The 57,336-nt window shown below is 71.0% G+C and carries 51 protein-coding genes and 1 riboswitch (1 of these 52 cut by a window edge); of the genes, 37 read left to right on the forward strand and 14 right to left on the reverse strand.

Annotated features, from left to right (window positions below):
* From ACFYSH_RS29230 to nusB, 8 genes are all read left to right on the forward strand, one after another.
* Window positions 1-597, forward strand: partial view of a shikimate dehydrogenase gene (locus ACFYSH_RS29230; RefSeq protein WP_359475517.1) — the 3' portion only. 240 nt of this gene lie to the left of the window's left edge; the window shows 597 of its 837 coding nt (coding positions 241-837); its start codon lies beyond the left edge, outside the window; its stop codon occupies window positions 595-597.
* Between the two features lie 148 nt (window positions 598-745).
* Window positions 746-1,930, forward strand: coding sequence for a chorismate synthase (aroC, locus tag ACFYSH_RS29235; protein WP_359475520.1), 1,185 nt, complete (start codon window positions 746-748; stop codon window positions 1,928-1,930).
* On the forward strand, window positions 1,927-3,573 hold the full coding sequence (gene aroB, locus ACFYSH_RS29240) for a 3-dehydroquinate synthase (RefSeq protein ID WP_359475523.1): 1,647 nt from the start codon (window positions 1,927-1,929) through the stop codon (window positions 3,571-3,573). The genes aroC and aroB overlap by 4 nt, the downstream gene beginning before the upstream one ends.
* Complete coding sequence (gene aroQ, locus ACFYSH_RS29245) at window positions 3,570-4,013, forward strand: type II 3-dehydroquinate dehydratase (protein ID WP_359475526.1); 444 nt, start codon at window positions 3,570-3,572, stop codon at window positions 4,011-4,013. The genes aroB and aroQ overlap by 4 nt, the downstream gene beginning before the upstream one ends.
* 107 nt (window positions 4,014-4,120) lie before the next feature.
* Window positions 4,121-4,915 (forward strand): Pro-rich N-terminal domain-containing protein, encoded by a 795-nt coding sequence (locus ACFYSH_RS29250; protein ID WP_388756372.1) that lies wholly within the window; start codon window positions 4,121-4,123, stop codon window positions 4,913-4,915.
* A gap of 69 nt (window positions 4,916-4,984) precedes the next feature.
* The gene (locus ACFYSH_RS29255; RefSeq protein WP_388756375.1) at window positions 4,985-6,091 is read left to right on the forward strand and encodes a M24 family metallopeptidase; all 1,107 of its coding nucleotides are present in this window, start codon (window positions 4,985-4,987) and stop codon (window positions 6,089-6,091) included.
* Between the two features lie 72 nt (window positions 6,092-6,163).
* Entirely contained in the window at window positions 6,164-6,730 is a 567-nt protein-coding gene (efp, locus tag ACFYSH_RS29260) for an elongation factor P (RefSeq protein WP_031097761.1), read from the forward strand.
* Between the two features lie 2 nt (window positions 6,731-6,732).
* Window positions 6,733-7,164: a transcription antitermination factor NusB gene (gene nusB / locus ACFYSH_RS29265; protein ID WP_031097763.1), complete on the forward strand. Its 432-nt coding sequence runs from the start codon at window positions 6,733-6,735 to the stop codon at window positions 7,162-7,164.
* A gap of 164 nt (window positions 7,165-7,328) precedes the next feature.
* Here the strand turns inward: nusB and bldD are convergent, their stop codons facing one another.
* On the reverse strand, window positions 7,329-7,829 hold the full coding sequence (bldD, locus tag ACFYSH_RS29270) for a transcriptional regulator BldD (protein ID WP_014157378.1): 501 nt from the start codon (window positions 7,827-7,829) through the stop codon (window positions 7,329-7,331).
* Between the two features lie 221 nt (window positions 7,830-8,050).
* Here bldD and pyrR point away from each other — a divergent pair, with 221 nt between their 5' ends.
* The 14 genes from pyrR (at window position 8,051) to ACFYSH_RS29340 (ending at window position 24,765) form a co-directional block, all read left to right on the forward strand.
* Window positions 8,051-8,635 carry a bifunctional pyr operon transcriptional regulator/uracil phosphoribosyltransferase PyrR gene (pyrR, locus tag ACFYSH_RS29275; RefSeq protein ID WP_359475537.1) on the forward strand — a complete coding sequence of 195 codons (585 nt, stop codon included), beginning with the start codon at window positions 8,051-8,053 and terminating at the stop codon, window positions 8,633-8,635.
* Between the two features lie 90 nt (window positions 8,636-8,725).
* Window positions 8,726-9,742 (forward strand): aspartate carbamoyltransferase catalytic subunit, encoded by a 1,017-nt coding sequence (locus ACFYSH_RS29280; protein WP_359475543.1) that lies wholly within the window; start codon window positions 8,726-8,728, stop codon window positions 9,740-9,742.
* A gap of 2 nt (window positions 9,743-9,744) precedes the next feature.
* A complete protein-coding gene (locus tag ACFYSH_RS29285) occupies window positions 9,745-11,031 on the forward strand; it encodes a dihydroorotase (protein WP_359475546.1) in 1,287 nt (428 codons plus the stop codon).
* On the forward strand, window positions 11,028-11,615 hold the full coding sequence (locus ACFYSH_RS29290) for a hypothetical protein (protein ID WP_359475549.1): 588 nt from the start codon (window positions 11,028-11,030) through the stop codon (window positions 11,613-11,615). The genes ACFYSH_RS29285 and ACFYSH_RS29290 overlap by 4 nt, the downstream gene beginning before the upstream one ends.
* Complete coding sequence (gene carA / locus ACFYSH_RS29295) at window positions 11,612-12,754, forward strand: glutamine-hydrolyzing carbamoyl-phosphate synthase small subunit (RefSeq protein ID WP_359475552.1); 1,143 nt, start codon at window positions 11,612-11,614, stop codon at window positions 12,752-12,754. The genes ACFYSH_RS29290 and carA overlap by 4 nt, the downstream gene beginning before the upstream one ends.
* Entirely contained in the window at window positions 12,747-16,055 is a 3,309-nt protein-coding gene (gene carB, locus ACFYSH_RS29300) for a carbamoyl-phosphate synthase large subunit (RefSeq protein ID WP_359475555.1), read from the forward strand. Before carA ends, carB begins: the two co-directional genes overlap by 8 nt.
* Window positions 16,056-16,113: 58 nt before the next feature.
* Window positions 16,114-17,223: a quinone-dependent dihydroorotate dehydrogenase gene (locus tag ACFYSH_RS29305; RefSeq protein WP_359475557.1), complete on the forward strand. Its 1,110-nt coding sequence runs from the start codon at window positions 16,114-16,116 to the stop codon at window positions 17,221-17,223.
* Window positions 17,220-18,059 carry an orotidine-5'-phosphate decarboxylase gene (gene pyrF, locus ACFYSH_RS29310; RefSeq protein ID WP_359475560.1) on the forward strand — a complete coding sequence of 280 codons (840 nt, stop codon included), beginning with the start codon at window positions 17,220-17,222 and terminating at the stop codon, window positions 18,057-18,059. Before ACFYSH_RS29305 ends, pyrF begins: the two co-directional genes overlap by 4 nt.
* Before the next feature lie 244 nt (window positions 18,060-18,303).
* Complete coding sequence (locus tag ACFYSH_RS29315) at window positions 18,304-18,627, forward strand: integration host factor (protein ID WP_014157387.1); 324 nt, start codon at window positions 18,304-18,306, stop codon at window positions 18,625-18,627.
* A 38-nt stretch (window positions 18,628-18,665) separates the two neighbouring features.
* Window positions 18,666-19,283, forward strand: coding sequence for a guanylate kinase (gene gmk / locus ACFYSH_RS29320; RefSeq protein ID WP_359475564.1), 618 nt, complete (start codon window positions 18,666-18,668; stop codon window positions 19,281-19,283).
* A 102-nt stretch (window positions 19,284-19,385) separates the two neighbouring features.
* Window positions 19,386-19,658 (forward strand): DNA-directed RNA polymerase subunit omega, encoded by a 273-nt coding sequence (gene rpoZ, locus ACFYSH_RS29325; RefSeq protein WP_003970369.1) that lies wholly within the window; start codon window positions 19,386-19,388, stop codon window positions 19,656-19,658.
* Window positions 19,659-19,831: 173 nt separating this feature from the next.
* Window positions 19,832-21,034, forward strand: a complete 1,203-nt coding sequence (coaBC, locus tag ACFYSH_RS29330; protein WP_359475567.1) for a bifunctional phosphopantothenoylcysteine decarboxylase/phosphopantothenate--cysteine ligase CoaBC — start codon at window positions 19,832-19,834, stop codon at window positions 21,032-21,034.
* Window positions 21,035-21,274: 240 nt separating this feature from the next.
* Window positions 21,275-22,483, forward strand: a complete 1,209-nt coding sequence (gene metK / locus ACFYSH_RS29335) for a methionine adenosyltransferase (RefSeq protein ID WP_359475570.1) — start codon at window positions 21,275-21,277, stop codon at window positions 22,481-22,483.
* A gap of 137 nt (window positions 22,484-22,620) precedes the next feature.
* Window positions 22,621-24,765, forward strand: a complete 2,145-nt coding sequence (locus ACFYSH_RS29340) for a primosomal protein N' (protein WP_359475573.1) — start codon at window positions 22,621-22,623, stop codon at window positions 24,763-24,765.
* Between the two features lie 68 nt (window positions 24,766-24,833).
* Here the strand turns inward: ACFYSH_RS29340 and ACFYSH_RS29345 are convergent, their stop codons facing one another.
* Entirely contained in the window at window positions 24,834-25,349 is a 516-nt protein-coding gene (locus ACFYSH_RS29345; protein ID WP_359475576.1) for a hypothetical protein, read from the reverse strand.
* Window positions 25,350-25,599: 250 nt separating this feature from the next.
* Between ACFYSH_RS29345 and fmt the strand changes: the two genes are divergently transcribed.
* Both fmt and ACFYSH_RS29355 read left to right on the forward strand, forming a co-directional pair.
* Window positions 25,600-26,532, forward strand: a complete 933-nt coding sequence (gene fmt, locus ACFYSH_RS29350; protein ID WP_359475579.1) for a methionyl-tRNA formyltransferase — start codon at window positions 25,600-25,602, stop codon at window positions 26,530-26,532.
* A gap of 81 nt (window positions 26,533-26,613) precedes the next feature.
* Window positions 26,614-28,047 (forward strand): RsmB/NOP family class I SAM-dependent RNA methyltransferase, encoded by a 1,434-nt coding sequence (locus ACFYSH_RS29355; RefSeq protein WP_388756386.1) that lies wholly within the window; start codon window positions 26,614-26,616, stop codon window positions 28,045-28,047.
* A 32-nt stretch (window positions 28,048-28,079) separates the two neighbouring features.
* Here the strand turns inward: ACFYSH_RS29355 and ACFYSH_RS29360 are convergent, their stop codons facing one another.
* The 5 genes from ACFYSH_RS29360 to ACFYSH_RS29380 all read right to left on the reverse strand — a co-directional run bounded on the left by ACFYSH_RS29360 (window position 28,080) and on the right by ACFYSH_RS29380 (window position 31,994).
* Window positions 28,080-29,015 carry a TauD/TfdA family dioxygenase gene (locus ACFYSH_RS29360; RefSeq protein WP_359475585.1) on the reverse strand — a complete coding sequence of 312 codons (936 nt, stop codon included), beginning with the start codon at window positions 29,013-29,015 and terminating at the stop codon, window positions 28,080-28,082.
* Window positions 29,016-29,077: 62 nt separating this feature from the next.
* Window positions 29,078-29,836 carry an ABC transporter ATP-binding protein gene (locus ACFYSH_RS29365; RefSeq protein ID WP_359475589.1) on the reverse strand — a complete coding sequence of 253 codons (759 nt, stop codon included), beginning with the start codon at window positions 29,834-29,836 and terminating at the stop codon, window positions 29,078-29,080.
* Window positions 29,818-29,982 carry a hypothetical protein gene (locus ACFYSH_RS29370; RefSeq protein WP_388756390.1) on the reverse strand — a complete coding sequence of 55 codons (165 nt, stop codon included), beginning with the start codon at window positions 29,980-29,982 and terminating at the stop codon, window positions 29,818-29,820. Before ACFYSH_RS29370 ends, ACFYSH_RS29365 begins: the two co-directional genes overlap by 19 nt.
* Entirely contained in the window at window positions 29,979-31,034 is a 1,056-nt protein-coding gene (locus ACFYSH_RS29375) for an ABC transporter substrate-binding protein (RefSeq protein ID WP_359475592.1), read from the reverse strand. The genes ACFYSH_RS29370 and ACFYSH_RS29375 overlap by 4 nt, the downstream gene beginning before the upstream one ends.
* Before the next feature lie 75 nt (window positions 31,035-31,109).
* Entirely contained in the window at window positions 31,110-31,994 is an 885-nt protein-coding gene (locus ACFYSH_RS29380) for an ABC transporter permease (protein ID WP_388756393.1), read from the reverse strand.
* Between the two features lie 665 nt (window positions 31,995-32,659).
* Here ACFYSH_RS29380 and rpe point away from each other — a divergent pair.
* Both rpe and ACFYSH_RS29390 read left to right on the forward strand, forming a co-directional pair.
* On the forward strand, window positions 32,660-33,343 hold the full coding sequence (rpe, locus tag ACFYSH_RS29385; protein ID WP_359475598.1) for a ribulose-phosphate 3-epimerase: 684 nt from the start codon (window positions 32,660-32,662) through the stop codon (window positions 33,341-33,343).
* A gap of 139 nt (window positions 33,344-33,482) precedes the next feature.
* Window positions 33,483-34,469 carry a sugar-binding domain-containing protein gene (locus ACFYSH_RS29390; RefSeq protein WP_359475682.1) on the forward strand — a complete coding sequence of 329 codons (987 nt, stop codon included), beginning with the start codon at window positions 33,483-33,485 and terminating at the stop codon, window positions 34,467-34,469.
* Window positions 34,470-34,490: 21 nt separating this feature from the next.
* Here ACFYSH_RS29390 and ACFYSH_RS29395 read toward each other — a convergent pair whose 3' ends face one another.
* Window positions 34,491-35,549: a terpene cyclase gene (locus ACFYSH_RS29395; RefSeq protein ID WP_359475601.1), complete on the reverse strand. Its 1,059-nt coding sequence runs from the start codon at window positions 35,547-35,549 to the stop codon at window positions 34,491-34,493.
* Window positions 35,550-35,842: 293 nt separating this feature from the next.
* Between ACFYSH_RS29395 and ACFYSH_RS29400 the strand changes: the two genes are divergently transcribed.
* From ACFYSH_RS29400 to ACFYSH_RS29420, 5 genes are all read left to right on the forward strand, one after another.
* Entirely contained in the window at window positions 35,843-37,309 is a 1,467-nt protein-coding gene (locus ACFYSH_RS29400; RefSeq protein WP_359475604.1) for a GuaB1 family IMP dehydrogenase-related protein, read from the forward strand.
* Between the two features lie 199 nt (window positions 37,310-37,508).
* The gene (locus tag ACFYSH_RS29405) at window positions 37,509-38,969 is read left to right on the forward strand and encodes an aldehyde dehydrogenase family protein (protein ID WP_359475607.1); all 1,461 of its coding nucleotides are present in this window, start codon (window positions 37,509-37,511) and stop codon (window positions 38,967-38,969) included.
* A 126-nt stretch (window positions 38,970-39,095) separates the two neighbouring features.
* Window positions 39,096-39,551, forward strand: a complete 456-nt coding sequence (locus ACFYSH_RS29410; RefSeq protein ID WP_359475610.1) for an Lrp/AsnC family transcriptional regulator — start codon at window positions 39,096-39,098, stop codon at window positions 39,549-39,551.
* Between the two features lie 210 nt (window positions 39,552-39,761).
* Window positions 39,762-40,559: a carbon-nitrogen hydrolase family protein gene (locus ACFYSH_RS29415; RefSeq protein ID WP_359475613.1), complete on the forward strand. Its 798-nt coding sequence runs from the start codon at window positions 39,762-39,764 to the stop codon at window positions 40,557-40,559.
* 46 nt (window positions 40,560-40,605) lie between these two features.
* Window positions 40,606-42,297 carry an NAD(P)/FAD-dependent oxidoreductase gene (locus ACFYSH_RS29420; RefSeq protein WP_359475616.1) on the forward strand — a complete coding sequence of 564 codons (1,692 nt, stop codon included), beginning with the start codon at window positions 40,606-40,608 and terminating at the stop codon, window positions 42,295-42,297.
* Between the two features lie 15 nt (window positions 42,298-42,312).
* Here ACFYSH_RS29420 and ACFYSH_RS29425 read toward each other — a convergent pair whose 3' ends face one another.
* Window positions 42,313-43,023: a DUF5995 family protein gene (locus tag ACFYSH_RS29425; RefSeq protein WP_359475619.1), complete on the reverse strand. Its 711-nt coding sequence runs from the start codon at window positions 43,021-43,023 to the stop codon at window positions 42,313-42,315.
* Here ACFYSH_RS29425 and ACFYSH_RS29430 point away from each other — a divergent pair.
* On the forward strand, window positions 43,022-43,474 hold the full coding sequence (locus tag ACFYSH_RS29430; RefSeq protein ID WP_388756399.1) for a glycoside hydrolase family 6 protein: 453 nt from the start codon (window positions 43,022-43,024) through the stop codon (window positions 43,472-43,474). The two genes, ACFYSH_RS29425 and ACFYSH_RS29430, sit on opposite strands and share 2 nt — an antisense overlap.
* Here ACFYSH_RS29430 and ACFYSH_RS29435 read toward each other — a convergent pair.
* The 3 genes from ACFYSH_RS29435 to ACFYSH_RS29445 all read right to left on the reverse strand — a co-directional run bounded on the left by ACFYSH_RS29435 (window position 43,418) and on the right by ACFYSH_RS29445 (window position 45,978).
* Window positions 43,418-43,996 carry a DNA starvation/stationary phase protection protein gene (locus ACFYSH_RS29435; RefSeq protein ID WP_359475622.1) on the reverse strand — a complete coding sequence of 193 codons (579 nt, stop codon included), beginning with the start codon at window positions 43,994-43,996 and terminating at the stop codon, window positions 43,418-43,420. The genes ACFYSH_RS29430 and ACFYSH_RS29435 overlap by 57 nt on opposite strands.
* 254 nt (window positions 43,997-44,250) lie before the next feature.
* Window positions 44,251-44,967: an alpha/beta hydrolase gene (locus tag ACFYSH_RS29440; RefSeq protein ID WP_359475625.1), complete on the reverse strand. Its 717-nt coding sequence runs from the start codon at window positions 44,965-44,967 to the stop codon at window positions 44,251-44,253.
* Between the two features lie 39 nt (window positions 44,968-45,006).
* Window positions 45,007-45,978: an alpha/beta hydrolase gene (locus tag ACFYSH_RS29445; protein ID WP_359475628.1), complete on the reverse strand. Its 972-nt coding sequence runs from the start codon at window positions 45,976-45,978 to the stop codon at window positions 45,007-45,009.
* Between the two features lie 709 nt (window positions 45,979-46,687).
* Here ACFYSH_RS29445 and ACFYSH_RS29450 point away from each other — a divergent pair.
* From ACFYSH_RS29450 to ACFYSH_RS29465, 4 genes are all read left to right on the forward strand, one after another.
* Complete coding sequence (locus tag ACFYSH_RS29450) at window positions 46,688-49,432, forward strand: AAA family ATPase (protein WP_388756404.1); 2,745 nt, start codon at window positions 46,688-46,690, stop codon at window positions 49,430-49,432.
* Between the two features lie 126 nt (window positions 49,433-49,558).
* A complete protein-coding gene (locus ACFYSH_RS29455; protein WP_388756407.1) occupies window positions 49,559-50,251 on the forward strand; it encodes an alpha/beta hydrolase in 693 nt (230 codons plus the stop codon).
* Window positions 50,252-50,392: 141 nt separating this feature from the next.
* Window positions 50,393-51,646, forward strand: a complete 1,254-nt coding sequence (locus ACFYSH_RS29460) for an extracellular solute-binding protein (protein WP_388756410.1) — start codon at window positions 50,393-50,395, stop codon at window positions 51,644-51,646.
* 141 nt (window positions 51,647-51,787) lie between these two features.
* Window positions 51,788-52,801, forward strand: coding sequence for a helix-turn-helix domain-containing protein (locus ACFYSH_RS29465; RefSeq protein WP_388756412.1), 1,014 nt, complete (start codon window positions 51,788-51,790; stop codon window positions 52,799-52,801).
* A 38-nt stretch (window positions 52,802-52,839) separates the two neighbouring features.
* Here the strand turns inward: ACFYSH_RS29465 and ACFYSH_RS29470 are convergent, their stop codons facing one another.
* On the reverse strand, window positions 52,840-54,216 hold the full coding sequence (locus ACFYSH_RS29470) for a solute carrier family 23 protein (RefSeq protein ID WP_359475642.1): 1,377 nt from the start codon (window positions 54,214-54,216) through the stop codon (window positions 52,840-52,842).
* Between the two features lie 292 nt (window positions 54,217-54,508).
* Window positions 54,509-55,738: an MFS transporter gene (locus ACFYSH_RS29475; RefSeq protein WP_388756416.1), complete on the reverse strand. Its 1,230-nt coding sequence runs from the start codon at window positions 55,736-55,738 to the stop codon at window positions 54,509-54,511.
* Between the two features lie 165 nt (window positions 55,739-55,903).
* On the opposite strand from ACFYSH_RS29475, the gene ACFYSH_RS29480 reads away from it, so the two are divergent.
* Window positions 55,904-57,106, forward strand: coding sequence for an ROK family transcriptional regulator (locus tag ACFYSH_RS29480; protein ID WP_359475648.1), 1,203 nt, complete (start codon window positions 55,904-55,906; stop codon window positions 57,104-57,106).
* Window positions 57,107-57,205: 99 nt separating this feature from the next.
* Window positions 57,206-57,336: riboswitch (FMN riboswitch) on the forward strand.

Here is a 57,336-nt window from a genome sequence, read left to right on the forward strand (position 1 = left end):
ACGGCGGCGTCGGTGGAGGCCGTCAACACGGTCGTCCTCACCCAGGACGGCCGACGGGTCGGCGACAACACCGACATCCCCGGCATGGTCGCGGCCCTGCGCGAACGCGGCGTCGAGAAGGTCGAGTCCGCCGCGGTCCTGGGGGCGGGAGCCACGGCGTCCTCCGCGCTGGCGGCCCTCGCCGAGATCTGTACCGGGCCGGTCACGGTTCACGTGCGCAGCGCTGCACGGGCCGACGAGATGCGCTGTTGGGGCGAGCGCCTCGGTGTCGACGTCAGGACCGCGGACTGGGAGGCGGCCGGCGAGGCCCTGCACGCCCCCCTGGTGATCGCCACCACACCGGCCGGCACCACCGACGCGCTGGCGGACGCCGTCCCCACGGCGCCCGGCACCCTGTTCGACGTGCTGTACGAGCCCTGGCCGACCGCCCTGGCCTCGCACTGGTCGTCGGCAGGGGGGACCGTTGTCGGGGGCCTCGACCTCCTCGTCCACCAAGCGGTTCTCCAGGTCGAGCAGATGACAGGACGGAGCCCCGCCCCGGCCGGGGTCATGAGGGTGGCCGGCGAGCAGGCCCTGGCGGCGCGGGAGAGCCGGTAGGTCCGTTCGAGGACGGGCGGTGAAGCGTCCGTCTGCTGGACCGGCGGCAGGCCCGCTCTCCTGATCGTGGGAGGATCGGGGGTGGCGGGCCAGGGCCGCGCACCCGGTCGCGCCGTCGCAGTTACAGGCGCGAGCATGAGGAGCACCGTTGAGCAGGTTGCGCTGGCTGACCGCCGGAGAGTCGCACGGCCCCGCACTGGTGGCGACGCTGGAGGGTCTTCCCGCCGGCATCCCCGTCACCACGGAGATGGTGGCGGACGCGCTCGCCAGGCGACGACTCGGTTACGGGCGCGGCGCCCGGATGAAGTTCGAGAGGGACGAGGTCACCTTCCTCGGCGGCGTCCGGCACGGCCTGACCATGGGCTCGCCCGTCGCCGTCATGGTGGGCAACACCGAGTGGCCCAAGTGGGAGCAGGTCATGTCGGCCGACCCGGTCGACCCCGAGGTGCTGGCCGCGCAGGCCCGTAACGCCCCGCTGACCCGTCCCCGTCCTGGCCACGCCGACCTGGCCGGCATGCAGAAGTACGGCTTCGACGAGGCCCGGCCCGTCCTGGAGCGCGCCAGCGCCCGGGAGACCGCGGCCCGTGTCGCCCTCGGGGCCGTCGCCCGCTCCTACCTCAAGGAGACCGCGGGCATCGAGATCGTCTCCCACGTCGTCGAGCTGGCCGCGGCCAAGGCGCCCTACGGCGTCCACCCCAAGCCCTCCGACGTCGAGCGGCTCGACGCCGACCCCGTGCGCTGCCTGGACGCCGACGCGTCGAAGGCGATGGTCGCGGAGATCGACCAGGCCCACAAGGATGGCGACACCCTCGGCGGGGTCGTCGAGGTGCTCGCGTACGGAGTCCCCGTCGGGCTCGGTTCGCACGTGCACTGGGACCGCAGGCTCGACGCCCGGCTCGCCGCCGCGCTCATGGGCATCCAGGCCATCAAGGGCGTCGAGGTCGGCGACGGCTTCGACCTCGCCCGGGTCCCGGGCTCCCAGGCGCACGACGAGATCGTGGCCACCGAGGACGGGATCAGGCGCGCCTCCGGCCGCTCCGGCGGCACCGAGGGTGGCCTGACCACGGGTGAGCTGCTGCGGGTCCGCGCCGCGATGAAGCCGATCGCCACCGTGCCCCGCGCGCTCGCCACCGTCGACGTCGTCACAGGCGAGGCGGCCAAGGCCCACCACCAGCGCTCCGACGTGTGCGCCGTGCCGGCCGCCGGGATCGTCGCCGAGGCGATGGTCGCCCTGGTCCTGGCCGACGCGGTGGCGGAGAAGTTCGGCGGCGACAGTGTCGCCGAGACCCACCGCAACGTGCAGTCCTACCTCTCGCACCTCCAGATCCGGTGAGCGGCCCGCTGATCGTCCTGGTCGGCCCGATGGGGGTCGGCAAGTCCACGGTGGGCGGGCTGCTCGCCGACCGTCTGGGCAGCACCTACCGCGACACCGACGCGGACGTCGTGGCCACGGCCGGCAAGTCGATCCCCGACATCTTCTTCGACGAGGGGGAGGAGCGCTTCCGCGCACTGGAGCGTCAGGCGGTCCTGGACGCGGTCGACGGGCACACAGGAGTGCTCGCCCTCGGCGGCGGCGCGGTGCTCGACGCGGAGACCCGCGCCCTGCTCGCCGGCCGCCCGGTCGTCTATCTCTCCATGGACGTCGACGAGGCCGTCCGGAGGGTCGGGCTGAACACGGCCCGCCCTCTGCTCGCGGTCAACCCGCGACGGCAGTGGCGCGAACTCATGGACGCCCGGCGGCCTCTCTACGAAGAGGTGGCCGCCGTCACCGTCGCCACGGACGCACGCACCCCCGAAGAAGTCGCCCAGGCGATCATCGAGGCACTGGAACTTCCGGAACGTGCAGGCGGGCCCGTACCGTCCGACCAGGAGAACACACGCATGACCGAACAGGGCACCACGCGCATCCAGATCGCCGGCACGGCAGGCACCGACCCGTACGAGGTGCTCGTCGGCCGCCAGCTCCTCGGCGAGCTGCCCAACCTCATCGGTGACCGGGCCAAGCGGGTCGCCGTGCTGCACCCCGAGGCGCTCGCCGAGACGGGCGAGGCGGTCCGCGAGGACCTCGCCGCCCAGGGCTACGAGGCCATCGCGATCCAGTTGCCCAACGCGGAGGAGGCCAAGACCGTCGAGGTCGCCGCCTACTGCTGGAAGGCGCTCGGCCAGACCGGCTTCACCCGCACCGACGTCATCGTCGGCGTCGGCGGCGGGGCCACCACCGACGTCGCGGGCTTCGTCGCCGCGTCGTGGCTGCGCGGGGTGCGCTGGATCGCCGTACCCACGACCGTGCTCGCCATGGTCGACGCGGCGGTCGGCGGCAAGACCGGCATCAACACCGCCGAGGGCAAGAACCTCGTGGGAGCCTTCCACCCGCCGGCCGGAGTGCTCTGCGACCTCGCCGCTCTGGACTCGCTGCCGGTCAACGACTACGTCTCCGGCATGGCCGAGATCATCAAGGCCGGCTTCATCGCCGACCCGGTGATCCTGGACCTCGTCGAGGCCGACCCCCAGGGCGCCCGTACGCCCGCCGGGCCGCACACCGCCGAGCTGATCGAGCGTTCCATCCGGGTCAAGGCCGAGGTCGTCTCCAGCGACCTCAAGGAGTCCGGCCTGCGGGAGATCCTCAACTACGGCCACACGCTGGCCCACGCCATCGAGAAGAACGAGCGCTACAAGTGGCGCCACGGCGCGGCCGTCTCGGTCGGCATGGTGTTCGCCGCCGAGCTGGGGCGGCTCGCCGGACGCCTCGACGACGCCACCGCCGACCGGCACCGCGCCGTCCTGGAGTCCGTGGGGCTGCCGCTCACCTACCGCGGCGACCAGTGGCCCAAGCTGCTGGAGAACATGAAGGTCGACAAGAAGTCCCGCGGCGACCTGCTGCGCTTCATCGTGCTGGACGGCATCGGCAAGCCCACCGTGCTGGAGGGGCCTGACCCGGCCGTCCTGCTCGCCGCCTACGGGGAGGTCTCCGCATGACGACCCGCCGGGTCCTCGTGCTCAACGGCCCGAATCTCGGACGTCTCGGCTCCCGTGAGCCCGACGTCTACGGTGCGACGTCCTACGCCGGGCTCGTCGACACCTGCCGGGCCCTCGGCAAGGAACTCGGGTTCGAGGTCGACGTCCGGGAGACCAACGACGAGGGCGAGCTGATCCGCTGGCTCCACGAGGCGGCGGACGGTTCGATTCCGGTCGTTCTCAACCCCGGTGCCTTCACGCACTATTCGTACGGAATGCGCGATGCGGCAGCCCAGCGCACCGCCCCGCTCATCGAGGTGCACATCTCGAATCCGTACGCACGGGAGGAATTCCGCCACACCTCGGTGGTCGCGCCCGTGGCCACCGGCACCGTGGCAGGGTTCGGTATCGGCTCCTACCGGCTCGCCCTGCGCGCCCTGGCCGACGAACTGACGGACTGACACCGGGCACTTCGTACCTCCCCCGCCCGTTCACAGCGTGGCGGCCGGGGGAGGTACGGTTGCCGTCGACCAGCGCCAGTTGCCTGTACGAGACGGAGTGGCACCGGATGCAGCACGCAGTGGGGGCACCGCTGCCGCCGCCCCAGGGACCCGGGGACGGGCCGTGGACGCACCAGGCCCAGCACCCAGGCCGACCCGGCCAGGCCGGGCCGCCGCCTCCTCCCATGGCGCCTGCGGCCCAGCACGCCCCGGTCCCGCCCTCCCGGGAGACCACCGGGCACATCCAGCTGCCGCCGGGCGGCCCTGTCCCGCTGCCCGCGCCGCCCGCGGAGGCGGGCACCGGGGCCGCGACCCTGGCCGTGCTCCTGATCGGCCCCGCGGGCGCCGGCAAGACCACGGTCGCCAAGCTCTGGGCGGCCCGCCGCCGGGTTCCCACCGCACACGTGTCCCTGGACGACGTCCGCGAATGGGTGTGCTCCGGCTTCGCCGACCCGCAGGCCGGATGGAACGACCACTCCGAGGCGCAGTACCGGCTGGCCCGGCGCACCTGCGGCTTCGCCGCCCGCAATTTCCTGGCCAACGGCATCTCCTGCATCCTCGACGACGCCGTCTTCCCGGACCGGCCGGTCGTCGGCCTCGGCGGATGGAAGCGCCATGTGGGCCCCGGCCTGCTCCCCGTGGTCCTCCTGCCCGGCCTGGAGGTCGTCCTGGAGCGCAATGCGGCCCGCAGTGGGAACCGCAGGCTCTCCGACGAGGAAGTCGCCAGGATCCACGGCCGCATGGCCGGCTGGTACGGCTCCGGTCTGCCGATCATCGACAACTCCACCTACGACGTGGAGACGACGGCACGGGTCCTCGACGACGTCCTGGCCCGCTCCATAGCCAGCCCGCCGGCCTGGTGACGACCGCCCGGCGCCCGGTCGGGTGCGCTGACCGGGCGAGGCCGGACCGGCGCTCGTAGGCTCGGGAACATGTCAGAGGTGTACGCCGTCCGACGCGGGCTGCTGCGTGACCGGTACGCCGCCGCCGGATCCGCGGCCGCCCTGGTCTCCCGCCCCGCCAACGTCCGCTATCTCGCGGGTGGAGTCCCTCCGGGCTCCGTGCTGCTGCTCGGCCCCGGCGAGGACGTCCTGCTCTGCCCCCGCGCCCCGACCGGAGCCCCCGCCCACGGGCGCCCCGACGAGCAGCTGCGGCTGACCGTCCTTCCCGAGGCCGACGGCGACCCGGTGGTCGCGGCGGCCGACCTCGCCGGCGGCCTGCACGCCGATTCCCTCGCGGTCGAAGAACACGATCTGACCGTCTCCCGCCACCGTGCCATGAGTTCCGCGGCTCCCCGCCTGCGCCTGAACGATCTCGGCGGCACGGTGGAGCAGCTGCGCCTGGTGAAGGACGAGGAGGAGATCGCCTGTCTGCGGATCGCCGCGGAGATCACCGACCAGGCGCTCGGCGAACTCCTCGAATCCATCCTGGTGGGGCGCACCGAACGCCATCTGGCCCTGGAGCTAGAGCGCCGGCTGGTGGACCACGGCGCCGACGGCCCGGCCTTCGCCACCTCCGTCGGGACGGGCCCCCACTCGGGTCTCGGCCGTCATCGGCCCACCGACCGCAGGGTCGAGGAAGGCGATTTCCTTTCCGTCTGCCTGGGCGCGAACTACCGCGGGTACCGCTGCGAGATCGGCCGGACGTTCGTCATCGGAACCAGCCCCGCGGACTGGCAGATCGAGCTCTACGACCTTGTCTTCGCCGCTCAGCGGGCCGGGCGGGAGGCTCTGGTGCCCGGCGCCGCCTGCCGTGACGTGGACCACGCGGCCCGTCATCTCCTGGACTCGGCGGGCCACTCGGACGGCCTCCATCCCAGCACCGGGCACGGGGTCGGACTCGAAATCGACGAGGACCCGCAGTTGGCACCGACGGCCATGGGTAAACTGGACGCTTGCGTGCCGGTCACCGTCGAACCGGGGGTCCACCTCCCGGGCCGGGGCGGTGTCCGGATCGATGACACGCTCGTCGTGCGCCCCGAGGCGGACGGCGGACCCGAGCTACTCACCATTACGACCAAGGAGCTGCTCGCGCTCTAGGGAACTCCTCGCGGAGACTCCGGCGCGCATCCTTGGCCGTCCACCAGCTTCAGTCCAGGAGATTCCGCAACCGTGGCTTCCACGAACGACCTCAAGAACGGCCTGGTGCTCAAGCTCGACGGAGGCCAGCTCTGGTCCGTCGTCGAGTTCCAGCACGTCAAGCCCGGCAAGGGCCCCGCCTTCGTGCGCACCAAGCTCAAGAACGTGCTCTCCGGCAAGGTCGTCGACAAGACGTTCAACGCCGGCGTGAAGGTCGAGACGGCCACCATTGACCGCCGCGACATGCAGTTCTCGTACATGGACGGCGAGTACTTCGTCTTCATGGACATGAACACGTACGACCAGCTCATGGTCGACCGCAAGGCCGTCGGCGACGCCGCCAACTTCCTGATCGAGGGCTTCACCGCCTCCGTCGCGCAGCACGAGGGCGAGGTGCTCTACGTCGAGCTGCCCGCCGCGGTCGAGCTGACCATCCAGCACACCGACCCGGGTGTCCAGGGTGACCGCTCCACCGGTGGATCCAAGCCCGCCACCCTGGAGACCGGTTACGAGATCGGTGTCCCGCTCTTCATCACGACCGGTGAGAAGATCAAGGTCGACACCCGTACGGGCGACTACCTCGGCCGGGTGAACAGCTAACCGTGGCTGCCCGGAACAAGGCCCGCAAGCGCGCCTTCCAGATCCTTTTCGAGGCCGACCAGCGCGGTGAGTCCGTGCAGACGGTCCTCGCGGACTGGGTGCGGCTGTCGCGGACCGACGACCGTCAGCCGCCGGTCGGTGAGTTCACGATGGAGCTGGTCGAGGGGTACGCGCAGTACGCGGACCGGATCGACGACCTCATCGTCACCTACGCCGTGGACTGGGAGATCGACCGCATGCCGGTCGTCGACCGGAGCATCCTGCGGCTCGGTGCCTACGAATTGATCTGGATGGACTCCACCCCGGACGCCGTGGTGATCGACGAGGCGGTCCAGCTCGCCAAGGAGTTCTCCACGGATGACTCCCCGGCCTTCGTGAACGGCCTGCTGGCCCGGTTCAAGGACCTCAAGCCGAATCTCCGCCGGGAGCAGTAGTCCCCGGCGGCGTCGAGCCGAACGAAGAGCCCGCGGTCGCGTGCGACCGCGGGCTCTTCGGCGTACCGCCCCGGTGGTCCCGGGGCGTCGGCACATGAGAACGCCGGCCCGGCGGGATCCTCAGGACCCCGCCGACCCGGCGGTACGGTGTGTGGCGGTGCTGGTCAGCCCTCGTCGTGGGCCACCGCGCGACGCGCGTCGGCGTCCAGTACACCCCAGCTGATCAGCTGCTCCGTGAGCACGGACGGCGACTGGTCGTAGATCACGGCCAGGGTACGCAGATCGTCCTGGCGGATGGAGAGGACCTTGCCGTTGTAGTCGCCGCGCTGGCTCTGGATGGTCGCGGCGTAACGCTGGAGCGGCCCGGCCTTCTCCGGCGGCACGTGGGCGAGGCGCTCCAGGTCGAGGACCAGCTTCGGCGGCGGCTCGGCGGCACCGCCGGGGGTCGTGCCGGGCAGGAGCTCCTGCACCGGAACGCCGTAGAAGTCGGCCAGCTCGGCAAGGCGCTGCACGGTCACGGCGCGGTCGCCGCGCTCGTAGGAACCGACCACGACGGCCTTCCAGCGGCCCTGGGACTTCTCCTCCACGCCGTGGAGGGAGAGGCCCTGCTGGGTGCGGATGGCGCGGAGCTTGGCCCCGAGCTGCTTTGCGTATTCGCTGGACATAAGGCTCCCCGGACGCTGGAACATTCTGCGGCTGGGCCGCGTGGCTGGTAACTCACTGTGAGGTTACGCAGCGTTACTTGGCTGCGTCAAGCCGAAAGGTCCGGACTGCCTCCCACCGGGGGTGCGGACAGGACCTCGGGCAAGCCCTGGTAACGTGGATGACGCAATTTCGACGTCCTTTAACGTCCGTCCTGTGAGGCGGAGAAGGAGGTCCGTTTCTTATGGACGCACAGCACGACCACACCGGCAATGCGGCACGCCCCGTTCTCGAGGCTCCCGACATCGCCCGGGTACTGACCCGAATCGCCCACGAGATCGTCGAACGCGCCAAGGGCGCCGACGACGTGGTGCTGCTCGGCATCCCGACGCGAGGAGTCTTCCTCGCCGACAGGCTCGCCGGAAAGCTCGAAGAGATCACCGGTCGCAAGACGCCGGTCGGGTCACTCGACATCACCATGTACCGCGACGACCTGCGGATGCGCCCCGCGCGTGCCCTCGCACGCACCGACATCCCCGGTGAGGGCATCGAGGACCGGCTCGTCGTGCTCGTCGACGACGTGCTCTTCTCCGGCCGCACGATCCGCGCCGCGCTCGACGCGCTCGGCGACATCGGCCGGCCCCGTGCCGTGCAGCTCGCGGTCCTCGTCGACCGCGGCCACCGGGAACTCCCGATCCGTGCCGACTACGTCGGCAAGAACCTCCCCACGTCGCTGCGGGAGACGGTCAAGGTCCAGCTCGCCGAGGAGGACGGCCGCGACGCCGTGCTGCTCGGCGTCAAGCAGACCGTCCCGGCAGGCGAGCAGTAGCCGAGTCCCGTCCCGTGCGCCCCATGGGCCGCACGGCTGCTTCCGCACGCCCGCCTGCCTGATCCCTCCACCCTTCCCGGAGATCCTCAGATGCTGCGCCCTCCCGGGGCCGACCCCCGGACCCACCGCCACCTCATCTCGGCCGCAGACCTCACCCGCGACGACGCCGTCCTGATCCTCGACACCGCCGAGGAGATGGCCAGGGTCGCGGACCGGCCGATCAAGAAGCTTCCCACTCTGCGTGGACGAACGGTCGTGAACCTTTTCTTCGAGGACTCGACCCGGACCCGGATCTCGTTCGAGGCCGCAGCCAAGCGCCTCTCCGCCGACGTCATCAACTTCTCCGCGAAGGGCTCGTCCGTCTCCAAGGGCGAATCGCTCAAGGACACCGCCCTGACCCTGGAGGCCATGGGGGCCGACGCGGTCGTCATCCGGCACGGCGCCTCCGGTGCCCCGTACCGCCTCGCGACCTCGGGCTGGATCGACAGCGCGGTCGTCAACGCGGGTGACGGCACGCACGAGCACCCCACCCAGGCCCTGCTGGACGCGTTCACCATGCGCCGCAGGCTGGTCGGACCCGACGCCGGTGTCGGCCGCGACCTCGAAGGCCGCCGGATCACGATCGTCGGCGACATCCTGCACAGCCGCGTGGCCCGCTCCAACGTCCACCTGCTGCACACACTCGGTGCGCACGTCACCCTGGTGGCCCCGCCCACCCTCGTGCCGGTCGGCGTCGAGCAGTGGCCCTGCGACGTCAGCTACCGTCTCGACGACGTCCTGCCGACGTCGGACGCCGTCATGATGCTGCGGGTGCAGCGCGAGCGCATGAACGCCGCCTACTTCCCGACCGAGCGGGAGTACTCCCGCCGCTACGGCCTGGACGGCGAACGCATGGCGAAGATGCCGGAGCACGCCATCGTGATGCACCCCGGCCCGATGGTCCGCGGCATGGAGATCACGGCCCAGGTCGCCGACTCCGACCGCTGCACCGCCGTCGAACAGGTCGCCAACGGCGTCTCCACCCGCATGGCCGTCCTGTACCTGCTGCTCGGCGGTTACGAGACCGCTCTGCCCTCCGCCTCCGCCCGTACCGAGGAGAACAAGTAACCATGAGCAAGATCCTGATCCGCGGTGCGAAGGTCCTCGGCGGCGAGCCCGGCGACGTCCTCATCGACGGCGAGAGCATCGTCGGGACCGGCACCGGCATCGAGGCCGGCGACGCCATTGTGATCGAGGCGGCCGGCCAGATCCTGCTGCCCGGCCTCGTCGACCTGCACACCCACCTGCGCGAGCCCGGCCGTGAGGACTCCGAGACCGTCCTCACCGGCACCAAGGCGGCGGCGGTCGGCGGCTTCACCGCGGTCCACGCCATGGCCAACACCTTCCCCGTCGCCGACACCGCCGGTGTCGTCGAGCAGGTCTGGCGGCTCGGCAAGGAGTCCGGCTACTGCGACGTACAGCCCGTCGGCGCCGTCACCGTCGGCCTCGAGGGCAAGCAGCTCGCCGAGCTCGGCGCCATGCACGACTCCGCCGCCGGGGTGAAGGTCTTCTCCGACGACGGCAAGTGCGTCGACGACGCCGTGATCATGCGCCGCGCCCTGGAGTACGTGAAGGCCTTCGACGGCGTCGTCGCCCAGCACGCCCAGGAACCCCGCCTCACCGAGGGCGCCCAGATGAACGAGGGCGTCGTCTCGGCCGAGCTCGGACTCGGCGGCTGGCCCGCCGTCGCCGAGGAGTCGATCATCGCCCGTGACGTCCTCCTCGCCGCCCACGTCGGCTCCCGGGTGCACATCTGCCACCTCTCGACCGCCGGCTCCGTGGAGATCGTCCGCTGGGCCAAGTCCAAGGGCTGGAACGTCACCGCCGAGGTCACCCCCCACCACCTGCTGCTCACCGACGAACTCGTACGGACCTACAACCCGGTCTACAAGGTGAACCCGCCGCTGCGCACCGAGACCGACGTCATGGCCCTGCGTGAGGCCCTCGCCGACGGCACCATCGACTGCGTCGCCACCGACCACGCGCCGCACCCGCACGAGGACAAGGACTGCGAGTGGGCCGCCGCCGCCATGGGCATGGTGGGCCTGGAGACCGCGCTCTCCGTGGTGCAGCAGACCATGGTGGACACAGGCCTCCTCGACTGGGCGGGCGTCGCCGACCGCATGTCGTTCCGCCCCGCGGCCATCGGCAGGCTCGACGGACACGGCCGGCCCGTCTCGGCGGGTGAGCCCGCCAACCTCACTCTGGTCGATCCGGCATACCGTGGAGCAGTGGACCCCGCGGGCTTCGCCTCCCGCAGCCGCAACACTCCGTACGAGGGTCGTGAGCTGCCCGGCCGAGTGACCCACACCTTCCTGCGGGGCCGTGCCACGGTCGTCGACGGGAAGCTCGCGTGACAACAATCCACCCCGATTTTCAGCTGTACCGACTGGCCGCCGAGCAGAAGTCGGCCGAAGTGACGGACTGGTCCGCCCGCATCAGCTGGGTCCTCGGACTGATCGTCTTCATCGCCTTCGTCTACTGGCTGATGCGCCAGGGATGGAAATGGCGAGGGAGCCTGCAGTCCGGGCTGCCCGAGCTCGCGACCACCCCCGAGGGGTTCGCGGAGGGCGAGACACTGCTCACACTGACCGGCCGCTACCACGCCTCGACGACCGCCGGGCAATGGCTCGACCGGATCGTCGCGCACGGCCTCGGCACCCGCAGCCGGGTCGAGCTGACACTCACGGAACAGGGCCTGGACGTCGTACGCCCCGGGGCAGCCGACTTCTTCGTACCGGCCGCCGCGCTGCGCGAGGCCAGGCTCGACAAGGCGCTCGCCGGCAAGGTCCTGCCCGAGGGCGGCCTGCTGGTCATCACCTGGGCGCACGGCGACCGGCTGATCGACTCGGGTTTCCGCTCCGACCACGCGGCCGAGCACCAGGCCTGGGTCGACGCCGTCAACCACCTCACCAGCACTACGGAAGGCACCGCACGATGACGATCTCCACCCGGGGAGCCGGAAAAGCTCCCGCCGTACTCGTCCTGGAGGACGGCCGCTCCTTCCGCGGCCGCGCCTACGGGGCCGTGGGGGAGACCTTCGGCGAGGCGGTGTTCTCGACCGGCATGACCGGCTACCAGGAAACGCTGACCGACCCCTCGTACCACCGCCAGGTCGTCGTCATGACCGCCCCGCACATCGGTAACACCGGCGTGAACGACGAGGACGCCGAGTCCAAGCGGATCTGGGTCTCCGGCTACGTCGTGCGCGACCCCGCCCGGACCCCCTCCAGCTGGCGCTCGCGGCGCACGCTGGACGAGGAACTCGCCTCCCAGGGCGTCGTCGGCATCAGCGGCATCGACACCCGTGCGCTGACCCGCCACCTGCGTGAGCGCGGCGCGATGCGCGTCGGCATCTTCTCGGGGAACGCCGTCCAGGACGAGGGCATACTGCTCGCCAAGGTGCGCCAGGCACCCGAGATGAGCGGCGCGGACCTCTCCGCCGAGGTCGCCACCAAGGAGACGTACGTCGTCCCCGCGATCGGCACCAAGAAGTACACCGTCGCCGCGATCGACCTCGGCATCAAGGGCATGACCCCGCACCGCATGGCCGAGCGCGGCATCGAGGTGCACGTCCTGCCCGCCACCGCCGGCCTCGACGAGGTGTACGCGGTGAAGCCCGACGGGGTGTTCTTCTCCAACGGCCCCGGCGACCCGTCCACCGCCGACCACCCGGTCGCCCTCATGCAGGGCGTACTGGAGCGGAAGACCCCGCTCTTCGGCATCTGCTTCGGCAACCAGATCCTGGGCCGCGCCCTCGGCTTCGGCACCTACAAGCTGAAGTACGGCCACCGTGGCATCAACCAGCCCGTGCAGGACCGCACCACCGGCAAGGTCGAGGTCACCGCGCACAACCACGGCTTCGCCGTCGACGCGCCCCTGGACAAGGTCTCCGACACGGAGTTCGGCCGCGCCGAGGTCTCCCACGTCTGCCTGAACGACCAGGTCGTCGAAGGCCTGCAGCTCCTGGACCGGCCGGCCTTCAGCGTCCAGTACCACCCCGAAGCAGCCGCCGGCCCGCACGACGCCGCGTACCTCTTCGACCGCTTCGTATCCCTGATGGAGGACCAGCGTGCCTAAGCGCTCCGATATCCAGTCCGTCCTGGTCATCGGCTCCGGTCCGATCGTCATCGGCCAGGCCGCCGAGTTCGACTACTCCGGCACCCAGGCCTGCCGCGTACTCAAGGCCGAGGGCCTGCGCGTCATCCTGGTGAACTCCAACCCGGCGACGATCATGACCGACCCGGAGATCGCCGACGCCACGTACGTCGAGCCGATCACCCCCGAGTTCGTCGAGAAGATCATCGCCAAGGAGCGCCCCGACGCGCTGCTCCCGACCCTGGGCGGCCAGACCGCGCTCAACACCGCGATCTCCATGCACGACAACGGCGTGCTGGAGAAGTACGGTGTCGAGCTCATCGGCGCCAATGTCGAGGCCATCAACAAGGGCGAGGACCGCGACCTCTTCAAGGGCGTCGTCGAGGCCGTCAAGGCCAAGATCGGCTACGGCGAGTCCGCCCGCTCCGTCATCTGCCACACCATGGACGACGTCATCGCGGGCGTCGACACGCTCGGCGGCTACCCCGTCGTCGTCCGCCCCTCCTTCACCATGGGCGGCGCCGGCTCCGGCTTCGCGCACGACGAGGAGGAGCTGCGCCGCATCGCCGGACAGGGCCTCACGCTCTCGCCGACCACCGAGGTGCTCCTGGAGGAGTCCATCCTCGGCTGGAAGGAGTACGAGCTGGAGCTGATGCGCGACAAGAACGACAACGTCGTGGTCGTGTGCTCCATCGAGAACTTCGACCCGATGGGTGTCCACACCGGTGACTCCATCACGGTCGCCCCGGCGATGACGCTCACCGACCGTGAGTACCAGCGGCTGCGTGACATCGGCATCGCGATCATCCGCGAGGTGGGTGTGGACACCGGCGGCTGCAACATCCAGTTCGCGATCGACCCGGCCGACGGCCGGATCATCGTCATCGAGATGAACCCGCGCGTCTCCCGCTCCTCGGCGCTCGCCTCGAAGGCCACCGGCTTCCCGATCGCCAAGATCGCCGCCAAGCTGGCCGTCGGCTACACGCTCGACGAGATCCCCAACGACATCACGGAGAAGACGCCGGCCTCCTTCGAGCCGACCCTCGACTACGTCGTCGTCAAGGCCCCCCGCTTCGCCTTCGAGAAGTTCCCCTCCGCCGACTCGACCCTCACCACCACCATGAAGTCGGTGGGCGAGGCCATGGCGATCGGCCGCAACTTCACCGAGGCCCTGCAGAAGGCCCTGCGCTCCCTGGAGAAGAAGGGCTCGCAGTTCGCCTTCACCGGCGAGACCGGTGACAAGGCCGAGCTGCTCGCCGAAGCGGTCCGCCCCACGGACGGCCGCATCAACACCGTCATGCAGGCGATCCGCGCCGGCGCCACCCAGGAAGAGGTCTTCGACGCCACGAAGATCGACCCCTGGTTCGTCGACCAGCTCTTCCTGATCAAGGAGATCGCCGACGAGCTGGCCGCCACCGAGCGCCTCGACCTCGACCTGCTCGCCGAGGCCAAGCGGCACGGCTTCTCCGACGCCCAGATCGGCGAGATCCGCGGCCTGCGCGAGGACGTCGTGCGCGAGGTCCGGCACGCGCTGGGCATCCGCCCGGTCTACAAGACGGTCGACACCTGCGCCGCCGAGTTCGCCGCGAAGACGCCGTACTTCTACTCCAGTTACGACGAGGAGAGCGAGGTCGCGCCGCGCACCAAGCCTGCGGTGATCATCCTCGGCTCCGGTCCGAACCGCATCGGCCAGGGCATCGAGTTCGACTACTCCTGCGTCCACGCCTCCTTCGCCCTGAGCGACGCCGGCTACGAGACCGTGATGGTCAACTGCAACCCGGAGACCGTCTCCACGGACTACGACACCTCCGACCGGCTGTACTTCGAGCCGCTCACGCTCGAGGACGTCCTGGAGATCGTCCACGCCGAGTCGCTGGCCGGCCCGATCGCCGGCGTCGTCGTCCAGCTCGGCGGCCAGACCCCGCTCGGCCTCGCGCAGGCCCTGAAGGACAACGGCGTGCCGGTCGTGGGAACCTCCCCCGAGGCCATCCACGCCGCCGAGGACCGCGGCGCCTTCGGCCGCGTGCTCGCCGAGGCCGGTCTGCCGGCCCCCAAGCACGGCACCGCCACCACCTTCGCCGAGGCCAAGGCCATCGCCGACGAGATCGGCTACCCCGTCCTCGTGCGCCCGTCGTACGTGCTCGGCGGCCGCGGCATGGAGATCGTCTACGACGAGACACGGCTCTCCTCGTACATCTCCGAGTCCACCGAGATCAGCCCCACCCGGCCGGTCCTGGTCGACCGCTTCCTCGACGACGCGATCGAGATCGACGTCGACGCGCTCTACGACGGCACCGAGCTCTACCTCGGCGGCGTCATGGAGCACATCGAGGAGGCCGGCATCCACTCCGGCGACTCCGCCTGCGCGCTGCCCCCGATCACCCTGGGCGGCTTCGACATCAAGCGCCTGCGGGCCTCCACCGAGGGCATCGCCAAGGGCGTCGGTGTACGCGGACTGATCAACATCCAGTTCGCGCTCTCCGGCGACATCCTCTACGTCCTCGAAGCCAACCCGCGCGCCTCGCGGACCGTCCCCTTCACCTCGAAGGCGACCGCGGTCCCCCTCGCGAAGGCCGCCGCCCGCATCTCACTGGGCGCGACCGTCGCGGAGCTGCGCGCGGAAGGCCTGCTGCCGAAGCACGGCGACGGCGGCACCCTGCCGCTGGACGCGCCGATCTCCGTCAAGGAAGCCGTCATGCCGTGGTCGCGCTTCCGCGACATCCGCGGCCGTGGCGTCGACACGGTCCTCGGCCCGGAGATGCGCTCCACTGGTGAAGTCATGGGCATCGACTCGGTGTTCGGCACGGCCTACGCCAAGTCGCAGGCCGGCGCCTACGGTCCGCTGCCCACCAAGGGCCGTGCGTTCATCTCCGTCGCCAACCGCGACAAGCGCTCGATGATCTTCCCGGCGCGCGAGCTCGTCGCGCACGGGTTCGAGCTGATGGCCACGTCCGGCACCGCCGAGGTCCTCAAGCGGAACGGCATCAACGCCACCGTCGTGCGCAAGCAGTCGGAGGGCGAGGGCCCGAACGGCGAGAAGACCATCGTGCAGCTGATCCACGACGGCGAGGTCGACCTCATCGTCAACACCCCGTACGGAACGGGCGGCCGGCTCGACGGCTACGAGATCCGCACCGCGGCCGTCGCCCGGTCCGTGCCGTGCCTCACCACCGTCCAGGCGCTCGCCGCCGCCGTCCAGGGCATCGACGCGCTCAACCACGGTGGCGTCGGCGTACGTTCCCTCCAGGAACACGCGGAACATCTGACCGCGGCCCGCGACTAGGAAGCGCCCACAGGGGGACACCGGAAACGGTGTCCCCCTCTTCATGAGGACACCCGAGATGTACAAACTCTTCTTCCAGCTGGTCTTCAAGCGGATGGACCCCGAGCAGGCCCACCACCTGGCCTTCCGCTGGATCCGCCTCGCCGCACGGACTCCCGTGCTGCGCACCTTCGTGGCCGCCGCGCTCGCACCCCGCTTCGAGGAACTGCGCACCGAGGCGCTCGGCCTGAGGATGCACGGCCCCTTCGGGCTCGCCGCGGGCTTCGACAAGAACGCCGTCGCGATCGACGGCATGTCGATGCTCGGCTTCGACCACATCGAGATCGGCACGGTCACCGGGGAGCCGCAGCCCGGCAACCCGAAGAAGCGGCTGTTCCGCCTCGTCGCCGACCGGGCGCTGATCAACCGCATGGGCTTCAACAACGAGGGCTCCGCGGCCGTGGCCGAGCGCCTCGCCGCCCGCACCCCGGTCTTCCGCACGACCGTCGGCGTCAACATCGGCAAGACCAAGGTCGTCCCCGAGGCCGATGCCGTGGGCGACTACGTGAAGTCCACGGAGCGGCTCGCAGCACATGCCGACTACCTCGTCGTGAACGTCTCCTCCCCGAACACCCCGGGCCTGCGCAACCTCCAGGCCACCGAGGCGCTGCGCCCGCTGCTCACCGCGGTCCGCGAGGCCGCCGACCGGACCGTCACCGACCGGCGTGTCCCGCTGCTCGTCAAGATCGCACCGGACCTCGCCGACGAGGACGTCGACGCGGTCGCCGACCTCGCCGTCGAGCTGGGTCTGGACGGCATCATCGCCACCAACACCACCATCGCCCGCGACAGCCTCGGCCTGAAGTCCGCGGCGTCCCTGGTGGAGGAGACCGGCGGACTCTCCGGCGCCCCCCTCAAGGAGCGCTCCCTGGAGGTCCTGAGCCGCCTGTACGCCCGTGTGGGGCCCCGGATCACCCTGGTGGGCGTCGGGGGTATCGAGAACGCCGAGGACGCCTGGCAGCGCATCCTGGCCGGTGCCACGCTCGTCCAGGGCTACAGCGCCTTCATCTACGAAGGCCCGTTCTACGCCCGCGCGGTCCACAAGGGCCTGGCCGCGCGCCTCGCCGCATCTCCGTACGCCACCCTCGCCGAAGCCGTCGGCGCCGAGACACGGAAGGCCATGCAGTGACCCTCGAACCCTTCGGCGCACGCCTGCGCCACGCCATGGACACCCGTGGGCCGCTCTGCGTCGGCATCGATCCGCACGCCTCCCTGCTCACCTCCTGGGGCCTGAACGACGACATCGCGGGCCTCGAGCGCTTCACGCGTACGGTCGTCGAGGCGCTGGCCGACCGGGTCGCGGTGCTCAAACCGCAGTCCGCGTTCTTCGAGCGCTTCGGTTCGCGCGGTGTCGCCGTCCTGGAGAAGGCCGTCGAAGAGGCCCGCGCGGCGGGGGCCCTCGTGCTCATGGACGCCAAGCGCGGAGACATCGGCTCCACGATGGGCGCCTACGCGGCGACCTACCTCGACCAGGACTCGCCGCTGTTCTCCGACGCGGTCACCGTCTCGCCGTACCTCGGTTTCGGCTCGCTGCGTCCGGCGCTCGACGCGGCCGCGGTCTCCGGCGCGGGTGTCTTCGTGCTCGCGCTCACCTCCAACCCGGAGGGCGCGGAGGTCCAGCGCGCGACCGCGGCGGACGGGCGCTCGCTGGCCCAGCTGATGCTGGACCACATGGCGGCCGAGAACGCGGGCGCGACGCCCCTGGGGTCCGTCGGCGCCGTGGTCGGTGCCACGCTCGGGGACGCCGGTGCGGATCTGTCGATCAACGGACCGTTGCTCGCTCCCGGCATCGGGGCCCAGGGCGCCACCCCCGCGGATCTGCCCCGCGTCTTCGGTGCCGCGGTGGGCAACGTGGTGCCGAGCGTGAGCCGGGGTGTGCTGCGTCACGGTCCGGGCGCGTCAGGGCTGCGCGAAGCCGCCGGACGGTTCGCGGACGAGATCCGTACGGCCGTCTCGGAAGGCTGACCATGCCACGTGACAGCCTGTTGACGGAATCTTGAGCAAAATTCTTGGTGGTTATGGCTGAAATGTCCGGGTCGACGGAGGCTGACCAGGACTTTTCGTCTGTTCTCGCTGACTCAGGCGGCCTTGGCCGCTAGTCTCCGTCGAGGGCCAACGAGCACAGGTTGTTCGTTGCTCACCAGGTGTGGAACCACCAGGTTCCGCGCCGGTCCGTATCCGACAGATCGACATCCGAGGTGACGTAGGCGTGGCTCTTCCGCCCCTTACCCCTGAACAGCGCGCAGCCGCGCTCGAAAAGGCCGCCGCGGCTCGCCGGGAGCGGGCCGAGGTCAAGAATCGACTCAAGCACTCCGGCGCCTCGCTCCATGAGGTCATCAAGCAGGGCCAGGAGAACGACGTCATCGGTAAGATGAAGGTCTCCGCTCTCCTGGAGTCCCTGCCGGGCGTGGGCAAGGTCCGCGCCAAGCAGATCATGGAGAGGCTGGGCATCTCCGAGAGCCGCCGGGTCCGGGGTCTCGGCTCCAACCAGATCGCATCTCTGGAGCGTGAGTTCGGCGGCAGCGCCGCCTGACGTTCTCAGGCACCCCTGAGAACCTGGATAATCGCCCCATGGCTGCAACATCCCGGGGGACGTCCCCCGTACCCCCGGACGCACGTCCGCGGCTGACCGTGCTCTCCGGCCCCTCAGGGGTCGGCAAGAGCACGGTCGTCGCTCATATGCGCAAGGTTCACCCCGAGGTATGGCTCTCGGTGTCCGCCACGACCCGTAAGCCCCGCCCCGGCGAGCGCGACGGTGTCCACTACTTCTTCGTGGAGGACGAGGAGTTCGACAAGCTGGTCGCCAACGGCGAGCTGCTGGAGTGGGCCGAATTCGCCGGCAACCGCTACGGCACGCCCCGCCGGGCCGTGCTCGACCGCCTGGAGGCGGGTGAGCCGGTGCTGCTGGAGATCGACCTGCAGGGTGCCCGGCTGGTCCGGCAGTCGATGCCCGAGGCACAGCTCGTCTTCCTCGCGCCGCCCAGCTGGGACGAGCTGGTGCGCCGGCTCACCGGCCGCGGGACGGAGGCGCCCGACGTGATCGAGCGCCGCCTCACGGCCGCGAAGGTCGAGCTGGCCGCCGAAGCCGAGTTCGACACGACGCTCGTCAACACCTCCGTCGAGGACGTGGCACGCGAGCTGCTAACGTTGATGCTGCAGGCTTCCGGCCTCCGCGGTACCGGCGACTGACCTCACCGGTCCTCACCACCACCGCGGACGCAGAGCATCACCACTGCGGAACCAGCATGATCAAAGATCTCTTTGATCTCTATCCCCTTCGGAAGGCAGAGAGTGTCCTCTTCCATCACCACGCCCGAGGGCATCATCAACCCCCCGATTGATGAGCTCCTCGAGGCCACCGACTCGAAGTACAGCCTTGTGATCTACGCCGCCAAGCGGGCGCGCCAGATCAACGCGTACTACTCGCAGCTCGGTGAAGGCCTCCTCGAGTACGTCGGTCCGCTCGTGGACACGCACGTGCACGAGAAGCCGCTCTCGATCGCGCTCCGCGAGATCAACGCGGGCCTGCTGACCTCCGAGGCCATCGAGGGCCCCGCGCAGTAGGCGGACGGCAGGAAAGCACCTTCACCACAGGCCCGGCGGACGGTATCCGCCGGGCCTGTGGTGTGTCCCGTCCCGGGCCCGGCGGAGCGCGTAGCGGGCGGTGAGGCAGCATGGAGCGCGTACGTCATGAGGCCGCACGTGAGTGCGCGCAGACACGAGTGCGGGGAGACGCAGTGGAGAAGCCGAAGGTCGTCCTGGGGGTCAGTGGCGGCATCGCCGCGTACAAGGCGTGCGAACTGCTGCGCCGGCTGACCGAGTCCGGCCACGACGTACGGGTCGTCCCGACCGACGCGTCGCTGAACTTCGTCGGGGCGGCCACCTGGTCGGCCCTCTCCGGGAACCCCGTGTCGACCGAGGTCTGGGAGGGCGTGCACGAGGTGCCGCACGTCCGGATCGGCCAGGGCGCCGATCTCGTCGTGGTCGCCCCCGCCACCGCCGACATGCTCGCCAAGGCCGCTCACGGCCTCGCCGACGACCTCCTCACCAACACCCTTCTCACCGCACGCTGCCCGGTGGTCTTCGCGCCCGCGATGCACACCGAGATGTGGGAGCACCCCGCCACCCAGGAGAACGTCGCCACCCTGCGCCGACGTGGCGCCGTCGTCATCGAGCCCGCCGTCGGCAGGCTCACCGGTGTCGACACGGGCAAGGGCCGACTGCCCGACCCGGGGGAGATCTTCGAGGTCTGCCGGCGCGTCCTGACCCGTGGCCCCGGCGCCCCCGACCTCGCCGGCCGGCACGTGGTGATCAGCGCGGGCGGCACCCGTGAACCGCTCGATCCGGTGCGCTACCTGGGCAACCGGTCCTCGGGCAAGCAGGGCTACGCCCTCGCCCGCACTGCCGTCGCACGCGGCGCCCGGGTGACGTTGATCGAGGCCAACACGGGACTTCCCGACCCGGCGGGTGCCGACGTACTGCGGGCCGGAACCGCCGTCCAGTTGCGCGAGGCCGTGCTGCGGGCGGCGGCCGACGCCGATGTCGTGGTGATGGCCGCGGCGGTCGCCGACTTCCGGCCCACCGCCTACGCCACGGGGAAGATCAAGAAGAAGGACGGCCAGGAACCCGCTCCCATCGCGCTCGTCCGCAATCCCGACATCCTGGCCGAGGTCGCCGCGCACCGGGCCCGGCCGGGGCAGCTCGTCGTCGGATTCGCCGCCGAGACCGACGACGTCCTCGCCAACGGCCGCGAGAAGCTCCGCCGCAAGGGTTGTGATCTTCTCGTCGTGAACGAGGTGGGGGAGCGTAAGACCTTCGGGTCCGAGGAGAACGAGGCGGTCGTGCTCGGGGCCGACGGCGGCGAGACGACTGTGCCGTACGGGCCCAAGGAAGCCCTCGCCGACACGGTATGGGACCTGGTGGCGGCGCGTTTCGGTTAGATTGCGTAGGCGCCGCCACGGCGGGAAGAAATTCACCACGACCGGCCGTGTCTCGCGCCCCGGAGGAGGAATTGTCGTACTGCCGTCAACAGTGCCGCAGGTCACAGACCTCCCAAGGGGCGAGACGCGTGACCCGATCACCGGAAGCGACCGATAAACTGGTCGACGGAATGTGCCGGGCGCAGCTCCCGGATTTCCATCAATGATCAGCCAGCAGCCGCTGCAACCCCAGGGAGCGATGTGTCCCGCCGTCTCTTCACCTCGGAGTCCGTCACCGAGGGTCACCCCGACAAGATCGCTGACCAGATCAGCGACACGATTCTCGACGCGCTCCTGCGCGAGGACCCCTCCTCGCGCGTCGCCGTCGAGACCTTGATCACCACCGGTCTGGTGCATGTCGCGGGTGAGGTCACGACCAAGGCCTACGCCGACATCCCCAACCTTGTGCGCAACAAGGTCCTGGAGATCGGCTACGACTCCTCCAAGAAGGGCTTCGACGGAGCCTCGTGCGGCGTCTCGGTGTCCATCGGGGCGCAGTCCCCGGACATCGCCCAGGGTGTCGACACGGCGTACGAGAAGCGCGTCGAAGGCGACGAGGACGAGCTCGACAAGCAGGGCGCGGGCGACCAGGGGCTGATGTTCGGCTACGCCTGCGACGAGACGCCCGAGCTGATGCCGCTGCCGATCCACCTCGCGCACCGGCTCTCGCGCCGGCTCTCCGAGGTCCGCAAGAACGGGACCATCCCGTACCTGCGCCCCGACGGCAAGACCCAGGTCACCATCGAGTACGACGGTGACAAGGCCGTCCGTCTCGACACGGTCGTCGTCTCCTCGCAGCACGCCTCCGACATCGACCTGGACTCGCTGCTCGCGCCCGACATCCGCGAGTTCGTCGTCGAGCACGTCCTGAACCAGCTCATCGAGGACGGCATCAAGCTGGACACCGAGGGCTACCGCCTGCTGGTGAACCCGACCGGCCGTTTCGAGATCGGCGGCCCGATGGGCGACGCCGGCCTCACCGGTCGCAAGATCATCATCGACACCTACGGCGGCATGGCCCGCCACGGCGGCGGCGCCTTCTCCGGCAAGGACCCGTCCAAGGTCGACCGCTCGGCCGCCTACGCCATGCGCTGGGTCGCCAAGAACGTCGTGGCCGCCGGGCTCGCGGCCCGCTGCGAGGTCCAGGTCGCCTATGCGATCGGCAAGGCCGAGCCGGTCGGCCTGTTCGTCGAGACCTTCGGCACCGCAGCCGTGGACACGGAGAAGATCGAGCACGCCATCGGTGAGGTCTTCGACCTCCGCCCGGCCGCGATCATCCGCGACCTCGACCTGCTGCGCCCGATCTACGCCCAGACCGCGGCGTACGGGCACTTCGGCCGTGAGCTCCCCGACTTCACCTGGGAGCGCACCGACCGCGTCGAAGCGCTGCGCAAGGCGGCGGGCCTCTAGGGCGTATTTCGCCCTAGCGTCGCTGGTTCGTCCTGCAAACCGGGGCCCGGACACTCGCACGGGGTGTCCGGGCCCCGGCGCGTCCGGCGTCCCGGACGGGCCGGGGCGTGTCAGTGGGGTCTGGTAGGAATGTGGCTGTGAGCAGCGACGACGAGCGGTCCGACGAGCCCGGGTCCGGGGCGCCGGAACAGCTTGCGCTCATCCGGGAGACGGTGCGCCAGGCCAAGGTGCCGCGCGCCAAGCCGCGGACCTGGCGGGGCGCCGCGCTCGCCGAGGAGCTCCCCGTCGCCCGCGTCCTGGTGAACAAGGGCGCGCTCCATCTCGATCAGTACTTCGACTACGCCGTCCCCGAGGAGCTCGACGCGGACGCGCAGCCCGGCGTGCGGGTCCGGGTGCGGTTCGGGGCCGGAGGACGCCAGGTCCGAGGCGGGAGGCGCGAGGGTGGTGGGCTGATCGACGGCTTCCTGATCGAGCGTCGGGCCTCGTCGGACTACCAGGGAGCCCTGGCGGCCCTCGCCTACGTCGTCTCGCCCGAGCCGGTGCTCGGGCCGGAGCTGCTCGAGCTCTCACGCGCCGTCGCCGACCGTTATGCCGGCAGCCTCGCGGACGTGCTGCAGCTCGCCGTGCCGCCCAGGAACGGCCGCGCCGAGTCCAAGCCGTCCCCCGCCCCCCTGCCGCCGCCCGCCGTCCCGTCGCCGGGGACCTGGGAGCGGTATGCCCAGGGCCCCGGGTTCCTGCGGGCGCTGGCCGAGGGAGGGGCGCCCCGGGCCGTGTGGACGGCGCTGCCAGGACCGCACTGGCCCGAGGAGACAGCCCGCGCCATGGCCGCGACCCTGGCTTCGGGCCGGGGCGCGCTCGTCGTCGTACCGGACGGGCGGAGCGCCGGGCGTGTCGACGCCGCCCTCACCGCGGTGCTGGGAGAGGGGCGCCACGCGCTGCTGACCGCCGACTCCGGACCGGAGAAGCGCTACCGGCAGTGGCTGGCGGTCCGCCGCGGATCCGTGCGCGCGGTGGTCGGAACCAGGGCCGCGATGTTCGCCCCGGTCGCCGACCTGGGCCTGGTGGCCCTCTGGGACGACGGCGACTCCAGCCACAGCGACGACAACGCCCCCTTCCCGCACGTCAGGGAGGTCCTGGAGCTTCGGGCGGCGCACGGCCGCTGTGCCTTCCTGCTGGGCGGGACGAACTGCACGGTGGAGGCGGCCCAGCTGGTCGAGAGCGGCTGGGCCCTGCCCCTGCGCGCGGACCGGGACCAGCTGCGGATCGCGGCCCCCCTCGTGCGTACGGTCGGCGACGGGGAGCTGGCGCGGGACGGCGCGGCCCGTTCGGCCAGGCTCCCCAGCCTGGCCTGGCAGACCGTACGGGACGGCCTGCGCAGCGGCCCAGTCCTCGTCCAGGTGCCGCGCCGTGGTTACGCGCCCAGGTTGGCCTGCGAGCGCTGCCGGGAACCCGCGCGGTGCCGGCACTGCGCGGGGCCGTTGCAGGCACCCGACCAGCAGGATCTCAACTGTGCGTGGTGCGGGCGGGCCGAGACGGCCTGGCGCTGCACCGCATGCGGTGGCGTCCGGCTGCGGGCGCGGATCGTCGGCGCCCGCAGGACCGCCGAGGAGCTGGGACGCGCGTTCCCCGCCGTCCCGGTGCGGACATCGGGGCGGGACCACGTGCTGGACTCCGTGCCCGACCAGCCCGCCCTCGTGGTCAGTACCCCCGGCGCGGAGCCGGTGGCCGAGGGCGGTTACGCGGCGGCACTCCTGCTGGACGGCTGGGCGATGGTCGGCCGACCCGACCTGCGGGCGGGCGAGGAGGCGCTCCGGCGCTGGACGGCCGCCGCCGCGCTGGTGCGTGGGCAGCCGGAGGGCGGCACGGTGGTCATCGTGGCCGAGCCGACCCTGCGGCCCGTGCAGGCGCTGGTCCGGTGGGACCCGGTCGGCCACGCCCGCCGTGAGCTCGCGGAACGCGCCGAGCTCGGTTTTCCGCCGGTGTCGCGGATGGCCTCGGTGACCGGACCGCCGGAAGCGGTGGCCGCTTACCTCGCCGGTGCGGACCTGCCGCCCGAAGCGGAGGTACTCGGGCCGGTCCCGGTGCCGGGAGCGGCTCCCGGCAGGCCCCGCAGACAGGGGGACGCCCCGGCCGGTGAGACCTGGGAGCGGGCGCTGGTCAGGGTCCCGCCGGGGCGGGGAGCGGCACTGGCGGCCGCCCTGAAGGCGGCGCAGGCGGCCCGGACGGCCAGGGCCACAGCTGATCCCGTACGGATCAGGATCGATCCGCCGGACATCGGCTGACGCGACCGGGCCGGGGCGGCCCGGCCGCGAAAGCCGGTGTCCGGCGGATCCGGCCCCTGCATCACGTGTCAGCCGTTGCGCGGGCCGGGGAAGGCGCCAGGCCGGTCCGACGGCTGCGGAGGCATGGAGCGGGCCGCCGGCACGACCGGCAGCGCGGGGGCGGGGCCCGGCGTCGCGGGCACCGCACGGTGCGCGTTCTCGGTGGCGCCCTCCGCCGTCGCCGCGGGCTGCGGTGCGGCGCGGCGCGCGCCGTAACGGCGGTGCACCGCCTGCTTGGTGACCCCGAGGGCGGAGCCGACCGCGTCCCACGAGAAGCCCAGCGAGCGGTCGAAGTCCACCGCAGCGGTGACCAGCGTCTCGACACTGTCCCGCAGTTCCTGCGCGAGCCGGACCGTCGGCGCGGGCGCCCTGCCGTAGACGACGAAGCCCGCTGACGGGCCGGAGCGGCGCGGACGGTAGACGTTGCCCAGCTGCGCAGTGAGGGTACGCAGCGCGTCCACCTGCCGGCGGACCCGCTCGATGTCCCGCACCAACAGGTGCAGACTGGCACGTGCTTGGGCGTCGTGGGTTGCGTGGTCGGCCATGAACAAGCCTCTCGAACCGGCGTTGAAAGGGATCGGACCGCGCGGGGGCGGTCCACTTCGGTCAATCTCACTTGACCAACGCGTCACCCGCCCATCTGGTCACGCAACAGGGGCGTATGGGAAACCTCGCGGGGCGCACGGGCCTGCGTACGCCCCCCGGCCGCCGGGCCCCGGCGGGACTGTGCGGCAACCGCCTAGACTGGTGTGCTGCTCGCCACGTACGTTCCGCCCGAGAGGCAGTCCGCCACCCATGAAGCTCGTCTTCGCAGGCACCCCCGAGGTAGCCGTTCCCGCCCTGGACGCACTGATCGCCTCCGGCCGCCACGAGGTGGCCGCCGTGGTGACCCGCCCCGACGCCCCCGCCGGGCGGGGACGACGGCTGGTCGCCAGTCCCGTGGCCGAGCGCGCCGAGGAGGCGGGCATCGAGGTGCTCAAGCCCGCCAGGCCGCGCGACGAGGACTTCCTGGCCCGGCTCCGTGAGATCGCCCCGGACTGCTGCCCCGTCGTCGCGTACGGCGCGCTGCTGCCCAAGGCCGCACTCGCGGTCCCCGCCCGCGGCTGGGTCAACCTGCATTTCTCGCTCCTCCCCGCCTGGCGCGGCGCCGCACCCGTGCAGCACGCGGTGATGGCCGGCGACGAGGTGACCGGCGCGTCGACGTTCCTGATCGAGGAGGGGCTGGACTCCGGACCGGTATACGGCGTCCTGACCGAGGAGGTCCGGCCCACCGACACCAGCGGTGATCTGCTCACCCGGCTCGCCTTCGCGGGCGCCGGGCTGCTCGCGGCGACCATGGACGGCATCGAGGACGGCACCCTGCACGCCGTCCCGCAGCCCGCCGAGGGAGTCACCCTCGCACCCAAGATCAGCGTCGAGGACGCCGAGGTGCGCTGGGCCGAGCCCGCGCTCCGGGTCGACCGTGTGGTGCGTGGCTGCACCCCCGCGCCGGGGGCCTGGACCCTCTTCCGCGGCGAGCGCCTCAAGCTGGTCCAGGCCGCACCCGTCGTGGACCGTACGGATCTGGCCCCGGGCGAGCTGTCGGCGGGCAAGAACAACGTGTACGTGGGCACCGGCTCGCACGCCGTGGAGCTCCTCTGGGTCCAGCCGCAGGGCAAGAAGCCCATGAGGGCCGCCGACTGGGCACGAGGCGTGCGCATCACCCACGGGGAGCTGCTGGGGGCCTGAGGCCAGGGAGAGGGGGCGCCCGGTTCCGGCGACGTACGCTGGACGGGTTAGCCCCCTCACCATCAGCGGAGCACCTTTCACGTGAACGACCAGCAGCGTCGCCGTCCCGCCAAGCCGCATCGCCGTCCGCAGAAGGACCCGGTCCGCTTCCTCGCCTTCGAGGCGCTCAGGGCCGTCGACGAGCGCGACGCCTACGCCAACCTCGTCCTTCCCCCGCTGCTCAAGAAGGCACGGGCCAAGGGCGACTTCGAGGGCAGGGACGCGGCGCTGGCGACCGAGCTGGTCTACGGGACCCTGCGGCGGCAGGGCACCTACGACGCCATCGTCGCCGCCTGCATCGACCGGCCGCTGCGCGAGGTCGACCCTCCGGTGCTCGATGTGCTCAACATGGGCGTCCACCAGCTGCTCGGCACCCGCATCCCCACCCACGCCGCCGTCTCCGCCAGTGTGGAGCTGGCGCGGGTGGTACTGGGCGAGGGCCGCGCCAAATTCGTCAACGCGGTGCTGCGCAAGGTCACCGCGCACGACCTCGACGGCTGGCTGGAGCGCGTAGCGCCCCCGTACGACGAGGACGCCGAGGAGCACCTCTCCGTCGTCCATTCGCACCCCCGATGGGTCGTCTCCGCCCTCTGGGACGCCCTGGGTGGCGGCCGGGCCGGCATCGAGGACCTGCTGGAGGCGGACAACGAGCGGCCCGAGGTGACGCTGGTCGCCCGTCCGGGCCGCTCGACCACCGACGAGCTGCTGGACGCCCTCGGCGAGGAGAGCGGCCTTCCCGGCCGCTGGTCGCCGTATGCCGTACGGATGGCCGAGGGAGGCGAGCCCGGCGCCCTGGCCGCCGTGCGGGACGGCAGCGCCGGTGTGCAGGACGAGGGCAGCCAGCTCGTCGCCGCCGCCCTGGCCAACGCTCCGGTCGAGGGCGGTGACACCCGGTGGCTGGACGGCTGCGCGGGTCCGGGCGGCAAGGCCGCGCTGCTGGCCGCGCTCGCCGCCGGACGTGGAGCCACCCTGCTCGCGGCGGAGAAGCAGCCGCACCGGGCCCGGCTCGTGGAGCGGGCGCTGGCCGGCAATCCCGGGCCGTACCAGGTCATCACCGCCGACGGGACCCGGCCGCCGTGGCAGCCCGGCTCCTTCGACCGGGTCCTGATGGACGTACCGTGTTCGGGCCTCGGGGCGCTGCGCCGGCGCCCGGAATCCCGCTGGCGGCGCCGCGCGGAGGACCTGGAGGGCTTCGCACCCCTGCAACGAGGCCTGTTGCGCGAGGCGTTGAACGCTGTACGGATCGGTGGGGTCGTCGGTTACGCGACCTGCTCGCCGCACCTCGCGGAGACCAGGGTCGTCGTCGAGGACGTACTCAAGGGACGTGGCGGAGCGCCCGTCGAGGCGGAGTGGGTCGACGCCCGCCCCCTGCTGCCCGGAGTGCCCGCACTGGGCGACGGGCCCGACGTGCAGCTGTGGCCGCATCTGCACGGCACGGACGCGATGTACCTGGCCCTGCTGCGCCGCACGGGCTGACCGGGCGGCGCAGCCCCGCGCGGGCCGTCCGGTCAGCGCGGACGGTCACCCGCGACAGCGACCCGCTCGGCCACCCTGCGGTGCGGGGCGTAGTCGTTCACCGCGTAGTGCTGGGTCGCCCGGTTGTCCCAGAACGCGACGTCCCCCGCGCGCCAGGTGAAGCGCACCTGGTACTCGGGCACGTGGGCCTGCTGGAACAGCAGGCGCAGCATCCGGTCACTCTCCTCCCGGCCCCACCCGACGATCCGGGTGGTGAACGAGGTGTTGACGAAGAGCATCCGGCGTCCGGTGCCGGGATGCGTCCGCACCACCGGGTGCTCCACCGGCGGGAAGCGGTCCTGGAAGGGGACCAGCCGCTCCTCGGGGGTGAACCGCGCGAAACCCGGCACGAAGTCGTGCACCGCACGCGCCCCCTCCAGACGCCTCTTCACCTCCGGCGGGAGATTGTCGTACGCGGCAGCCATGTCCGCCCACATCGTGTCGCCGCCGTACGGCGGCACCTCACGCAGGTGGAGGACGGCGCCGAGCGCCGGCCGCTCGCGGAACGTCACATCGGTGTGCCAGACGTTCTCGAAGCTCGGCGCGGACGCGCGGTCGAAGCGCGCCACCTCCGGGTCGTCCCCGGTGGCCAGCAGCGGGTTTGTCTCCAGCTCGCCCCAGTTGCGGGCGAAGGCCCGCTGCTCGGCCGAGCTGGGGTGCTGCCCGCGGAAGAAGAGCACCTTCCACTCCAGCAGCGCCCTGTCGAGCTCCTCGCGCACCGCGGGCGCGAGCGGACGGGTCAGGTCGACGCCCCTGACCTCGGCCCCGATCACCGGGCCGAGCGGCACGACGTCGAACAGCGTGTAGGGCCGGTCGGGCTGTCCCGGCGCCAGCCTGCGCAGCTCGCGGGGGCCTTCGTACAGCCCGTCCGGAGGCAGCCGGGAGGCGCGCAGCGCGGGGGCGGAACCGATGGACGCGGTGAGGGACATGGGGACTCCTGTCTGCGTAGGGGTTGCGGGGCCGCCCGCCCGGGACGGGCGGTCCCTTCGGCTCAGCGGGCCGCTTCGCGTACCGCCGCGCCGATCTCGGCGCGCAGCGCGGCGTACTCGGGCAGCCCCCGCAGCCCGTCCGGGTCGTCGCTCCCGGTGCGGGGCAGGGGGATGGGGACGTCGAGTGCGACGGTGCCCGGACCGGCGCTCAGGACGACCGCGCGGGTACCGAGGAAGACGGCCTCGTCCACGCTGTGCGTGACGAAGACCGAGGTGATCCCCGTCCGGGCGCTCACCGTCCGCAGGTCTTCCTGGAGCCGTTCACGGGTGAGCGCGTCCAGGGCGGCGAACGGCTCGTCGAGCAGCAGCAGGTCCCTGCCGCCGGCCAGGGCCCGGGCGATGGCCACCCGCTGCTGCTGGCCGCCCGATATCTGCCAGGTCCTGCGTCGTGCGGTGCCGGCCAGCCCGACCCGGTCCAGCAGCTCCTCGACGCGCGCGGGGCGCTCGGACCGGGGGACTCCGGCGTAGCGGAGCGCCAGGGAGACGTTCTCGCCGACCGTGTGCCAGGGGAACAGCCGCGGCTGCTGGAAGACGACTCCCGCCTGGCGTCCCGGCTCCGGCTTCCGGCCGTGCACCGTGACGTGGCCGGACGAGGCCTCCTCGAAGCCGGCGATCAGCCGCAGCAGCGTGCTCTTCCCGCTCCCGGACGGGCCCACGAGCACCAGGAACTCACCGGCCGGGATGTCGAGCGACAGCGGTCCGAGGGCCGTCACGGCGTCCGCGCCCCGGCCGTAGCGGTGGGTCACCTCACGTACGGCCACGGCGGACGGGACGGTTGCCGTACCGGCCCGGGGCTCTTCCGGAGCGACTTCTCGGGTACTGCCCCGCTCATCGGTTCGACGGTCATCGGCTCGATGGTCATCGGCTCGAGGGCCATCGGCTCGGAGGTCATCGGCTCGGAGGTCATCGGGAGACTGCATCGCTGAGCCCTTCCACGTACACGGCCTTCTCCAGCTCCGAGAGTTCCGGTGCGGCCGGGATCTGCTTCTGCCCGGCCAGAAACTCTGCCGCGCTCCGCAGGTTCTCCGCCAGGCCGCCGACCTGGCCCGGGCGGCCCAGCCACTTGTCGTCGGCCTGGTCGGCCGGCTTGAGGAAGATGCCCTGCTTCAGCTGGGCGGCGGCGTCCTGGGGGCTGACCCCGAGCTGCTTGCCGACGGCCTCGGCGGCGGCCGACGGGTCGTCATGGATCAGGTCCAGCGCCTGTGCCTGGGCCTTGCGCCAGGCGGTGACGACCTCGGGCTGCTTCTTGATGAAAGCGGTGGACGCCACCCCCAGGTCGAGCGTGGGCTTGCCGGCCGCGGCCAGTTCCCGGCTGGACACCAGGGTCTTGCCGGTCTTGCCGAGTTCGTCGAGTGTGGGCAGCCAGACGTACGCCGCGTCGATGTCCCCGCGCGACCAGGCCGCGACGATGTCCTGCGGTTCGAGGTCGAGCAGATCGACCTTCGACGCTTCCACGCCCGACTTGTCGAGCGCGGCGAGCAGGCTGTAGTGCGAGGTGGAGCTGAACGGTGTGGCGACCTTGCGGCCCGCGAGATCCTTGACGTCCTTGATGCCGGAGCCGTCACGGGCCACCAACGCCTCGTTGTCACCCGCGACATCGAGCACCCAGGTGACCTGGTAAGGGATGTTCAGCGGCTCGGAGAGACCGCGCGCCACCGGACTGGAGCCGATCGCGGCCAGATCGACCGATCCGGCCACGAAGGCGGTGTTGATGGTCGCGCCCGAGTCGAATTTGATCCACTTGATCGTGTGGTCCGGCAGGGCCTTCTCCAGCAGGCCCTTCTCCTTCACGATCAGGTCGCCGCTGGGGAAGGCCTGGTAGCCGATCCGGATCGTTCTGCCGTCGCCCTGGTCGTCACCGCCTCCGCCACCGCCGGTACCGCAGGCGGTGACCACGACGAGTGCTCCCAGAGCCGCGACGAGCATGGAGGTGCGGTGCGGACCGCGTGTTCCGGGCATGGCGTAGTCCTTCGTTCGTTGTTCGTGGGGATCGGCACGGGGAGGGAGCCGGAGCGGTGGTACGGGGCAGGGCGGTCACGAAAGCCGGCGCCAGGGCGCGAGCCGGTTCTCGGCGCCCCGCAGCAGGGCATCGATCAACAGGCCGGAGACGCCGATCGCGAAGAGTCCGAGGACGACCACGTCGGACTGGTTGTAGCGCTGGGCGTCGCGGATCATGCCGCCGATGCCGGGCAGTCCGTTGACGGTCTCGGCGGCGACCACCGAGGAGTAGGCGATCCCGAACGCCAGCCGTACGCCGACCAGGATCTCCGGCAGCGCCGACGGCAGGACGACGGAGGTCACCACCTGCGAGCGGCGTGCCCCGATGGCCCGCGCGGCCTCGACCAGCGAGGCGGGCGCGGAGGCGACGGCGGACGCGGTGGCCACGGCCACGGGCGGCATGGCGGCGATCGCCAGCAGCCACAGCTTGGGCGCCTCGTCGATGCCGAACCAGATGATCAGCAGGCTGAAGTAGGCGAGCGGCGGCAGGGTACGGAGGAAGGCCACCGCCGGTTCGAACACCACCCGCACCCACGGCAGCGTGCCCATCAGCACCCCGGCCACCAGTCCGGCCAGGACACCGGCGCCCGCGCCGATGGCGATCCGGCGCAGGCTGATGCCCAGATGCTCGATCAGGGTGTGGCCCTGATAGCCGCGCACCCCGTCGTGGGTGCCGGACGTCTCGACGAGCGCGTCCCAGACGGCCGAGGGCGGCGGTACCAGCAATGGCGACCACAGCCGCAGGGCGGTGACGAGCTGCCAGAGCGCGAGCAGCACGATCAGTGCGAGCAGCCGCAGCCCCACCCTGCGCAGCCGCGCGGCCCGCTCCGGCGAGCGGCGGCGTGGAGTGGGCGGGGGAGCGGGGTCACCGGAGAGCGCCGGTTGGGACGGCTGCTTCTCCGTGGTGGTGGGTGTGGTCATGGCGGACTCCGTCGAGAGGTGCCACGGGCACAGGGCCGCCGGGAGGGCGGACAGGCCGGGCAGGGGGTTGCGGAGCGCGGACGGCAGCGCCCGCGGGCAACGTGGGGAGGAAGGCCCCCGCAGAACGTGAATGACCGATTCGGGGTACGCGGACGGTGACCGTCCGGTCCGGGCTCACGGGCAGGGCTCTGGAGGGGACCGCCGGCTCACCCGAGGGGTGGCCGGAAGGCGGGCGGACGACGCCGCACAGTTCAGGTAGCGCTCAGCGCTGCCGGGCCAGGCTCAACAGGAGCAGCTGGTCACACGGCAGAGATCGATGCTGAGGCGCTCCTTCAGGAACTGGTCGCTGGTCACGGGGAGTTTCTAACACAGCCTCATGGCCGGCACCAGGGGCTGTCCGCGCCCTGGTACGGACCGCAGCGGGTCACCGGCTCCGGATCTCGCCCGCCGGCCCTCGAGCCCGCTCCCCGGGGCGGGGTGGACCAGGGGCGGTGGGACCGGCGGAGGGGACTGCCCCTTCCGGCAGATCCCGTGGGCGGCCCGGGCCCGGACAGCGGATCCGAGGGGGAGAAAGGACCGGGGACCGTGCGAACCGTAATGATCCCGTGAGGCTTTGGAGCGCACCGGGGCGAGGAAGTGGCGCCGAGCATGGCAGGCTTGGGTACATGGCCCAGATCAACCCCAGCATCCTGTCCGCCGACTTCGCACGTCTCGCCGAGGAGGCGAAGGCCGTGGAAGGCGCCGACTGGCTCCATGTCGATGTCATGGACAACCACTTCGTGCCCAACCTGACACTCGGCGTGCCCATCGTGGAGGCGCTGAGCAAGGCCACGGACACCCCGCTGGACTGCCACCTGATGATCGAGGACGCGGACCGCTGGGCCCCGCAGTACGTCGAGGCCGGTGCGGGCTCGGTCACCTTCCACGCGGAGGCCGCGGCCGCGCCCGTACGGCTGGCCCGGGAGATCAGGGCGAAGGGCGCGCGCGCCTCCATGGCGCTCAAGCCCGCTACGCCCATCGAGCCGTACGAGGACCTGCTCCCGGAGCTCGACATGCTGCTGATCATGACCGTGGAGCCGGGGTTCGGCGGCCAGGCGTTCCTGGACATCATGCTGCCGAAGATCCGCCGCACCCGTGAGCTGATCTCCAAGCACGGCCTCGAGCTGTGGCTGCAGGTCGACGGCGGGGTCTCGGCCACCACCATCGAGCGGTGCGCGGAGGCCGGCGCGGACGTGTTCGTCGCGGGCTCGGCGGTCTACGGTGCCGACGACCCGGCCGGGGCGGTACGGGCACTGCGTGCCCAGGCGGACACGGTCACGGCTTCCGCACCCTGGGCATGCGGCCACTGAACCAACCTCAGATGAACGGGGCCCGACGGGCCTGATCAGGGATCGCCGGATCTGACAGGATGAACGGCGTATCGAGCGTGTGAACAGCAGTGAGGAGATCGCGGTGTCTGGCATCTCGGCGGGTCGGTCAGCCATGCGGATGGGCCCCGCGGAGCTGGTGCAGGCGGCGGCCATGGCCCGCCGGTTCTACCTCGAGGGAAAGTCGAAGATCCAGATCGCCGAGGAGTTCGGCGTCAGCCGCTTCAAGGTGGCCCGGGTCCTGGAGACGGCCCTCGAGCGTGATCTCGTACGGATCGAGATCCGGGTACCGGCGGAGCTGGACGCGGAGCGCTCCGACGCGCTCCGGGCTCGCTACGGCCTGCGGCACGCTGTCGTGGTCGAATCACCGGCGGAGGAGCAGGACGACGCCGCCGATCCGGAGAACCTGGGTGAGGTGGCGGCCGATCTGCTCGGCGAGCTGGTGAACGAGGGTGACGTGCTGGGGCTGGCCTGGGGCCGCTCCACCATCCACATGGCGGCGGCTCTCGACCGGCTGCCCCCGTGCACGGTCGTGCAGCTGACCGGCGTCTATGACGCGGGGACGGCGGAGCGCGGCTCGGTGGAGGCGGTGCGCCGGGCCGCACAGGTGTCCGGCGGTGAGGCGCATCCGATCTATGCCCCGATGCTGCTTCCGGATCCGGCGACGGCGGCCGCGCTGCGGCACCAGACGGGCATCGCCCGCGCGTTCGAATACTTCGACAAGGTCACGGTCGCCGCGGTCTCCATCGGTTCCTGGGAGCCCGGTATCTCCACCGTCCACGACATGCTCTCGGACGAGGAGCGGGGCCATTACGCGTCGCTCGGTGTCGCGGCGGAGATGTCCGCGCACCTCTTCGACGCGAACGGTCGCCGGGTCGGCCGGGATCTCGGTGAACGGTGCATCACGGTGGAGGCGGACCGGCTGCGCCGGATCCCCGAGGTGGTGGCCATCGCCGGAGGACAGCGCAAGGCGGCGGCCATCGGCGCGGTGCTGCGCTCAGGGCTGGTCACCAGCCTCGTCACGGACACGGCTGCGGCCGACTTCCTCCTGACGGAGTCCGCCGCCGGGCCGCGGCCCGCACTGGAGCGCGCCGACCCGGACGAGTGACCCCCTCATGACTGGTCCCGGTCACACCTGATGGCCGCCGCCGGCACCCAGCCCCGCGTGGTCAGCGCCCATGCCGAGGACGGACTCCTCCAGATAGGCCCCGGGCTCCGCGTACTGGCTGACATCCGCCGGGTTGTAGCGCGGGGTCTGCCGGGACCAGTCGAGATTGCCGCGCATCCAGCTGCGCATCCCGTCGAGATAGGGCACGAGCAGGCCCGCCAGTTCGGGGTGCCGGTCCAGCAGCTCGGCCTCGGCGGTGAGGAACCGCTTCGTCTCGGTGGCGATCTCGGCACACACATGCTCGAGCGCCTGGCGCTTCCCGTAGCCGCGGTGGTGACGGACCAGATGGACGAGATTGTGGATCTCGCCCAGAACCTGCTCCTTCTCGTAGGAGTAGACGTCGTTCGCCCAGCAGACGACGTTGCAGGAGGCCTCCAGCGCCGTGATGAACCGGGCGTCGTTGTGTATCGATTCCGGCGCGCTCATACCCGCCACGATCTCGATCAGATCCATGCACACATGGATCGCTCCGGTGTGCCGGCGCTTGGCGATGTACGTCGCCTCGGACGGCACGGTCCCGTCGGCGCGGTTTCCCGCCTCCCAGGTGGTGGTCGTCGTCAGGTACGTCATGAGGTGCCAGGTGAAGCGGGTCCGCCAGTGCGGGGAGGCCCGCGGGACCGTACGTTCCCACAGGTCCGTCAGGGCCACGAGCGCGGCAGGGGCGTCCTCGCCGGGCAGGGGGCCCGGGGCCGTGCCCTCGACCACCGTGCGCATCCGCTCGACCACGTCCCGTACGCGGTCGGGGCTGCGGCCCAGGTGTCCGTCGTCCAGTTGGTCGTCGACGAGGAAGAGCCAGACGAACCAGTCGGCGACCAGGTCCAGGTGCTCGCTGTCCGCGGTCGGGTGGACCATGGCCACGAAGGCGGCGAAGTCCGCCTGCTCGAAGCGCTGCCTGGCCGATTTTCGATGGATCAGGCCGGTGCGCCACGTCCAGGCGTCGAGATGTTCGCGGGTGTGCCCCACGTGCGGATTGCTCCGCCGGGGGAACGGGCAGTAGATGTCGGGCAGTTCGCTCTCCACAGGCGGATCCCCATCCTCTCCGGTCGAACGCGTGACAGGTGTTCCGGGCTCGTGGACGGCGTCGCACTACCGCAAGGACCTGCGATTTTGAAGCTACCTGAGGGTCCGTCACCCGGTCCAGCGATTGTGATCGCGAAGAAGCGAATCCCGTTCGAGTAAGGTCCATGGGTAAGGCGGGCTTCCACTTGCCTGGCTCCCGTACGGCTTCGTTGGAGAAACTGACGAACGCGGGAGTCCATTGCTGTGTCTTCGTGGAAACGACCTGCACCGTTTCGTATGAATAAATGGGTGTTATGCGTTTTCTTGAGCCCGGTACCGGTCGTTACACGGCCACTCCTTCGGTCCCCTACGACCTCACCTACGACGATGTCTTCATGGTCCCCGGCCGTTCCGCGGTCGGATCCCGGCAGGCTGTGGATCTGTCCTCGCCGGACGGCAGCGGCACCACGATTCCGCTCGTCGTCGCGAACATGACCGCCATCGCGGGCCGCCGGATGGCCGAAACCATCGCCCGTCGCGGCGGTCTGGTCGTGATTCCCCAGGACATCCCGATCGAGGTCGTCACCGAGGTGATCGGCTGGGTCAAGACGCGGCACCTCGTGCTCGACACACCGATCGTGCTGGCCCCCGGCCAGACCGTCGCCGACGCACTGTCCCTGCTGCACAAGCGGGCGCACGGAGCCGGAGTCGTCGTCGACGCCGAGCACCGGCCGGTGGGGATCGTCACCGAGCACGACCTGACCGGCGTGGACCGCTTCACCCAGCTGTCCGAGGTCATGTCCAAGGACCTGGTCGTCCTCGACGCGGGCATCGATCCGCGCGAGGCCTTCAACAAGCTCGACGGCGCCAACCGCAAGCTCGCCCCGGCGGTCGACGCGGACGGCCGTCTCGTCGGCATCCTCACCCGCAAGGCCGCGCTGCGCGCGACGCTCTACACCCCGGCGACGGACGCGGGCGGCAGGCTGCGGATCGCGGCGGCCGTCGGCATCAACGGTGACGTGGCGGGCAAGGCCAAGCAGCTCCTCGACGCCGGTGTCGACACCCTCGTCGTGGACACCGCGCACGGTCACCAGGAATCCATGATCAGCGCGGTCGCCGCCGTCCGGGCCCTCGACCCGGGTGTCCCGATCGTCGCCGGCAACGTCGTCGCGGCCGAGGGCGTGCGTGACCTCGTCGAGGCCGGTGCCGACATCATCAAGGTCGGTGTGGGCCCCGGCGCGATGTGCACCACCCGGATGATGACCGGTGTCGGCAGGCCGCAGTTCTCCGCCGTGCTGGAGTGCGCCGCCGAGGCGAAGAAGCACGGCAAGCACGTCTGGGCCGACGGGGGTGTCCGGCACCCGCGCGACGTGGCGATGGCGCTCGCCGCCGGCGCGTCGAACGTCATGATCGGCTCCTGGTTCGCCGGTACGTACGAGTCGCCCGGCGACCTCCAGCAATCCGCCGACGGGCGGTACTACAAGGAGTCGTTCGGCATGGCATCGGCGCGAGCGGTCAAGAACCGCACGTCGGAGGAGTCCGCCTACGACCGGGCCCGCAAGGGGCTGTTCGAGGAGGGCATCTCCACCTCGCGGATGTTCCTGGATCCCACCCGCCCCGGTGTGGAGGACCTGATCGACTCGATCATCGCCGGTGTGCGTTCCTCCTGCACCTACGCGGGAGCGTCCTCGATCGAGGAGTTCGCCGAGAAGGCGATCGTGGGTGTGCAGAGCGCCGCCGGCTACGCGGAGGGCAAGCCGCTCCATGCCAGCTGGAGTTGATGCGGCGGGGCCGCCGTGCGGCTCCGCTCCACGGGTGCCCCTTCCCGCTGTTCGCGCGGGAGGGGGCACCTTTCGTACGGGCACCCGAACCGGCCCACCGTCTTCACCGGTGAGCACTCCCGTCTTCCCTTCAACATGGTTGAAGGATAAGTAATATGAGTCCCCATCAGCTGCCCGCCTCTCTGCGGTAAGGGATTTCATGACCTCCTTCTTCACCGACCTGGCCCAGCAGTACGTCGACGGCGAGTGGAGGCCGGGGAAGGGGTCCTGGGACATCATCGACTTCAACCCGTACAGCGGGGAGAAGCTCGCCTCGATCACCGTCGCGACGGCCGACGAGGTCGACCAGGCCTACCGGGCCGCCGAGCGTGCCCAGCCGGAATGGGCGGACACGAACCCGTACGCCCGGCGGACGGTACTGGAGAAGGCGCTGCGCGTCGTCGAGGAGCGCGAGGCCGAGATCAGTGAGGCGATCGTCGCGGAGCTCGGTGGCACCCGGCTGAAGGCCGGTTTCGAGCTGCACCTGGCCAAGGAGTTCCTGCGCGAGGCGGTCCAGCTCACCCTGCGGTCCACCGGGCAGATACTGCCCTCGCCGACCGAGGGCAAGGAGAACCGCGTCTACCGGCTGCCGGCCGGTGTCGTGGGCGTCATCAGCCCCTTCAACTTCCCGTTCCTGCTGTCGCTCAAGTCGGTCGCGCCCGCGCTGGCCCTCGGCAACGCCGTGGTCCTCAAGCCGCACCAGAACACCCCGGTCTGCGGCGGCACGCTGATCGCCAAGGTGTTCGAGGAGGCGGGGCTGCCCGCCGGACTGCTGAACGTCGTGGTCACCGACATCGCCGAGATCGGCGACGCCCTGCTGGAGCACCCCGTGCCGCAGGTCATCTCCTTCACCGGCTCGGACAGGATCGGCCGCCACGTCGCGACGGTGTGCGCGGCCAACCTCAAGCGCGCCGTGCTCGAACTGGGCGGCAACAGCGCGCTGATCGTCCTGGACGACGCCGATGTGGACTATGCCGTCGACGCGGCCGTCTTCAGCCGCTACATCCACCAGGGCCAGGTCTGCATGGCGGCCAACCGCATCCTGGTGGACCGCTCGGTGGAGCAGGAGTTCACCGAGAAGTTCGTCGCCAAGGTCGCCTCCCTCCGCGTCGGCGACCCGGCCGACCCCGCCACCCACATCGGCCCGCTGATCAGCTCCTCGCAGGCCGACGCCGTGTCCAGACTCGTCGACGAGACCGTGGAGGCGGGCGCCACGGCGCTGCTGCACGGCCGGGCCGAAGGCAATGTGGTGAGCCCGTCCGTACTGACGGGCCTCGCCGCCGATTCGCCCGTCCTCAAGCAGGAGATATTCGGGCCGGTGGCCCTGCTCGTCCCCTTCGACGGTGAGGACGAGGCGGTACGGATCGCCAACGACACCCCTTACGGGCTGAGCGGCGCGGTGCACACCGGCAACATCGAGCGCGGCGTACGGGTGGGGCAGCGGATCCGTACCGGCATGATCCACATCAACGACGGAACGGTCCACGACGAGCCCATCGTCCCCTTCGGCGGGGAGAAGAACTCGGGGCTCGGGCGGCTGAACGGCGAGTCGATGCTGGAGGCGTTCACCACGCAGAAATGGATCTCGGTCCAGCACGGCCGCTCGCAGTTCCCCTTCTGACCGGCCGTCCTCCGCGGTGAGCGCGCCCGGCGCGGCGCGCTCCATGGTCTACTTCGGGGGCGGCCCCTGGGGCTGTCCCCCGGCCGCCCCCGAATCCGACCGCCGCAGAGAAGTGACCCACCCGAAGTGCGCCTGAACGACCTCGACGAACGCATCGTCCACGCCCTCGCCGAAGACGCCCGTCGCTCCTACGCCGACATCGGCGCCCTCATCGGCCTCTCCGCCCCCGCGGTCAAACGGCGGGTGGACCGGCTGCGCGCCGACGGCGCCATCACGGGCTTCACCGTGCGGGTCGACCCCGCGGCCCTCGGCTGGGAGACCGAGGGCTTCATCGAGATCTACTGCAGCCGCAACACCGCCCCCGAGGCGATCAAGCGGGGTCTGTCCGCCTACCCGGAGGTCGCGTCCGCGTCCACGGTGACGGGCGACGCCGACGCGATCGTGCAGGTCTTCGCCGCCGACATGCGTCACTTCGAGCAGGTGCTGGAGCGGATCGCCGGCGAGCCGTACGTGGAGCGGACCAAGTCGGTCCTCGTGCTCTCCCCGCTGCTGCGGCGGTACTCGTCGGGTCCGCCGGCCTGACCCGGGCGGGCAAGCCTGGCGGCTGCGCGACGAGACCGAAATCACTCGCCTGATCTGCGCACACGCGCAGCGCAACACATCGCCGCCAAGGCGCCTCACCGCGCAACGGATCGACGGTGTACGCGCAACAATCGCGCCTTGTCGGCCGTCCTGTCCGCGTCGTACCTTCAATACGTCTCCCCACTCCGCCCGTCCCGTCCGAGGTCAGCCATGCCGCCGTTGCGTACCGCCCTGCTCCAGAGCTCCGGACGAGCAGGCTCCGTGGACGACAACCTCGCAGCACTCGACGAGGCAGCGGCGCGGGCCGCCGCCATGGGCGCACGACTGCTGGTCTGCCCGGAGCTGTTCCTCACCGGATACGCCATCGGCGACGCCGTCGCCGCTCTGGCCGAGCCCGCGGACGGACCCGCGGCGCGAGCGGTCGCCGACGTCTGCCTGCGCCACGGGCTCGCCGTCCACTACGGCTATCCGGAACGGGCCGACGAGGCGGTGTTCAACGCGGCTCAGCTCATCGGCCCCGACGGGGTGCCACTCGCCAACTACCGCAAGACCCACCTCTTCGGCGCTTTCGAGAAGGAGTGGTTCACCCCCGGCGAGCGACCCGTCGTGCAGACCGAGCTGGACGGCGTACGGGTCGGCCTGCTGATCTGCTACGACGTCGAGTTCCCGGAGAACGTGCGCGCGCACGCCCTGGCCGGGACCGAGCTGCTGCTGGTCCCGACCGCCCTGATGCACCCCTTCCCGTTCGTCGCCGAAGCCGTCGTCCCGGTCCGTGCCTTCGAGAGCCAGCTCTACATCGCGTACGTCAACAGGGCAGGCAAGGAAGGTGAGTTCGACTTCACCGGGCTGAGTTGCCTGGCCGGCCCGGACGGCACGGTCCGCGCCCGCGCCGGCCGGGGCGACGAACTGCTCGTCGGTGAGGTCGACCCCGGGCTGCTCGCCGGCTCACGCGCGGCCAACCCGTATCTCGAGGACCGCGTCCCGGGCCTGTACCGCTCCCTGGTCTGAGTATCCCTCCCCGTTCCACGCTTACCCCGCAAGGAGTCCGTACCCCATGACGTCCACGGTGCCCAACGCCGTCCAGCACACCGAGGCGCAGCCGCCGATCACCATGTTCGGGCCGGACTTCCCGTACGCCTACGACGACTTCCTCGCCCACCCGGCGGGCATCGGGCAGATACCGGCCACCGAACACGGCACCGAGGTCGCCGTCATCGGCGGCGGGCTCTCCGGCGTCATCACCGCGTACGAACTCATGAAGATGGGCCTGAAGCCCGTCGTCTACGAGGCGGACCGGATCGGCGGCCGGCTGCGCACCGTCGGCTTCGACGGCTGCGACCCGTCGCTGACCGCCGAGATGGGCGCCATGCGCTTCCCGCCCTCCTCCACGGCGCTCCAGCACTACATCGACCTGGTGGGTCTGGAGACCCGTCCGTTCCCCAACCCCCTTTCCGCGGCCACCCCGTCGACCGTCGTCGACCTCAAGGGCGAGTCCCACTACGCGCGCACCATCGACGACCTGCCCCAGGTGTACCGCGATGTGATGGACGCCTGGAACTCCTGCCTGGAGGAGGGCGCCGACTTCTCGGACATGAACCGCGCGATGCGCGAGCGCGACGTACCGCGCATCCGGGAGATCTGGGCGGAACTCGTCCGGAAGCTCGACGACCAGACCTTCTACGGCTTCCTCTGCGGCTCCGACGCCTTCGCCTCCTTCCGGCACCGTGAGATCTTCGGCCAGGTCGGCTTCGGCACCGGAGGCTGGGACACCGACTTCCCCAACTCCATCCTCGAGATCCTCCGCGTCGTCTACACCGAGGCCGACGACCACCACCGGGGGATCGTCGGGGGCAGCCAGCAACTGCCGCTGCGCCTGTGGGACCGCGAACCGCAGAAGACGGTGCACTGGCCGTCCGGCACCTCGCTGTCCTCCCTGCACGACGGGCAGCCGCGCACCGCCGTGACCCGGCTCGACCGCACCGCCGGGAACCGGATCACCGTCACCGACGCCACCGGCGACATCCGCACCTACCGGGCCGCCGTCTTCACCGGTCAGTCCTGGCTGCTGCTCTCCAAGATCGCCTGTGACGACGCACTCTTCCCGATCGACCACTGGACGGCGATGGAGCGCACCCACTACATGGAGTCGTCCAAGCTGTTCGTGCCGGTCGACCGGCCGTTCTGGTTGGACAAGGACGAGCTGACCGGCCGGGACACGATGTCCATGACGCTCACGGACCGGATGACCCGGGGGACGTACCTCCTGGACGACGGGCCCGGCAAGCCGGCCGTCATCTGTCTCTCCTACACCTGGTGCGACGACAGCCTGAAGTGGCTGCCGCTCTCGCCGAACGAGCGCATGGACGTCATGCTCAAGTCGCTCGGCGAGATCTACCCGGGCGTGGACATCCGCAAGCACATCATCGGCAACCCGGTCACCGTCTCCTGGGAGAACGAGCCCTGGTTCATGGGCGCGTTCAAGGCCAACCTTCCCGGCCACTACCGCTACCAGCGGCGTCTGTTCACCCACTTCATGCAGGACCGGCTGCCCGCCGACAAGCGTGGCCTCTTCCTGGCGGGTGACGACATCTCCTGGACGGCGGGCTGGGCCGAAGGGGCGGTGCAGACCGCGCTGAACGCCGTCTGGGGTGTCATGGCGCAGTTCGGCGGGGCCACCGACCCGGCGAACCCCGGCCCGGGCGACGTCTTCGACGAGATCGCGCCGGTCGAACTCCCGGAGGGCTGAGGCGGGCCGGTCGTCTCAGCGGCAGGGAGTGAGCAGGAAGCGCCCCACCAGCCCGGCCCCGGCATCCATCCGCGCCCTGAACTCCTCGGCCAGAGGAGGCACTCCGCGTAGTCCCCACAGCACCCGGGCCGCCGACCATGACGCCTCACGGGCCCGCTCCAGGCTCCAGGCCCCCGCCAGATGGGTGAGCGGATCCGCGATCTTCAGCAGATCGGGACCCGGCATCAGACCGTCGCGGATCTGCTCCTCCAGCATCACGAGGAGGTCGCCCACCCGGTCGAACTCCTCCTCCAGGTCAGCCGGAGCGCAGCCGAGCGTACGGCAGGTGTCCACCACGGCCAGAGCGAGATCGTGCCCGATGTGCGCGTTGATACCGGCGAGTGCGAACTGCATCGGGTGTACGCCCGGATGGTGCCGGTACTGGAACAGGGGACGCCAGCAGTCGGGCGGGCGGCCTCCCGAGACGGCGGTGTCGACCGCCGTCAGATAACGCTCCGCGAAACGCACATCCAGTGCGGACGCGGCCTCCCGGTCCCTGAAGGCGCCGTCGGTGATGTGCCGGGCGATGGCCTCGGTGACCGTCAGATACACCTGGTTGAAGACCGCCAGCCCGTCCCCGGGAGGCCAGTCGGAGCGGAACGCGCGCATCCGTTCGATCACCGCGCCGACGTCGGTCCCCGTGCCGGCCGCGCCGGGCGGAAGTGCGAACTGCTCGATCCGGTCCATGGGGGCAGCGTCCCAGCCCCAGGCTCGCCACGGCGCCGACGGGCCGGAGGCTTCATCGGATCGGACGAACACCGGGCGCCGGGGCACTCCGGCCGGCACACCGCCGCGAAACAGGCCGCGCCGGCGTCGGTCGTCGTGGCGGACGGTGCGGGTGCTCGCCGCGCTCGGCGGCCCGCCCGGCCCGGGCGCCGTCATCGACACCAGCCGCAACGGCAACTGGGCGCCGAAGGCCGGCCAGTGGTGCGATCCGTCGGGCCGGGCGCTCGGCAGGGCCCCGACGACGGACACGGGCAGGCATGACCGGGATCGACGTGCACCTGTGGGCGAAGCTGCCCGGGGAGTCAGTACAGGCCTCATGGCCGGCCGGGACGGTGGGACCGGCGTCGTCGCCGGATCAGGAGCGGACGAGCGGCGTGTCGACCAGGTGCTCGGCCAGGAACCAGGCCTGTAGTTCACCGGTCCTGATCACCTGCGAGACCAGCAGGTCATTGGTGCCGTCGTCGCCCAGTTCGGCGGTGCGTGCGGCGGCGTCATGGCTCTCGACCAGGATGGTCTCGTGGGCCTCCAGCAGCCGCGACAGCATCGCCGGCACCTCCTCCACACCGTCCGGGGGCCGGGGGATCGACGTGATTTCCGCGACGTGCCGGGAATCCCCCACCGCGACGCCGCCCAGGGACTGCACGCGTTCGGCGATGGTGTCCACGAGTTCCAGTTGCTCGCCCGCGTGCTTGTCCAGCACGAGGTGCAGCTGGTAGAAGGTCGCGCCGCGCATCAGCCAGTGATGCTTCTTGTAGAGGCCGTGGAGGATCTGTGTGTCCGCCAGGACCTTGTTCAGGCGCTGGCAGGAGTACATGCGGGCCTCGTACGACAGACCGAGCGGGAACTGCTTGACGGTCCCGAAGTCCTGGATCACCTCGCCCTTCTGGTGCAGCCACGGCTGGCTGCCGCTGACGTGGTGGGAGCTGGTGGTCATGATCCGCCTCCTGTGGTGCCGTGCTGTGTGTACCCGAGTGACGCTAGACGGCGCGGTGCGTCCGCCTTGCTCCGCAGCGCACGCGGTGGAGGCCGCCAGTGCACGGCGTCGTCGCCCGCCACGGGCGTACGCTCCAGGACCGGTATCCGTGCGCCGGCGGACCCATGCCGTTCTCCAGGTCTCCCCAAGCGAAAGCCGCACGGACACCCCTCAGGGGGTGTCCGTGCGGCTACGCGTGACCGGCTACGGCCGCATCAGGCGGTCGCGCGCACCGCGTCACGGATGAGTTCGGCGACCTCCCCGGGCCGGGAGACGGCGACGGCATGGGAGGCGCCGTCGAGCTCCACCACCGTCGCTCCGGCCCGCTTCGCGCCGAACCGTTCCACCTCCGGGTTGATCGCTTCGTCCGCACCGGCCACGAGAGCCCAGGACGGCTTGGTCGCCCACGCGGCGGCCGAAGCCGTCTCCGTGAACGTGGAGGCGGCCAGCGGACGCTGTGCCGCCGCCAGGACCCTGGTGACGGCGGCCGGTACGTCCGCGGCGAATACGGCCGGGAACGCCTCGGTGGCGATGGTGACCTCGACCGCGGGCTCGGCACCGTCGCCCGGGTACGTCATTTCCTTGAGGTTGCTGACCAGAGGCGAGAGCGGGAAACGCCCCTGCAACTCGCCGAGACTCTCACCCTCCTCGGGGATGTAGGCCGCGATGTAGACGAGACCGACGACGTTCTCCGTGGTGCCGGCCACGGAGATGACGGCACCGCCGTAGGAGTGTCCGACCAGGACGACGGGGCCGTCGATCTGGGAGGCCACCGAGGCGATGTACGCGGCATCGGAGGCCAGGCCCCGCAGCGGGTTGGGCGGTGCCACCACGGGGATGCCTTGGTTCTGCAGCTCCGCTATGACGCCGGACCAGCTGCCGGCGTCGGCGAAGGCGCCGTGGACGAGCAGGGCGGTCGGGGTGGTGACCATGTTCTGTACTCCTCGGAGAAGACGAGCCGGGGCGCCGCGTCAGCGGTCGTGCAGCGCGGCGCGGAGCACGGTGACGGCCTGGTCGATGGCCGCCTCGGCGGCGTGGGTCCCACGCAGGGCGTTGAGCATGACGAAGTCGTGGATGACGCCCTGGTAGCGGACGGAAGTGACGGGCACCCCCGCCTGGCGGAGCTTGTTGGCGTATGCCTCGCCCTCGTCGCGCAGGACGTCGGCCTCGCCGGTGATGACCAGCGCCGGCGGCAGGCCGGTGAGCTGCTCGGTGGTGGCGCGCAGCGGAGAGGCGGTGATCTCCGCGCGCTGCTTCTCGTCGGTGGTGTACTGGTCCCAGAACCACTGCATGCCGTCGCGGCGCAGGAAGTAGCCTTCGGCGAACTGGTGGTAGGAGTTCGTGTCGAAGCTCGCGTCGGTGACCGGGTAGAACAGCACCTGCTGGACCAGCGGGATGCCGCCGCGCTCCTTGGCCATGAGAGTCAGGGCGGCGGTCATGTTGCCGCCGACGGAGTCCCCGGCCACAGCCAGCCGCGAAGCGTCCAGGCCCTTGGACACGCCCTGCTGGACGATCCACTGCGCGACCGCGTAGTTCTGCTCGATGGCCACGGGGTAGCGGGCTTCGGGGGAGAGGTCGTACTCGGGGAAGACCACGGCCGCTTCCGCGCCGGTGGCCAGCTCCCGGACCAGCCGGTCATGGGTGTGGGCATTGCCGAAGACCCAGCCGGCGCCGTGGATGTAGAGGATCACCGGCAGCACGCCCTCGGCGCCGGCCGGCTTGACGATCCGGGCCCGGACGCTGCCCGTCGGGCCGCCCGGGACGGTGATCCATTCCTCGTCGACATCGGGCTGGGCGATGTCGCCGGACTGTACGTCGTCGACGGCCTTGCGGCCCTCCGCCGGGGGCAGATCGAAGAGGTAGGGCGGATTGGCGGTCGCCTCGGCGAACGCGGCCGCGGCCGGCTCCAGGACCGGCTGAACCGGCTCGACGGTGTGGGACATACGAACTCCTGAGACTGGTGTGCGTGCCGGTGAGTCCGGCCAGGCGGTCTCCTACGGACGCGAAGGTCCGAGGGCCGTTTCCGACCACGCTAGAAGTGCGAGGCCGTCTGTCGTTGCACACCTGTGCACCGACTCTGACCTCACCGTGCACGGAGGGCGGCGCGGTGCACCGTCGGACAGGATGCGGTCCGCTGACCGGAAGCCGGACCCCGGTAACCGGCGCGCAGGGCCTGCCGGGCCGGCCTGCGGCGGAGGTCGCTCCCCAGGTCCTCGTGACGTTCGCCGCGGCCTCGTGCCCGACCACGCCCGCGGCCGTGCCGTCGGCCCGGGTGACGAGAGAGTTGCCCACGGGCACGGCGCCCCGCATTCGGCGTCCTGCTGCGCCGACGCCCTGACCTGGCCTGTCGTCCAGGTGCACGCAGAGAACGCACGCAGAGAACAGTTAGAGTGCACCGAGGGACAAACGTCCGCCTGCGCATGGCCTCCCCGCAGCCGCTTCGCAGTCACCGTGCCGACGACGTGAGTCGTCCCCCGTGCCCTGGCCGACGCGGCGACGACGGCCACCGGCCCCGTGACGGTTGCCCCCGTACGGACTTCGGTGACACAGGACCGGATGACGGGAGGCCGCGGCCCGCCGAAAGGCGACGCCACCCGTCGGCACGGGCGGAGACCGGCTTCGCCGGGCGAGAGTGGACGGGACGGTTCGTACATGGCTGGAACAGGCGGCCCGCTGTCCCGTGACGGTCTGCGCGGCCGAGAGGCCGAGCTCGGAGAGCTCGAGGCGCTGATCGCCTCCGTGGCCCGCACCGGCAGCGGCGGGATGGCCCTCGTCCGGGGCGAACCGGGCATCGGCAAGACCACGCTGCTCGCCGAAGCCGTCTCCCACGCGAGGGCAGCGGGATATTCCGTCGGCGTCGGCAAGGCCGACGAGCTCCATCACATCGTGCCGTTGTCGTCGTTGGCGGCCTGTGTCCTGCACGGCGAGCAGCCACTGCTGTCCGGCGCTGCCTTCGCCGATCTCGCCCGCAACCACGATCAACGGATCTGGCTGGTGGAACGCCTGGCGGAGGTGATCGAAGCCAGAGCGGGCAGCGTGCCGGTACTGATCGGTCTGGACGACGTGCAATGGGCCGACTCGCTGAGCCGATTCGCCCTGCAGCAGCTTCCGACCCGCTTGCGGACCTCGCCGGTGTTGTGGGTGCTGGCCGGGCGGCGTGAGCCGACCGGCCCGGCGGAGGAGATCGCCGCCGCCGCGGAGGGCAACCTTCCGACGGTTACCGTGTCCTTGGGGCCCCTGTCAGGCACGGCCATCGCTCAACTGGCCGGCGACGCACTCGGGGCAGCGGTCGACGAGCGGGTACGGGACCTGCTCGACGGAGCGGGCGGAAACCCGTTTCTGGCGGTCGAGATGCTGGCGGGCCTGCGCACCTCCCGTGCCTCGGACGATCCAGTGCCCCCGGGGCTTGTGGTGGGCGTGCGCGGCAGACTCAGGTCCCTGGAGCCCGACACCCTGCGTTTCCTCCAGATGGGCGCGGTGCTGGGACGCAGGTTCGGCTTCCACGAGGCCGCCGCGCTCCACGGCAGACCGGCCACCACACTGATCGCGGCACTCGAGGAAGCGGTGCGCGCCGGGCTCCTGGACGACGACGGTGATCACCTGGTGTTCCGTCATGATCTGCTCCGGCAGGCGGTCTACGCCGACATCCTGCCGTCGGCCCGGAAGGCCCTCCACCGAGAGGCCGCTCGCAGTCTCGTCGCCGCGGGGCACCAGCCGATCGACGCGGTGCCGCACATCCTCAGGGGAGCCCTGCCCGGGGACGAGGAAGCCGTGGCGCTGCTGCAGCGCGCGGCTGACGACGTACTGCCGGTCACGCCGGACCTCGCGGCCGACCTGATGACGCGCGCCCTCGCCCTGGTGCCGTCAGGTCGGCCGCTGAGGTTCACAGTGGGTGAGCAGACGGTCCTCTGCCTCGCCCGTGCCGGCAGGAACCGGGAGGCGTTGTCGACGGGTGACGGGCTGCTGGCCGGCCGGCCACCGCTGGAGGCGTTCAGCCGGCTGCAGGCCACTCTCGGCGGGACGCTGTGGAACATGGACCTCCCCGGCGAACTGCGCCGCCGGGCCGAAGCCGCCCTTGCGATGGGATGCGCCGCCCCGGAGATCGCGGCGAGGCTGGCCGCCCTGCGCAGCCTGGCCTTGTCCCGGGACCACGATCTGGCCGCGGCGCGTGAGGCCGGCGAGACCGCGTTGCGCGCCGCCACCGCGAGCGGTGACCGGGAGGCGCACGTCATGGCCCTGTCCGGGCTCGGTGAGATCGCGCAGAACGCGGGCGAGAACACGGTCGCGCTGAAGCGCTTTGCCGCGCTGAGCGCCATCGACCCCGCCTTCCTGCCCGAAGAGATCGTCGCGCACCTGCACACGGACGACTTCGAGGCCGCCGAACGGCTGCTCCTGCACGCGACGGAAGCCGGGGCGACGCGTCAGGCGATGATGCTGTGGGCCCAGGGCCAGCACGATCTGGGGCGCGGCCGGCTGGATGACGCCGATGCCGATTTCGTGACCATGGAACGCCTGGAGGACGAAGTGCGGATCCCCGTCCAGCAGGTGAACGGTCGCGTCATCCGCTCCCGGATCGCCCTGCTGCGCGGCGACCGCGAAGCCGCGCGGGAGCATCTGGACGCGGCACGGGAGAGGCTGGCGGCCAGACCGAACCCGGGCAACACAGCCGCGACACGCTTCCTGGAAGCGGTCCATGCCGAGGCTGACGGGAACATCGCTCTTTCCGTCTCCAAGCTTCGGCAGGTGCAGCAGGAAGGATCCTTCATGCGCTGGCGGCTCCTGCGCGACTGGGTCGATTCCGCGATACGCATCGCCCTGAGCGGAGCGGATCACGAGCTCGCCGAGGACCTGGCCGAACAGGCCGGAGCCCACGCCGGACGTAACCCCGCCGTGCCGACCGCCACGGGCATCGCGGCGCAGGCCCTCGGGCTCGTGAACGACGATTCCGCCATGCTCGAACACTCCGCGGAACTGCTCAGCACCTGCCCTCGCCCGCTGGTCCGGGCAGCCGCGTCCGCAGATCTCGGACGGGCGCTCCTGACGGCAGGCCGGCAGCAGCAGGCAGTGGCCGCACTGACGTACGCCCGTGACACGTTCGCCGAGTCGGGCGCCTGCGCCGCAGCGGCACGCGTCCAGCGCGCCTTGAGGGGCACGGGGGTCGACAGCCGCAGGGCAGCGACCGTGCAACGCCCCGTGCAGGGGTGGGGAGCCCTCACGGTTTCGGAGAAGAAGATCGCGCGCCTCATCGCCCAGGGCCACACCAACCGGTCGGCCGCCGACCTCCTCGTCGTCTCCCCGCACACGGTCAACACCCACCTGACGTCCGCCTTCCGCAAGTTGTCGATCAACTCCCGGGTGCAGCTCGCCAACCTGGTCATGGCCCTGCCCGACAGCTGAGAGGAGCCGTTGGTACATTCACGCGATGCCGCGCCGTACCGGGACGCGCTTGGCTGGAACATTCCCATCCGGTCGGAGGTCACCGGTATGTACGGATCCAGCCCCCCAACGCCGACCATCGTGCTCGTGCACGGTGCGTTCACGGATGCCTCGTCATGGGCGGAGGTCATCACTCTTCTTCACGCCGACGGACTGACCGTGCGCGCCCCGGCTAACCCGCTGCGCGGTCTGGCGCAGGACGCCGCCTACCTCAGGAGCACGGTGAGCGACATCGACGGGCCCGTCGTTCTGGTCGGCCACGACTACGGTGGCGCGGTCATCACACAAGCCGCCGCCGACGCCGACGACATCGTCGCCCTGTGCTACGTCGCGGCGTTCGGCCTCGACGCGGGCGAGTGCGTCCTGGACATCATGAACCGCTTCGCTCCGGCGCCGGTGACCGACGCGACCTTCACCGCCGCTCTGCCCACTCGGACTCCCGGCGGCGCGGACGGTGAGCTGTACATCCGCGAGGACCTGTTCCCGCAGATCTACGCCGCCGACCTGCCGCCCGGCGTGAAGGAGGTGCTGTCCGTGGCGCAGCGTCCGATCGCCTGCAACGCGCTGACCGGTCGGTCGGGCCCGCCGGCGTGGGCCTCCACGCCCTCCTGGTACGCCATCGCGACCGCCGACCGGATGCTCAACCCCACCGCTCAACGCTTCATGGCACTGCGCATGGCGGCCACCGAGCACGTGTTGGACGGCTCACACGCCGTCGTGCTGTCACAACCCGGCGCCGTGGCCGCGATGATCCGGGAAGCCGCCGAGCAGGGGCAATGACCACAGCGGCTTCGTGAGACGGGAACCGCCGTCGCGTTCCGCACGGACGTACCGGTTCGGACTACCCTGACGGCCCTGGAGTCCGCCGCCCTCGCGACACCGGCCCGGGCCCACGGACAGTCACTCGACGAAGGCACTCGCATGATCTCACCGGCTGGACGGATGGCGCGGCGCGTCGCCGCCCGCTTGACCGTGACCATGGCATTGACCGTGGCCGCCACCGGGTGCGTCGACGGAACCGGTGCCGGGTCCGTCACGGGCGAGGCCACCTCCATCACCGTGCTCGACTACTACACCCAGGAATCCGAGCACACCCAGTGGAACGAGGTGCTCAGCGCGTGCGGCAGGACCGCCGGCGTCGAGGTCGAGCACACGAGCGTCCCGCCGGCGTCCCTCATCCCGAGGGTCCTGCGGCAGGCCTCGTCGCGGACCCTTCCCGACCTGCTGATGCTGGACAACGCCGATCTGCAGCAGATCGCACAGACCGGCGCGCTGACCCCGCTGCAGCAGTACGGCATCGGCACCGGCGGCTACACCAAGGGCATCCTGTCGGCGGGCACGTACGAGGGAGAGGTGTACGGACTGGCCCCCTACGTCAGCACGGTCGCTCTCTTCTACAACAAGGACATGCTCGCCGAGGCCGGTGTCGCCGTACCGAGGACCTGGGACGAACTGAAGGAGGCGGCTGCCGGGCTCACCCGCCACGGTCGCTACGGGATGGCGCTCGACGCGAGCGCCACTTCTGAGAGCAGCTGGCAGTTCCTGCCCTTCCTGTGGTCCAACGGCGGGAACGAGAAGCAGTTGGACACTCCGCAGGCCGCACAGGCACTTCAGCTGTGGGTCGACCTGGTGAAGAACGGATCCATGTCGAAGTCGGCGCTGAACTGGACGCAGGCGGACGTCCACGACCAGTTCGCCGCCGGCCGGACGGCCATGATGCTCAACGGCCCCTGGCGGATCTCCGCCCTGGAGAAGGACAAGAACCTGCACTGGGGAGTGGCCACCGTCCCTGTTCCCCGTACGGGCCAGACCCCGGTCACGCCTCTCGGCGGTGAGGTGTGGACGGTGCCGCAGAGCCCTTCCGCGGACCGGCAGAAGAAAGCCGCTGAGGTCCTCGCCTGCCTGACCACCGCATCGAACATGCTCACCCTGGCCGAGCAGCATTTCACCGTGCCGTCCCGCACCGCGGTTGCCGCGCGGTATGCCGAACAGGACCCTGCGATGGCCGTCTTCGTGCGGAGCGTGGAAGGGGCCCGCGTGCGCACCGGCGAGCTCGGCGTCAGATGGCCCAGGGCGGCGACCGGGATCCACACCGCCATCCAGTCCGCACTTACGGGGGAGCAGACCGCGGAAGAAGCCCTCAGAGATGCGCAGCGGATCGCGAGCAGTGACTGAGGGGCCCCTCGTCTCCCGGACGGGCCGGGCGGGCACCGGACGGGACAGGTCCACTGATCTAGCGGGTTCACGCGATGTGCCGACCCGAGGCCGGCTGGCACGGTGTCGTAGAAGACACCCACCAGTCGAAAGGTCAAGATCATGGCGCCGGAAGTCCAGGAGGGAAGCGCCTCCGGCAGCTTCCACACCACCGATGCGCTGCCGGCCCGCCACAGACGGGCCCACTGGCGCGAAACCCTGTCCCGGACTTTCGGCGCCGTGGACATAACCGTCCCCGACGAGGTGCACTCCGGCACGATCCGCGCGACGCCGCTCGGCCGGCTCCAGGCGATCAGCGTGGACGGCGACGGCCTGTCCGCCCTGCGAACGCGCCGACTTGTCGCGCAGGACGGCCGGCGCGACCATGTGGTGGTCAAACTGCTGGACCGAGGAGTCGCCCACCTGAGGCAGGACGGCCGTGAAGCACTCCTCGAGCCCGGCGACATCTTCGTCTACGACATGGCGCGTCCCCTCCAATTGGATCTGCCCCAGCCCTTCCGGACCAAGTCCCTGGTCCTGCCGAGAGACGTTCTGGGCCTGAGCGAGTCCGACCTGGCTCACGTGACCGCCTGCCCGCTCGGCCCCGACACACCTCTCGGCGGTCTGCTCGCGCCCTTCCTCTCCGGGCTCGTGGACGGCGCCGGAAACTGTCCGCCGCGCACCGGCGAGTTGATGGCCCGCAACGTCGTGGACCTGGTCGGTGCGCTGGCCGACGAACTCCTCGGCCGGGCGAGCGAGGACACGCCCGGTGGGAACCGGGCACTGCTGCTGCGGATCCAGGCGTACATCGACCGTCATCTCGCGGATCCCGATCTCACCCCGCAGGCCATTGCCCGGGCCCATCACATATCCCTGCGGTACCTGCACAAGCTGTTCGAGAGCGAGGACGCCACGGTCGGCCGGTGGGTCCAACGCCGCCGCCTCGAGGAGTGCCGACGCGACCTGACGTTCCACGGGACCGCCACGATCGCCGCGGTGGCACACCGATGGGGTTTCATCAGTGCCGCACATTTCAGCCGGGTGTTCCGGGCCGCCTACGGGATGGCCCCCCGTGAGTGGCGCGACACGCAGGAGACGGCTCCGCGGACCCGGTCCGGACGGCTCGTCGACGCCTGAAAGCGATGAGCCGGCTCACCCGGCGGAAACGCCGGGGATCAGGATGTGCCTCGGTCGTACCCCGGGTTGCCCGATTCGGTGAGCGGCGGCTCGTCCCTCATGTGGGCAGGTGCCAGCGCACGAAGAGCGTGGTAGCCGACGACGACGATCAGCGTCCCCAGCGCGATGCCGCTGAGCTCGAAGTTGTCGGTGAGGGTCAGGCTGACGTTGCCGATTCCCACGATGAGTCCCGCGGCCACGGGTACGAGGTGGAGCGGGTTGGACAGGTCGACGCGGGAGCGGACCCAGATCTGGGCGCCGAGCAGGCCGATCATGCCGTAGAGGATGACGGTGATTCCGCCGAGGACCCCGCCGGGGATGGCGGCCACGACGGCACCGAACTTGGGGCAGAGCCCGAACAGGATCGCGAAGCCGGCGGCGCACCAGTAGGCGGCGGTGGAGTAGACGCGGGTGGCGGCCATGACGCCGATGTTCTCGGCGTACGTGGTCGTGGCAGGGCCGCCGACGGACGTCGACAGCATGGTCGCCGCACCGTCGGCCATGACCGCTGTGCCGAGTTTGTCGTCCAGCGGGTCGCCGGTCATCTCACCCACGGCCTTGACGTGCCCGGCGTTCTCGGCGATGAGCGCGATGACGACGGGCAGGGCGACCAGAACCGCGGAGAGGGAGAAGCTCGGGGCGTGGAAGGTGGGAAAGCCGATCCAGTCGGCCTTGGCCACCCCGGAGAGGTCGAGGCGCCAGTGGTCGACCGATTCGGTGCCTCCGGCGGGGGAGTGGATCTTGCCGAGGACGCGGTCGAAGACCCAGGAGATCAGGTAGCCGAAAGCGAGGCCGAGGAAGATCGCGATACGGGACCAGAAGCCACGCAGCACGACGAGGGCGAAGCCCGTGAAGAGCATGGTGAGCAGCGCGGTCCACTGATCCTGGGGCCAGTAGGTGCCGGCGGTGACGGGAGCCAGGTTGAACCCGATGAGCATGACCACCGCGCCGGTGACCACGGGCGGCAGGACGGCGTGGATGATGCGGGCGCCCAGAGCACGGACGACCGCCCCGCACAGGAAGAGGACCGCGCCGACGACCAGCAGCGCCCCGGTGAGGGTCGCCGCGTCGCCGCCCTGGGTGTTGATGACGGCGGCCACACCGATGAACGACAGGCTGCTGCCGAGATAGCTGGGGATGCGGCCACGGGTGATGAGCAGGAAGAGGATGGTGGCCACACCGGATGCCATGACGGCGAGGTTGGCGTCCAGCCCCATCAGGATCGGGGCCACGAAACAGGCCCCGATCATCGAGACCACATGCTGCGCACCGAGGCCGGCGGTGCGGCCCCAGGTGAGCCGCTCGTCCGGTCGTACGACCTCGCCCGGTGCGAGGCTCTTGCCGTCGCCGTGCAGCTTCCAGCCGAAGCCCGCCATGGTCTTGCTCCTCGATGTGTTGCTGGGGTGGTCCTGAGGCCGGCCGACGGGGTCGGGCAGCTTCGATCAATGGCGGAGCACTGGGTTCAGAGGCACGACGACAGGGCCGGCCGTGGGTGAACACCCGCCTGGCGCACCCTCTGTCCTGGGTCCACCCGCGGAAAAGATCAGAGCCATGGTAGTGCTGCGGGCCGGTGACCTCGCGCTCGACCCCACCGCCGACGGAACCTGCCGTTCCGTCGGCGTCCGTCCGTCCCCGTCCGTGTCCCCGGCCCGCGACACCGCCGGGCCGTCAGCCGCCCGTCGGGGTACCGGTCGCCGTCGGCTGCGCGACGCCGCCTTCCGTGACTTTGCGGTCGCTGCCCCGCAGCACTCCCGCCCCCAGCACCAGCCCGAACGCCAGCGCCGTCACCAGGCCGAAGGACACCAGAAGCGAGGTCGCCTCGGCCAGCGAGCCGATCGCCGACGGTGCGATGAGTCCGGAGGTGTACGTGATGGTGGCGACGCCGGCGATGGCCCGGCTCGGGTCGTCCCCGCTGCGCCCCGCCGCGGCGAAGGCGAGCGGGACGGTCACCGCCACGCCGAGTCCGAGCAGGCCGAAGCCGCACAGGGCCAGTGCCGTGTTCGGGGCGAGGACCACCAGCAGGCCGCCCACGGTGGCCAGCACTCCACTCACCCGCACCGTCGGTACGGCGCCGAAACGGTCCACCACCCGGTCTCCCGCGAGCCGTGCGATCGCCATCGTCAGCGCGAACGCCGTGGTCGAGGCCGCGGCGACCCCGGCCGAACTGCCCAGGTGCTCCTTGAGGTAGACCGCCGACCAGTCCAGACTGGCGCCCTCGGCGAAGACCGCGCAGAACCCGACAGCGCCGATCACCAGGGCGGACTTCGGCGGCAGGGTGAAGCGCGGAGGCGGCTCCTCGTCCGGCCGGCTGCGCAGGTCCAGTACGCCCTGGCAGGCGATCAGACCGAGCACCGTGAGGACGAGGGCGGCCGCCGTGTGGTGCAGCCGGGCGTCGGCCCCGATGTGCGCGGCGACCGTACCGGCCGTCGAACCGATCAGGGCGCCCACGCTCCACATGCCGTGCAGCCCGGACATGATGGATCTGTCGAGGCGGTTCTCCACCTCCACACCCAGCGCGTTCATCGCCACGTCGGACATCCCGGCGGACGCCCCGTACACGAAGAGCGCCGCGCAGAGGGTGTACAGGTTCGGTGCGAGGGCCGGCAGGATCAGTGCGAGGGTCCAGAGCGCGAGCAGTGCGCGCAGAGCGGTCCGCGCGCCGAAGCGGTGACTGACCCGGCCTGCGAGCGGCATCGCCAGGGAGGCGCCGATGGCCGGGAAGGCAAGGGCGAGGCCGAGTTCTCCGGCGCTGACGGAGGCGTGGTCCTGGATCCAGGGGACCCGGGTCGCGAAGCTCCCGGTCACCGCCCCGTGCACGGTGAAGACCGCCATGATCGCGTACCTGCCACGCCTGACCTGTTCCGTGCCGAAGGCCGTGACCGCGGGAACCGATGTCATACGCCGTGCCCTCCTCTGAGACGTCGTCCGCCCGCCGGTCTCTCCGGCCTCGTCGCCACGGTCCTCCGGGCATACGGCTGCGGTGCGGGCAGTAAACTATCAGGAACCCTGCCTGATAAATAGCCCGTAAGGTTCCGCACGGCAGTGATCTGGAAGGATCCCGGCATGCCCGCATCTCCGAGCACCGCCCGGGTCATCAACGACCGGCTCGCCCTGCGTCTGCTCCAGCAGGACGGCCCGTTGACGGCCAGTCAGCTGAAGACCCTGACCGGTCTGTCCCGGCCCACCGTCGCCGACCTGGTGGAGCGCCTGCAGGAGGCCGGACTGGTCCAGGTCGTCGGGGAGAGCGGCTCACAGCGACGCGGCCCCAACGCGCGGCTGTACGGAATCGTCGCCGACCGCGCGCACCTGGCCGCCCTCGACGTGCGTACGGACAGTGTCGCCGTGGCCGTCGCGGACCTGCTCGGTGTCACGCTGGCCGAGGCCACCCTGCCCATCGGCAGCGACACCGGGACCCGGCCCGCCGTCGAACGGGCCGTGGCGACGCTGGAACGCACCGCCCGCACGGCGGGCACCGCCCCGCTGCACAGTGTCGGGATCGGTGCTCCCGGCCTCATCGACCCGGTCACCGGTGAGCTCAGGGACAGCGCCGGGCTCCCCGCCTGGCACAGGGGTCTGGTCAAGGAGCTCCAGCAGCGGCTGTCCGCCACCGTCCTCGTGGAGAACGAGACCAATCTCGCCGCCGTGGCCGAACACCGTGTCGGGGCGGCCCGGGACCGCGACACCTTCGTGCTGCTCTGGCTCGGGCACGGGATCGGCGCCGCCGTCATGCTGGACGGGAAGCTGCGCCGCGGCGCGTCCGGGGGAGCCGGGGAGATCGGCTTCCTTCCGGTGCCCGGCACCGCAGGAGTTCCGTCGGCGGTCAACTGCGACGGAGGCTTCCACTCCCTGGTGGGTTCGGCAGCCGTCTGCGAGCTGGCCGCTGAACACGGCATCAGCACGTGGGGCGGTCCCGAGGCCGAGGGAGCGCAGGAGCAGGACCCCGCCGCGGCGTTCGCCGTCCGGGCCGCGCTGCAGGCCGGTGACACCGCGGGGGAAGCCTTCCTGGAAGCGCTCGCCGGCCGTCTCGCGCTCGGGGCGGCCTCCGTCGTCTCGGTGCTCGATCCCGGCTGCCTCGTCCTGGCCGGTGAGGTCGGCCGCGCGGGAGGCGGTGCGCTCGCGGCGCGGGTGGAGGAGCGGCTCGCCAGGATGTCACCGCTGCGTACCGAGGTCAGGGCGGGGACGCTGGGCGGCGGCGCGGTCCTGCGCGGCGGGCTGTTCGCCGCCCGGGACGCCGCCCAGGACGCCCTCTTCGCCCCGGCGCGGTGACGCTCCGAGGAGGGTCCGATGTCTCTCTGTGACCCGTTCCACAGACGGCGCCCGGATGGACCACTGCGGACCGTGGCAGAATGAGTTCTGTACCAGCAGCAGCGCACTCCGGGGTCGGTGTAATTCCGAACCGGCGGTTATAGTCCGCGACCCGTCCGCATCCAGCGGCCGGTTGACCAGGTGAGATTCCTGGACCGACGGTGAAAGTCCGGATGGGAGGCAGTGCGCGG

The organism is Streptomyces sp. NPDC005791 (assembly GCF_042871485.1).
In the GTDB taxonomy this organism is placed as follows: domain Bacteria; phylum Actinomycetota; class Actinomycetes; order Streptomycetales; family Streptomycetaceae; genus Streptomyces.

Bases quoted from the DNA above. Each gene is read 5' to 3' on its own strand.
- ACFYSH_RS29370 (WP_388756390.1), bottom strand. From the start codon at position 29,982: ATGACCTCCGAGCCGATGACCTCCGAGCCGATGGCCCTCGAGCCGATG.
- ACFYSH_RS29440 (WP_359475625.1), bottom strand. From the start codon at position 44,967: ATGGTCACCACCCCGACCGCCCTGCTCGTCCACGGCGCCTTCGCCGAC.
- ACFYSH_RS29255 (WP_388756375.1), top strand. From the start codon at position 4,985: ATGTCAGAGGTGTACGCCGTCCGACGCGGGCTGCTGCGTGACCGGTAC.
- pyrR (WP_359475537.1), top strand. From the start codon at position 8,051: ATGGACGCACAGCACGACCACACCGGCAATGCGGCACGCCCCGTTCTC.
- ACFYSH_RS29430 (WP_388756399.1), top strand. From the start codon at position 43,022: ATGGGGGCAGCGTCCCAGCCCCAGGCTCGCCACGGCGCCGACGGGCCG.
- ACFYSH_RS29480 (WP_359475648.1), top strand. From the start codon at position 55,904: ATGCCCGCATCTCCGAGCACCGCCCGGGTCATCAACGACCGGCTCGCC.
- ACFYSH_RS29450 (WP_388756404.1), top strand. From the start codon at position 46,688: ATGGCTGGAACAGGCGGCCCGCTGTCCCGTGACGGTCTGCGCGGCCGA.
- ACFYSH_RS29435 (WP_359475622.1), bottom strand. From the start codon at position 43,996: ATGACCACCAGCTCCCACCACGTCAGCGGCAGCCAGCCGTGGCTGCAC.
- ACFYSH_RS29445 (WP_359475628.1), bottom strand. From the start codon at position 45,978: ATGTCCCACACCGTCGAGCCGGTTCAGCCGGTCCTGGAGCCGGCCGCG.
- carA (WP_359475552.1), top strand. From the start codon at position 11,612: ATGACGATCTCCACCCGGGGAGCCGGAAAAGCTCCCGCCGTACTCGTC.
- ACFYSH_RS29400 (WP_359475604.1), top strand. From the start codon at position 35,843: ATGCGTTTTCTTGAGCCCGGTACCGGTCGTTACACGGCCACTCCTTCG.
- ACFYSH_RS29345 (WP_359475576.1), bottom strand. From the start codon at position 25,349: ATGGCCGACCACGCAACCCACGACGCCCAAGCACGTGCCAGTCTGCAC.
- ACFYSH_RS29380 (WP_388756393.1), bottom strand. From the start codon at position 31,994: ATGACCACACCCACCACCACGGAGAAGCAGCCGTCCCAACCGGCGCTC.
- ACFYSH_RS29470 (WP_359475642.1), bottom strand. From the start codon at position 54,216: ATGGCGGGCTTCGGCTGGAAGCTGCACGGCGACGGCAAGAGCCTCGCA.
- aroQ (WP_359475526.1), top strand. From the start codon at position 3,570: ATGACGACCCGCCGGGTCCTCGTGCTCAACGGCCCGAATCTCGGACGT.
- ACFYSH_RS29405 (WP_359475607.1), top strand. From the start codon at position 37,509: ATGACCTCCTTCTTCACCGACCTGGCCCAGCAGTACGTCGACGGCGAG.
- ACFYSH_RS29280 (WP_359475543.1), top strand. From the start codon at position 8,726: ATGCTGCGCCCTCCCGGGGCCGACCCCCGGACCCACCGCCACCTCATC.
- ACFYSH_RS29425 (WP_359475619.1), bottom strand. From the start codon at position 43,023: ATGGACCGGATCGAGCAGTTCGCACTTCCGCCCGGCGCGGCCGGCACG.
- ACFYSH_RS29285 (WP_359475546.1), top strand. From the start codon at position 9,745: ATGAGCAAGATCCTGATCCGCGGTGCGAAGGTCCTCGGCGGCGAGCCC.
- ACFYSH_RS29415 (WP_359475613.1), top strand. From the start codon at position 39,762: ATGCCGCCGTTGCGTACCGCCCTGCTCCAGAGCTCCGGACGAGCAGGC.
- bldD (WP_014157378.1), bottom strand. From the start codon at position 7,829: ATGTCCAGCGAATACGCAAAGCAGCTCGGGGCCAAGCTCCGCGCCATC.
- ACFYSH_RS29305 (WP_359475557.1), top strand. From the start codon at position 16,114: ATGTACAAACTCTTCTTCCAGCTGGTCTTCAAGCGGATGGACCCCGAG.
- ACFYSH_RS29465 (WP_388756412.1), top strand. From the start codon at position 51,788: ATGGCGCCGGAAGTCCAGGAGGGAAGCGCCTCCGGCAGCTTCCACACC.
- ACFYSH_RS29360 (WP_359475585.1), bottom strand. From the start codon at position 29,015: ATGTCCCTCACCGCGTCCATCGGTTCCGCCCCCGCGCTGCGCGCCTCC.
- ACFYSH_RS29460 (WP_388756410.1), top strand. From the start codon at position 50,393: ATGATCTCACCGGCTGGACGGATGGCGCGGCGCGTCGCCGCCCGCTTG.
- ACFYSH_RS29475 (WP_388756416.1), bottom strand. From the start codon at position 55,738: ATGACATCGGTTCCCGCGGTCACGGCCTTCGGCACGGAACAGGTCAGG.
- ACFYSH_RS29375 (WP_359475592.1), bottom strand. From the start codon at position 31,034: ATGCCCGGAACACGCGGTCCGCACCGCACCTCCATGCTCGTCGCGGCT.
- ACFYSH_RS29250 (WP_388756372.1), top strand. From the start codon at position 4,121: ATGCAGCACGCAGTGGGGGCACCGCTGCCGCCGCCCCAGGGACCCGGG.
- rpe (WP_359475598.1), top strand. From the start codon at position 32,660: ATGGCCCAGATCAACCCCAGCATCCTGTCCGCCGACTTCGCACGTCTC.
- ACFYSH_RS29390 (WP_359475682.1), top strand. From the start codon at position 33,483: ATGGGCCCCGCGGAGCTGGTGCAGGCGGCGGCCATGGCCCGCCGGTTC.
- ACFYSH_RS29420 (WP_359475616.1), top strand. From the start codon at position 40,606: ATGACGTCCACGGTGCCCAACGCCGTCCAGCACACCGAGGCGCAGCCG.
- gmk (WP_359475564.1), top strand. From the start codon at position 18,666: ATGGCTGCAACATCCCGGGGGACGTCCCCCGTACCCCCGGACGCACGT.
- fmt (WP_359475579.1), top strand. From the start codon at position 25,600: ATGAAGCTCGTCTTCGCAGGCACCCCCGAGGTAGCCGTTCCCGCCCTG.